Source organism: Streptomyces sp. NPDC001714 (assembly GCF_042892755.1).
Classification (GTDB): Bacteria; Actinomycetota; Actinomycetes; order Streptomycetales; family Streptomycetaceae; genus Streptomyces.
In genome coordinates this window covers 1-56,809 of record NZ_JBIAUL010000015.1, presented here as the reverse complement: position 1 = coordinate 56,809, position 56,809 = coordinate 1, and the positions used below count along the sequence as shown (strand labels likewise).

Annotated in this window: 51 protein-coding genes and 1 tRNA gene (1 of these 52 cut by a window edge); 25 read left to right on the top strand and 27 right to left on the bottom strand. The window is 70.1% G+C overall.

Annotated elements, in window-relative coordinates; all coding sequences use genetic code 11:
• Positions 1-840: the 5' portion of an extracellular solute-binding protein gene (locus ACFY0P_RS33835; protein WP_388921841.1), read on the bottom strand. The gene continues 429 nt to the left of window position 1, outside the view; only the first 840 of its 1,269 coding nucleotides appear in the window; its start codon is at positions 838-840; its stop codon lies beyond the left edge, outside the window.
• A gap of 129 nt (positions 841-969) precedes the next feature.
• Here ACFY0P_RS33835 and ACFY0P_RS33830 point away from each other — a divergent pair, with 129 nt between their 5' ends.
• From ACFY0P_RS33830 to ACFY0P_RS33820, 3 genes are all read left to right on the top strand, one after another.
• A complete protein-coding gene (locus tag ACFY0P_RS33830) occupies positions 970-1,905 on the top strand; it encodes an ROK family protein (RefSeq protein ID WP_388921839.1) in 936 nt (311 codons plus the stop codon).
• Entirely contained in the window at positions 1,905-3,158 is a 1,254-nt protein-coding gene (nagA, locus tag ACFY0P_RS33825) for an N-acetylglucosamine-6-phosphate deacetylase (RefSeq protein ID WP_388921836.1), read from the top strand. The genes ACFY0P_RS33830 and nagA overlap by 1 nt, the downstream gene beginning before the upstream one ends.
• 103 nt (positions 3,159-3,261) lie before the next feature.
• Positions 3,262-4,191, top strand: coding sequence for a 1-phosphofructokinase family hexose kinase (locus ACFY0P_RS33820; RefSeq protein ID WP_388921833.1), 930 nt, complete (start codon positions 3,262-3,264; stop codon positions 4,189-4,191).
• Here the strand turns inward: ACFY0P_RS33820 and ACFY0P_RS33815 are convergent.
• Both ACFY0P_RS33815 and cdgB read right to left on the bottom strand, forming a co-directional pair.
• The gene (locus ACFY0P_RS33815) at positions 4,188-5,138 is read right to left on the bottom strand and encodes a carbohydrate-binding protein (protein WP_388921830.1); all 951 of its coding nucleotides are present in this window, start codon (positions 5,136-5,138) and stop codon (positions 4,188-4,190) included. The two genes, ACFY0P_RS33820 and ACFY0P_RS33815, sit on opposite strands and share 4 nt — an antisense overlap.
• 118 nt (positions 5,139-5,256) lie before the next feature.
• Positions 5,257-6,912 carry a diguanylate cyclase CdgB gene (gene cdgB, locus ACFY0P_RS33810; RefSeq protein ID WP_388921827.1) on the bottom strand — a complete coding sequence of 552 codons (1,656 nt, stop codon included), beginning with the start codon at positions 6,910-6,912 and terminating at the stop codon, positions 5,257-5,259.
• 380 nt (positions 6,913-7,292) lie between these two features.
• Between cdgB and ACFY0P_RS33805 the strand changes: the two genes are divergently transcribed.
• The gene (locus ACFY0P_RS33805; protein WP_388921824.1) at positions 7,293-7,811 is read left to right on the top strand and encodes a flavin reductase family protein; all 519 of its coding nucleotides are present in this window, start codon (positions 7,293-7,295) and stop codon (positions 7,809-7,811) included.
• A gap of 64 nt (positions 7,812-7,875) precedes the next feature.
• A complete protein-coding gene (locus tag ACFY0P_RS33800; RefSeq protein ID WP_388921821.1) occupies positions 7,876-8,340 on the top strand; it encodes a GNAT family N-acetyltransferase in 465 nt (154 codons plus the stop codon).
• A gap of 26 nt (positions 8,341-8,366) precedes the next feature.
• Here ACFY0P_RS33800 and ACFY0P_RS33795 read toward each other — a convergent pair whose 3' ends face one another.
• The 5 genes from ACFY0P_RS33795 to arfB all read right to left on the bottom strand — a co-directional run bounded on the left by ACFY0P_RS33795 (position 8,367) and on the right by arfB (position 13,387).
• The gene (locus ACFY0P_RS33795) at positions 8,367-8,975 is read right to left on the bottom strand and encodes an ATP/GTP-binding protein (protein ID WP_388921818.1); all 609 of its coding nucleotides are present in this window, start codon (positions 8,973-8,975) and stop codon (positions 8,367-8,369) included.
• Positions 8,956-9,354: a DUF742 domain-containing protein gene (locus ACFY0P_RS33790; RefSeq protein ID WP_388921815.1), complete on the bottom strand. Its 399-nt coding sequence runs from the start codon at positions 9,352-9,354 to the stop codon at positions 8,956-8,958. The genes ACFY0P_RS33795 and ACFY0P_RS33790 overlap by 20 nt, the downstream gene beginning before the upstream one ends.
• Entirely contained in the window at positions 9,351-9,782 is a 432-nt protein-coding gene (locus ACFY0P_RS33785; protein WP_388921812.1) for a roadblock/LC7 domain-containing protein, read from the bottom strand. Before ACFY0P_RS33785 ends, ACFY0P_RS33790 begins: the two co-directional genes overlap by 4 nt.
• Complete coding sequence (locus ACFY0P_RS33780; protein ID WP_388921809.1) at positions 9,779-12,298, bottom strand: nitrate- and nitrite sensing domain-containing protein; 2,520 nt, start codon at positions 12,296-12,298, stop codon at positions 9,779-9,781. Before ACFY0P_RS33780 ends, ACFY0P_RS33785 begins: the two co-directional genes overlap by 4 nt.
• A gap of 651 nt (positions 12,299-12,949) precedes the next feature.
• A complete protein-coding gene (gene arfB, locus ACFY0P_RS33775; RefSeq protein WP_388922466.1) occupies positions 12,950-13,387 on the bottom strand; it encodes an alternative ribosome rescue aminoacyl-tRNA hydrolase ArfB in 438 nt (145 codons plus the stop codon).
• A 174-nt stretch (positions 13,388-13,561) separates the two neighbouring features.
• Here arfB and ACFY0P_RS33770 point away from each other — a divergent pair, with 174 nt between their 5' ends.
• Positions 13,562-14,137: a TerD family protein gene (locus tag ACFY0P_RS33770; protein WP_093501429.1), complete on the top strand. Its 576-nt coding sequence runs from the start codon at positions 13,562-13,564 to the stop codon at positions 14,135-14,137.
• A gap of 57 nt (positions 14,138-14,194) precedes the next feature.
• On the opposite strand, the gene ACFY0P_RS33765 is transcribed toward ACFY0P_RS33770, so the two are convergent.
• Positions 14,195-14,491: a DUF397 domain-containing protein gene (locus ACFY0P_RS33765; protein WP_388921806.1), complete on the bottom strand. Its 297-nt coding sequence runs from the start codon at positions 14,489-14,491 to the stop codon at positions 14,195-14,197.
• 49 nt (positions 14,492-14,540) lie between these two features.
• Here ACFY0P_RS33765 and ACFY0P_RS33760 point away from each other — a divergent pair, with 49 nt between their 5' ends.
• Positions 14,541-15,143 carry a Uma2 family endonuclease gene (locus ACFY0P_RS33760; protein ID WP_388921803.1) on the top strand — a complete coding sequence of 201 codons (603 nt, stop codon included), beginning with the start codon at positions 14,541-14,543 and terminating at the stop codon, positions 15,141-15,143.
• Between the two features lie 37 nt (positions 15,144-15,180).
• Positions 15,181-15,705: a GNAT family N-acetyltransferase gene (locus ACFY0P_RS33755; protein WP_388921800.1), complete on the top strand. Its 525-nt coding sequence runs from the start codon at positions 15,181-15,183 to the stop codon at positions 15,703-15,705.
• Here the strand turns inward: ACFY0P_RS33755 and ACFY0P_RS33750 are convergent.
• Positions 15,702-17,105: a M1 family metallopeptidase gene (locus ACFY0P_RS33750; RefSeq protein ID WP_388921797.1), complete on the bottom strand. Its 1,404-nt coding sequence runs from the start codon at positions 17,103-17,105 to the stop codon at positions 15,702-15,704. The two genes, ACFY0P_RS33755 and ACFY0P_RS33750, sit on opposite strands and share 4 nt — an antisense overlap.
• Before the next feature lie 36 nt (positions 17,106-17,141).
• On the opposite strand from ACFY0P_RS33750, the gene ACFY0P_RS33745 reads away from it, so the two are divergent.
• Positions 17,142-17,642: a hypothetical protein gene (locus ACFY0P_RS33745; protein ID WP_388921794.1), complete on the top strand. Its 501-nt coding sequence runs from the start codon at positions 17,142-17,144 to the stop codon at positions 17,640-17,642.
• A gap of 147 nt (positions 17,643-17,789) precedes the next feature.
• The gene (locus tag ACFY0P_RS33740) at positions 17,790-22,988 is read left to right on the top strand and encodes a hypothetical protein (RefSeq protein ID WP_388921791.1); all 5,199 of its coding nucleotides are present in this window, start codon (positions 17,790-17,792) and stop codon (positions 22,986-22,988) included.
• A gap of 117 nt (positions 22,989-23,105) precedes the next feature.
• On the opposite strand, the gene ACFY0P_RS33735 is transcribed toward ACFY0P_RS33740, so the two are convergent.
• Positions 23,106-23,792: a pentapeptide repeat-containing protein gene (locus ACFY0P_RS33735; RefSeq protein WP_388921788.1), complete on the bottom strand. Its 687-nt coding sequence runs from the start codon at positions 23,790-23,792 to the stop codon at positions 23,106-23,108.
• Between the two features lie 151 nt (positions 23,793-23,943).
• Here ACFY0P_RS33735 and ACFY0P_RS33730 point away from each other — a divergent pair, with 151 nt between their 5' ends.
• From ACFY0P_RS33730 to ACFY0P_RS33715, 4 genes are all read left to right on the top strand, one after another.
• On the top strand, positions 23,944-24,924 hold the full coding sequence (locus ACFY0P_RS33730; RefSeq protein WP_388921785.1) for a zinc-binding dehydrogenase: 981 nt from the start codon (positions 23,944-23,946) through the stop codon (positions 24,922-24,924).
• An 84-nt stretch (positions 24,925-25,008) separates the two neighbouring features.
• Entirely contained in the window at positions 25,009-25,665 is a 657-nt protein-coding gene (locus ACFY0P_RS33725; RefSeq protein ID WP_388921782.1) for a rhomboid-like protein, read from the top strand.
• Between the two features lie 9 nt (positions 25,666-25,674).
• Positions 25,675-27,081: an NAD(P)/FAD-dependent oxidoreductase gene (locus ACFY0P_RS33720; RefSeq protein WP_388921779.1), complete on the top strand. Its 1,407-nt coding sequence runs from the start codon at positions 25,675-25,677 to the stop codon at positions 27,079-27,081.
• Positions 27,082-27,178: 97 nt separating this feature from the next.
• Positions 27,179-30,430: a Tat pathway signal protein gene (locus ACFY0P_RS33715; protein ID WP_388921776.1), complete on the top strand. Its 3,252-nt coding sequence runs from the start codon at positions 27,179-27,181 to the stop codon at positions 30,428-30,430.
• An 80-nt stretch (positions 30,431-30,510) separates the two neighbouring features.
• Here ACFY0P_RS33715 and ACFY0P_RS33710 read toward each other — a convergent pair.
• Positions 30,511-30,584 (bottom strand) — tRNA-Thr (locus tag ACFY0P_RS33710).
• Positions 30,585-30,813: 229 nt separating this feature from the next.
• Between ACFY0P_RS33710 and ACFY0P_RS33705 the strand changes: the two genes are divergently transcribed.
• The 3 genes from ACFY0P_RS33705 (at position 30,814) to ACFY0P_RS33695 (ending at position 33,453) form a co-directional block, all read left to right on the top strand.
• Entirely contained in the window at positions 30,814-31,950 is a 1,137-nt protein-coding gene (locus tag ACFY0P_RS33705) for an ABC transporter ATP-binding protein (RefSeq protein WP_388921773.1), read from the top strand.
• A gap of 224 nt (positions 31,951-32,174) precedes the next feature.
• The gene (locus ACFY0P_RS33700; protein WP_388921770.1) at positions 32,175-32,636 is read left to right on the top strand and encodes a hypothetical protein; all 462 of its coding nucleotides are present in this window, start codon (positions 32,175-32,177) and stop codon (positions 32,634-32,636) included.
• 85 nt (positions 32,637-32,721) lie between these two features.
• On the top strand, positions 32,722-33,453 hold the full coding sequence (locus ACFY0P_RS33695) for an NDP-sugar synthase (protein ID WP_388921767.1): 732 nt from the start codon (positions 32,722-32,724) through the stop codon (positions 33,451-33,453).
• Positions 33,454-33,849: 396 nt separating this feature from the next.
• Here ACFY0P_RS33695 and ACFY0P_RS33690 read toward each other — a convergent pair whose 3' ends face one another.
• The 6 genes from ACFY0P_RS33690 to ACFY0P_RS33665 all read right to left on the bottom strand — a co-directional run bounded on the left by ACFY0P_RS33690 (position 33,850) and on the right by ACFY0P_RS33665 (position 40,164).
• The gene (locus tag ACFY0P_RS33690; RefSeq protein WP_388921764.1) at positions 33,850-35,523 is read right to left on the bottom strand and encodes a DoxX family membrane protein; all 1,674 of its coding nucleotides are present in this window, start codon (positions 35,521-35,523) and stop codon (positions 33,850-33,852) included.
• A gap of 117 nt (positions 35,524-35,640) precedes the next feature.
• Positions 35,641-36,582 (bottom strand): 23S rRNA (guanosine(2251)-2'-O)-methyltransferase RlmB, encoded by a 942-nt coding sequence (gene rlmB, locus ACFY0P_RS33685; protein ID WP_388921761.1) that lies wholly within the window; start codon positions 36,580-36,582, stop codon positions 35,641-35,643.
• A 99-nt stretch (positions 36,583-36,681) separates the two neighbouring features.
• The gene (gene cysS, locus ACFY0P_RS33680) at positions 36,682-38,079 is read right to left on the bottom strand and encodes a cysteine--tRNA ligase (protein ID WP_388921758.1); all 1,398 of its coding nucleotides are present in this window, start codon (positions 38,077-38,079) and stop codon (positions 36,682-36,684) included.
• 119 nt (positions 38,080-38,198) lie between these two features.
• Positions 38,199-38,690, bottom strand: coding sequence for a 2-C-methyl-D-erythritol 2,4-cyclodiphosphate synthase (gene ispF / locus ACFY0P_RS33675; RefSeq protein ID WP_388921755.1), 492 nt, complete (start codon positions 38,688-38,690; stop codon positions 38,199-38,201).
• Positions 38,680-39,432: a 2-C-methyl-D-erythritol 4-phosphate cytidylyltransferase gene (gene ispD / locus ACFY0P_RS33670; RefSeq protein WP_388921752.1), complete on the bottom strand. Its 753-nt coding sequence runs from the start codon at positions 39,430-39,432 to the stop codon at positions 38,680-38,682. Before ispD ends, ispF begins: the two co-directional genes overlap by 11 nt.
• Before the next feature lie 249 nt (positions 39,433-39,681).
• Positions 39,682-40,164: a CarD family transcriptional regulator gene (locus ACFY0P_RS33665; RefSeq protein WP_003953493.1), complete on the bottom strand. Its 483-nt coding sequence runs from the start codon at positions 40,162-40,164 to the stop codon at positions 39,682-39,684.
• 638 nt (positions 40,165-40,802) lie between these two features.
• Between ACFY0P_RS33665 and ACFY0P_RS33660 the strand changes: the two genes are divergently transcribed.
• Positions 40,803-41,480 carry a DUF461 domain-containing protein gene (locus tag ACFY0P_RS33660; protein ID WP_388921749.1) on the top strand — a complete coding sequence of 226 codons (678 nt, stop codon included), beginning with the start codon at positions 40,803-40,805 and terminating at the stop codon, positions 41,478-41,480.
• A gap of 438 nt (positions 41,481-41,918) precedes the next feature.
• On the opposite strand, the gene ACFY0P_RS33655 is transcribed toward ACFY0P_RS33660, so the two are convergent.
• Positions 41,919-42,599 (bottom strand): response regulator transcription factor, encoded by a 681-nt coding sequence (locus tag ACFY0P_RS33655; RefSeq protein ID WP_010358452.1) that lies wholly within the window; start codon positions 42,597-42,599, stop codon positions 41,919-41,921.
• Positions 42,596-43,852 (bottom strand): sensor histidine kinase, encoded by a 1,257-nt coding sequence (locus tag ACFY0P_RS33650; RefSeq protein WP_388921746.1) that lies wholly within the window; start codon positions 43,850-43,852, stop codon positions 42,596-42,598. The genes ACFY0P_RS33655 and ACFY0P_RS33650 overlap by 4 nt, the downstream gene beginning before the upstream one ends.
• A gap of 222 nt (positions 43,853-44,074) precedes the next feature.
• On the opposite strand from ACFY0P_RS33650, the gene phoU reads away from it, so the two are divergent.
• From phoU to ACFY0P_RS33635, 3 genes are all read left to right on the top strand, one after another.
• Entirely contained in the window at positions 44,075-44,764 is a 690-nt protein-coding gene (phoU, locus tag ACFY0P_RS33645) for a phosphate signaling complex protein PhoU (protein WP_388921743.1), read from the top strand.
• A 147-nt stretch (positions 44,765-44,911) separates the two neighbouring features.
• The gene (locus tag ACFY0P_RS33640) at positions 44,912-45,067 is read left to right on the top strand and encodes a hypothetical protein (RefSeq protein ID WP_361300005.1); all 156 of its coding nucleotides are present in this window, start codon (positions 44,912-44,914) and stop codon (positions 45,065-45,067) included.
• A gap of 121 nt (positions 45,068-45,188) precedes the next feature.
• Positions 45,189-45,440, top strand: a complete 252-nt coding sequence (locus ACFY0P_RS33635) for an SCO4226 family nickel-binding protein (protein WP_388921738.1) — start codon at positions 45,189-45,191, stop codon at positions 45,438-45,440.
• Positions 45,441-45,502: 62 nt separating this feature from the next.
• Here ACFY0P_RS33635 and ACFY0P_RS33630 read toward each other — a convergent pair whose 3' ends face one another.
• The 3 genes from ACFY0P_RS33630 to ACFY0P_RS33620 form a co-directional block, all read right to left on the bottom strand.
• Entirely contained in the window at positions 45,503-46,474 is a 972-nt protein-coding gene (locus ACFY0P_RS33630) for an alpha/beta fold hydrolase (protein ID WP_388921735.1), read from the bottom strand.
• Positions 46,475-46,677: 203 nt separating this feature from the next.
• Positions 46,678-47,043 (bottom strand): hypothetical protein, encoded by a 366-nt coding sequence (locus ACFY0P_RS33625; protein ID WP_388921732.1) that lies wholly within the window; start codon positions 47,041-47,043, stop codon positions 46,678-46,680.
• Positions 47,044-47,102: 59 nt separating this feature from the next.
• Entirely contained in the window at positions 47,103-48,284 is a 1,182-nt protein-coding gene (locus ACFY0P_RS33620) for a CapA family protein (RefSeq protein ID WP_388921729.1), read from the bottom strand.
• A gap of 616 nt (positions 48,285-48,900) precedes the next feature.
• Here ACFY0P_RS33620 and ACFY0P_RS33615 point away from each other — a divergent pair.
• The 4 genes from ACFY0P_RS33615 (at position 48,901) to ACFY0P_RS33600 (ending at position 51,304) form a co-directional block, all read left to right on the top strand.
• Entirely contained in the window at positions 48,901-49,317 is a 417-nt protein-coding gene (locus ACFY0P_RS33615; RefSeq protein WP_388921726.1) for a prevent-host-death protein, read from the top strand.
• A 110-nt stretch (positions 49,318-49,427) separates the two neighbouring features.
• Positions 49,428-49,739, top strand: coding sequence for a cytotoxic translational repressor of toxin-antitoxin stability system (locus tag ACFY0P_RS33610; RefSeq protein ID WP_388921723.1), 312 nt, complete (start codon positions 49,428-49,430; stop codon positions 49,737-49,739).
• Positions 49,740-50,233: 494 nt separating this feature from the next.
• On the top strand, positions 50,234-50,575 hold the full coding sequence (locus tag ACFY0P_RS33605; protein WP_388921720.1) for a hypothetical protein: 342 nt from the start codon (positions 50,234-50,236) through the stop codon (positions 50,573-50,575).
• Positions 50,576-50,842: 267 nt separating this feature from the next.
• A complete protein-coding gene (locus ACFY0P_RS33600) occupies positions 50,843-51,304 on the top strand; it encodes a hypothetical protein (RefSeq protein WP_388921717.1) in 462 nt (153 codons plus the stop codon).
• Positions 51,305-51,767: 463 nt separating this feature from the next.
• Here ACFY0P_RS33600 and ACFY0P_RS33595 read toward each other — a convergent pair whose 3' ends face one another.
• From ACFY0P_RS33595 to ACFY0P_RS33580, 4 genes are all read right to left on the bottom strand, one after another.
• Positions 51,768-52,349, bottom strand: coding sequence for a hypothetical protein (locus tag ACFY0P_RS33595; protein ID WP_388921714.1), 582 nt, complete (start codon positions 52,347-52,349; stop codon positions 51,768-51,770).
• A gap of 197 nt (positions 52,350-52,546) precedes the next feature.
• On the bottom strand, positions 52,547-52,942 hold the full coding sequence (locus ACFY0P_RS33590) for a DUF3883 domain-containing protein (RefSeq protein WP_388921711.1): 396 nt from the start codon (positions 52,940-52,942) through the stop codon (positions 52,547-52,549).
• Positions 52,943-53,208: 266 nt separating this feature from the next.
• The gene (locus ACFY0P_RS33585; RefSeq protein WP_388921709.1) at positions 53,209-54,006 is read right to left on the bottom strand and encodes a type II toxin-antitoxin system death-on-curing family toxin; all 798 of its coding nucleotides are present in this window, start codon (positions 54,004-54,006) and stop codon (positions 53,209-53,211) included.
• Between the two features lie 406 nt (positions 54,007-54,412).
• Positions 54,413-56,071, bottom strand: a complete 1,659-nt coding sequence (locus ACFY0P_RS33580) for a DUF262 domain-containing protein (RefSeq protein WP_388921706.1) — start codon at positions 56,069-56,071, stop codon at positions 54,413-54,415.
• Positions 56,072-56,809 lie beyond the last annotated feature (738 nt).

The window sequence follows — 56,809 nt, the reverse complement described above, 5'->3', positions numbered from 1 at the left end:
GCCGAACTTCACGCCCTTCTTCTCGGCCTGCTTGATGAGCGTGGGGTGGCCGTTGAGCATGCCGACCTGGCCGTCGGCGAAGGCGGCGAACGCGGTCGCGCGGTTCAGGTTGCCGGGGGCCACCGGACCGGTCAGGCCCTTGCCGACCAGCTCGTCCTTGAGCCAGGTGAGGGTGTCGATGTTCTGCGAGGAGTCGATCGTGTACGTGCCGGTGTCGTCGGTGTAGCCGCTGCCGCCGCTGAGCAGCCACTGCATGGTCTCCGCCTGCGCCTCCTCGGGGCCGAGCGGCAGCGCGTACGGGTACTTCACACCGTCCGCCTTGAGCGCCTTCGCGTCGGCCTCGAGCTCGTCCCAGGTGGTGGGCGGGGTGGTGATGCCGGCCTGGGAGAAGAGGGTCTTGTTGTAGAAGAGGACGCGCGTGGACGCGGCGAAGGGTATGCCGTACTGCGCGTGGTTCCACTGGCCCGCCTCGGCGAGCTGGGACGGGAAGTCGGCCTGGACCGGGATGGAGAGGAGGTCACCGGCCTCGTACAGCTTGCCGGCGGCCGCGTAGTCGGCGTACGAGCCGATCTGCGCCAGGTCGGGGGCCTTGCCGGCGGCGACCATGTCCTTGACCTTGCGGTCGACGTCGTTCCACGAGTAGACGGTGACGTCGACCTTCACGTCGGAGTGCTGGGCCTCGTACGCCTTGGCCAGCTTGTCCCAGTACTTCTGGGAGCTGTTGGCGGCGGAGTCCCCGTAGTCGGCGGCGACGAGTCTGAGGGTGACGTCCGAGGAGCCCGTCGTCCCACACCCACCGAGGACCGCCGTCATGCCCGTTGCGGACACCACCGCGATCATTCCTGCCCTACGCCGCCGCACGTGTACTGCCCCTGTCTAACTGTCTCGCCGTTCAATATGTGGACCCATAAGGTCTACACCACGCAAGTGGACTAGACCTCTTGCGGGTCGGCGGGCCACACTGTTCCCGTGAGACATGTCATCGCCCTGGACGTGGGCGGCACCGGAATGAAGGCCGCGCTGGTCGGCCCGGACGGCGAGCTGCTCCACCGGGACCGCCGGGCGACCGGCCGGGACCGCGGCCCCGACGCCGTCGTCACCGCCATCCTCGACTTCGCCGCCGAACTGCGGGCGTACGGCGAGCAGCACCTCGGCGAGCCCGCGTCCGCGGCCGGCCTCGCGGTCCCCGGAATCGTGGACGAACGCGCCGGCGTCGCGGTCTACGCGGCCAACCTCGGCTGGCGCGACGTCCCGCTGCGCGCCCTCCTCGCCGACCGCCTCGGCATCCCGGTCGCCCTCGGCCACGACGTCCGCACCGGCGGCCTGGCCGAGGGCAGGCTCGGCGCGGGCCGGGGCGCGGACCGCTTCTTCTTCGTGGCCCTCGGCACCGGGATCGCCGGCGGCTTCGGCCTGGACGGCCGGGTGGAGTCGGGCGCGCACGGCTTCGCGGGCGAGATCGGCCATGTCGTCGTACGGCCGCAGGGTGCCCCCTGTCCGTGCGGGCAGCACGGCTGTCTGGAGCGGTACGCGTCGGCGGCCGCGGTGAGCGAGGCGTGGGCGAAGGCGGCCGGCGACCCGGACGCCGACGCGGCGGACTGCGCGAAGGCGGTCGCGTCCGGTGACCCGAACGCCGTCCGGGTGTGGGGCGAGGCGGTGGCCGCCCTGGCCGACGGCCTGGTCACGGCCCTCACCCTGCTGGACCCACGGGTCCTCATCATCGGCGGCGGCCTGGCGGAGGCGGGTGACGTCCTGTTCGACCCGCTGCGGGAGGCGGTGGAGCGCCGGGTGACGTTCCAGAAGCTCCCCGCGATCGTCCCGGCCGCACTGGGAGACACGGCCGGCTGTCTGGGCGCCGGCCTCCTCGCCCAGGACCTACTAACGACTATTCCGGAGGTAACCCCCTGATGGCTGCGAACGAGCCGCACGACAGCGCCCCGTCAGGGGCGCGGGGCAGTGTCCAATCTGCGGCTACCGCCGCGCGGGCGCGACCAGCCACGACGCTCCCGCAGCCCGGAACGCACCGCCTGATCCTCGACGGCGCCCGGACAGTCCTCCCGACCGGAGTGGTCGACAAGGGGCGCCTGGTCGTCGACGGCACGAAGATCGCCGCCCACGCCCCGGAGAACGCCCACCTCGTCGACCTCACCGGCCACTGGCTCCTGCCCGGCTTCGTGGACATCCACAACCACGGCGGCGGCGGAGCCTCCTTCAGCTCCGGCACCGCGGACCAGGTCCTCACCGGCGTCCACACGCACCGCGCGCACGGCACCACCACGCTCGTCGTCTCCACCGTCACCGACGACATGGACGTCCTCGCCCGCCAGGCCGGTCTCCTCTCCGAGCTCGCCGAGCAGGGCGACGTCGCCGGCATCCACTTCGAGGGCCCCTTCATCTCCCCGTGCCGCAAGGGCGCCCACTCCGAGGCGCTGTTGCGGCACCCGGACCCGGCGGAGGTCCGCAAGCTGGTCGACGCGGCACGCGGGCACGCCAAGATGGTCACGCTCGCCACCGAACTCCCCGGCGGCATCGAGTCGGTACGACTGCTCGCGGAGCACGGCGTGATCGCCGCCGTCGGCCACACGGACGCGACGTACGAGCAGACGCTGGCGGCGATCGACGCGGGCGCCACGGTCGCCACCCACCTGTACAACGCGATGCCGCAGATCGGCCACCGCGCGCCCGGCCCGATCACCGCCCTCCTGGAGGACGAGCGGGTGACGGTGGAGCTGATCAACGACGGCACCCACCTGCACCCCGCCGCGCTCCAGCTGGCCTTCCACCACGCGGGGCCCGACCGGGTCGCGTTCATCACGGACGCGATGGACGCGGCCGGCAGCGGTGACGGCCGCTTCCTCCTCGGCCCCCTGGAGGTCGACGTCACCGACGGGGTGGCCCGGCTGGTGGACGGCGGTGCCATCGCCGGCTCCACGCTGACGCTGGACCGCGCGCTGCGGCGGGCGGTGACCGTCGACAGGCTGCCCGTCGAGCACGCCGTCGCCGCGCTGTCCGCCAACCCGGCCCGGCTGCTGGGCCTCTACGACCGCGTCGGCTCCCTGGAGCCCGGCAAGGACGCCGACCTGCTCGTCCTGGACGCGGACTTCACGCTGAAGGGCGTGATGCGGAAGGGTACTTGGGTGGTCGCACCCGAACTGGCCTGACGGCGACCATCTCTTGGGAGACGGCGACCTAGGCCGGTCGCCGTCTCTTTGGCATGATCGTGCCCCCACCGATGGCACGGGCATGCACGAGGGAGGTCGCCCGGTGATCCTCACCGTCACGTTGAACACCGCCCTGGACATCACCTACCGGGTCGGCGCCCTGCGCCCGCACACCTCGCACCGCGTCTCCGACGTGACGGAACGGCCGGGCGGCAAGGGCGTGAACGTGGCCCGGGTGCTGGCCGCGCTCGGGCACGAGACGACGGTGACCGGGTTCGCGGGCGGCGCGACCGGGCGGGCGGTACGGGAGCGGCTCGCGGACACTCCAGGCGTGCGGGACGCGCTGCTGACGGTCACCGGTCCGACCCGCCGCACCATCGCCGTCGTGGACGGACTCACCGGCGACACGACCCAGTTGAACGAGCCGGGTCCGCAGATAGCCCCGGCCGAGTGGGGCGCCTTCCTGGACCACTACGAGGAACTGCTCGGCAGAGCCTCGGCGGTGGCGCTGTGCGGCAGCCTGCCGCCCGGGGTCCCGGTGGGCGCGTACGCCGGCCTGATAAAGGCGGCCCGCTCCGTCGGCGTCCCCGTCCTCCTCGACACCAGCGGTGAGCCGCTGCGGCGCGGGGTCGCGGCCCGGCCGGACCTGGTCAAGCCGAACGCCGACGAACTGGCCGAACTCACCGGCTCCCACGACCCGTCCCGCGCCACCCAGGACGCGCGGCGCCGGGGCGCCCGCACGGTGGTCGCCTCCCTGGGCGCGCAGGGCCTGCTGGCCCTCACCCCGGAGGGCCGCTGGCGCGCCACCCCACCCACCCGCGAACACGGCAACCCGACCGGCGCCGGCGACTCGGTGGTCGCCGGTCTCCTCTCCGGCCTGGTCGAACAACTCCCCTGGCCGGACCGCCTGACCCGCGCGGTGGCCCTGTCGGCGGCGACGGTTCGGGCCGCGGCGGCCGGGGAGTTCGACCGCATGGCGTACGAGAAGCTGCTCGGCCAGGTCGCGGTGACCGGTGGGCCTGCGGCCGGTTAGTCCTTGTTCGTGTGCTTGCCCTGCCTGAGCCACATCTGGTCCAGCAGGACGTCGCAACTGTCGCCGCTCTGGCAGGACAGGGAGATGACGTTGGTGCCCTTGGTGAGGGTGGGGTACGTGTAGCTGGTCGTCCAGGCCTTGGTCGGGTCGCTCTGGCCCGTGTAGTTGTTCAGGGGGAACTTGCTGCCGAACGTCTTGCCGTTGATGGACAGCGTCATGCTCTGGTCCTGTACGGCGCTGTAGTGCGCGTAGACCGTGTAGAGGCCGTCCGACGGGATGCCGTTGACCGTCCAGGTGACGCCGGCGCCTGTCTGGCTGAAGTTGGTGACGTAGATGCCGCCCTGGGACTTCGCGCCCTTGACGTCCGAGGCCGTGCTCGCGCCGCCGTCCAGGTGGAAGGTCTTCGCGTCGACCGGCGCGATGTCGCCGGACGCCGACACCGAGCTCGTGCTCGACGGGCTCGGGGACGCGCTCTGGGACTGGCTCGGGGTGGTGGAGGCGCCGCCGCTTGCCTTGTCGTCGTCCCCGTTGCCGTTCATCATCGCAAGGCTGATGCCGATGACGACCGCGGCCACGACCGCGACGGCGCCGATGAGGAGGCCCTTGGTGTTCGGGCCCCGGCCGCGGCCGGTGTTCTGCGGGGCCTGGCGGCTGGTGGGCGCGCCGCCCGGGAAGGTCTCCGGGGCCTGGTAGGCCGCGTTCGGCTGCTGGCCGTAGCCGGCCGGCTGCTGCGGGATGGTCTGGCCGCCGTACTGCGGCTGCGGTGCCTGCTGCGGGCCGCCGTACGTGCGCTCGCCGACCGAGCGCACCCTGCTGACCTGATGCGGGTAGCCGTAGCCACCGGAGCCGGACGGCGGCTGGGCCCCTCTGGCCTGACCATCGGCGTAGAGGTAGCCGAACGGGTCGTCGTCCTCGGGCGTGCTCGCGCCGTTGTCGCCGGGCGTCATCCCTTGGTACTCCTCAACAGGTGCGGGCGGATGCGGTACAGGTATTGAGAGTCGAGCCTACCCGGTCTGGCTGAGCCAAACGGGTGACTCGGATCGCATCAGCGCGATGACCTGCGGATCATCCGGCACGGCGATGTGCTTTGGGACGAGATCGTTTCTCTACGTACATCCGCTCGTCGGCGGATTTCAGGACTTCGTCCGCCGTCATTCCGCAGTGCGCCCACCCGATGCCGAAGCTGGCGCCCACCCGGACGGCCCGGCCCTCGGCGCGGATCGGCTGGATGATCTCGTTGCGCAGGCGTACGGCCAGGTCCTGGGCGTCGGCCTTGCCGAGGCCGTCGGCGAGGATCACGAACTCGTCGCCGCCGAGGCGGGCCACGGTGTCGCCGTCGCGGACGCCCCGGCTGAGCCTGCGGGCGACCTCGATGAGGACGGCGTCGCCCGCGTTGTGACCGAACCGGTCGTTGATCGACTTGAAGCCGTCGAGGTCGCAGAAGAGCACCGCGAGCCCCTTGGCGCCGTCGTCGCGGCCCTCCTCGGGGGCGACGGTGTGCACGTGGTGGTCGTAGCCGCCGTCGTACGACTGTGCCGTGCCGGCGAAGTCGAAGCCGTGGCCGTTGACGTCGTAGGCGGGGTGGCCGTAGGCCGCGTCCAGGGACTCCAGGGCGCCGCCGGCGTCTGCGCGGCGGCAGAGCCGGGAGGAGAGCCGGGAGCGCAGCTCGGCGGAGTTCGGGAGGCCGGTGAGGGAGTCGTGGGAGGCGCGGTGGGCGAGCTGGAGCTCCCGGCGCTTGCGTTCCTCTATGTCCTCGACGTGGGTGAGGAGGAAGCGGGGGCCGTCGGCGGCGTCCGCGACGACGGAGTTCCGGAGCGAGACCCAGACGTAGGTGCCGTCACGGCGGCCCAGGCGGAGTTCCGCGCGGCCGCCCTCCGCGGAGGTGCGCAGCAGGGTGCCGATGTCCTCGGGGTGGACCAGGTCGGAGAAGGAGTAGCGGCGCATCGCGGAGGCGGGGCGGCCCAGCAGCCGGCAGAGGGCGTCGTTGCTGCGCAGTATTCGGCCGTGCTGGTCGCCGCCCATCTCGGCTATCGCCATGCCGGAGGGGGCGTACTCGAAGGCCTGCCGGAAGCTCTCCTCGCTGGCGCGCAGCGCCTGCTGCTCGCGCTCCAGCCTGACCAGTGCCCGCTGCATATTCGCACGTAGACGCGCGTTGCTGATCGCGATCGCGGCCTGGAAGGCGTACATCTGCAGGGCCTCGCGGCCCCAGGCGCCGGGGTGGCGGCCGTTGCGCGGGCGGTCCACGGAGATCACGCCGAGCAGTTCGCCACAGGAGCTGCCCGATATGCCGGGCGTGTACATCGGCGCGAAGAGCCGGTCGGAGGGGTGCCACTCGTCCTCGAAGCGCGGAGCGGGGCCGTCGGTGTACCACTGCGGGACGTCGTCGTCGTCGAGGACCCAGCCCTCGGTGTGCGGTATGAAGACGAGGTCGCCCCAGTTCTCGCCCATGCTCAGCCGCCGCTCCCAGGACTCACGGGAGCCGACCCGCCCTGTGATCAGGGCCTCGGCGGCGGAGTTGCCGGAGAACGCGGCGACCACTAGGTCGCCGTCGGGGCGTACGAGGTTGACGCACGCCATCTCGTAGTTGAGAGCGGTGATCACGCCGTCGGCGACGGTCTGCAGTGTGTCCGCCAGGCTGCGGGCCGTGTTCATGTCGGCCATGACCTGGTGCAGCTGTCGCAGGGACGCAAGACGGACGTAGGGCTCCGACTCGGTCTCCATGCTCGCCCTCCCCCCGAGACCTCGCAGCGAATCAAGGGTCTGCTTCGGCGCTACTTTTCCCCGCCACTGAATCACAGCGCGCTGCCCACTCGGTACACAGGGTCAACAATTAAGGCCCCTTGTGACTCAAGTCACAGGAGAACGTGAACAATTGCGTGGAGTTTCCGCGTTTTCCCTGTGTGTTTACTGAACACAGCCTTTGCGGGTGTGCGCACATGATGCACGTTACGGCCTTTCACCGCACCGCGCCCGGCCCTTGGTCCTAGGACCCGGCTCGGGCCGATGGCCGATGCGGCCGCGCCGGGTCCGACACTAGCGTTTCCGGCGTGCTGAAGACTCCCTCCGCCGCCGCCGCAGAAGCCACCGGGCATGCTGTGGGGGTGAGCAACGAAGCGTTCAAGGCCGCCCTCTCCCGGCTGGCCGCCGGTGTGGTCCTGGTGACCGCGCAGGAGCCGTCGCTGGACCCGGACGACCCGCTGGCGCCGGCCGGCGAGGACGTCGGCATGACCGCCACCGCGTTCATGTCGGTGTCGCTCGACCCGCCATTGGTGCTGGTCAGCCTGCGCGAGGGCTCCCGGATGGACGACCTTCTCGACGAACAGCCGCGCTGGGCGGTCTCCGTGCTCACCGAGAGCCAGCGCCACATCGCCGGCCGCTTCGCGATGAAGGGCCGCATCAGCGACCGCCTGCTCTTCGAGGACATCCCGTACGTCCGCGGCCGGGCCAGCGGCGCCCCGCTGGTCGGCGGCGCCCTCGCGACCCTGGAGTGCCGCACCGAACAGCGCCTCACGGCCGGCGACCACACCCTCGTCATCGGCCGCGTCCTCACCGCCGAACTGCCGAGCGCGGAAGGCGGACCACTGATGTATTTCCGGGGCCGCTACCGTCAGCTGGGATGAAACCGCGCGGTCCGTTTCGGAAATTGCATGAGCAGTTACTGAACGGCCGTTCTAGAGTGCACGGATGCCTTCTCTGCTCCGCCTCGAAGAAGTGACCGCCGCGAATTTGGCGGCGGCGCTCCGCATTCGCGTCCGGCCCGGGCAGGAACACAACGTCGAGCCGGTCGCCGAGTCCCTCGCCGAGGCGTACGTCCATCCCGCGGGGGTCGCCTGGCCGCGCCTGATCGTCGACGGAGACCGCACGGTCGGCTTTCTGATGGCCTTCCTCGACATCGACTGGCGCACCGACGGCACGCTCTTCCGCTCCGGCCTGTGGCGCCTCACCATCGACGCGGCGGAACAGGGCAGGGGCTACGGCCGGTTCGCGGTCGAGGCGGTGGCCGCGGAGATCCGCCGCCGGGGCGGCAAGGAGATGTACGTCACCTGGCATGCAGGACCGGACGGGCCCGAGGAGTTCTATCTGCGGCTGGGCTTCCGGAGGACCGGGGAGGTCAGCGGCGACCAGCCGGTGGGTGTGCTGGCCCTCTGAGCGGGTCACCCGGCCCCGGGACGTGCCTACACGGCCGTGGCGGACTGGCCGGCCATCAAGTGGTCGACGAGCGCCAGCAGCACGTCGCGGCCGTCCGCCCGGTCGCGGGCGTCGCAGAGCACCAGCGGCACCTGGGGGTCGAGGGCGAGTGCCGCGCGGATCTCCTCCGCGGACCGGTCGCGGACTCCGTGGAAGCAGTTGACGCCGACGACGAAGGGGATGCCGCGGCTCTCGAAGAAGTCGATCGAGGCGAAGCTCACCTCCAGCCGCCGGGTGTCGACCAGGACCACCGCGCCCATCGCCCCGTTGACCAGGTCGTTCCACATGAACCAGAAGCGCTCCTGGCCGGGGGTGCCGAACAGGTAGACCACGAGGTCGCCGCTGATGGTGATCCGCCCGAAGTCCAGCGCGACGGTGGTGGTGAACTTGTTGTTCACCCCCTCCAGGTCGTCCACGCCGACGCTGGCCCGGGTCAGGTACTCCTCGGTGTGCAGCGGGGCGACCTCGCTCACCGCGCCCACCAGGGTCGTCTTCCCGACGCCGAACCCGCCGGCGACCAGGATCTTCACTGCAAGGGGAGCGGTGTCCGTACGGCCCGCCGTGTGGTCCGCGTGCTCAGAGCCTGCGTAGTCCATCTCTCACCGCCTCGAGGATAGTCATGTCGGGAAGGCCGCCGGCGCGGGTGAGCGGCTGCGGCGAACGGGCCCACATATAGCCGGAGTCGACCAGATCGCCGATGAGGATCTTGGTCAGCGACACCGGGAGGCCCAGCTTGGCGGCGACTTCCACCACCGCCTTGGATTCCCGGCAGAGCCCGAGGATCGTACGGTGCTCCGGCTGCATCCTGCGCACCGCGAGCGCCGCCTGCGTGGTGACCTCGGGCAGCGTCGTCACCAGGGTGATCAGCGTCAGATCAGCCCGCTCGGGGGCGGTGCGCCCGCTGGTGATCGTGTAGGGACGGACCAGTTGCTCGTCGGCGTCACCGTCGTCGAACCCCTCGGTCCAGTGCCTCATCCGGCTCTCCCCGCGTCATCGGACGGCGGAGTACGCGCGTCGGTGCCCAACCGCCGGCCCACCTGCTGGACGAGGGTGTGCATCGCGACACTCATCAGCTCGGCGTCGACCTCCTGGGAGGCGGTCACCGCCAGGTGGGTGCCGCGGCCGGCGGAGATCACGAACAGCCACAGGCCGGCCATCTCGACGATGACCTGGTGCACCGGGCCGCCGCCGAAGAGCTGCCCGGCGCCGCGGGCCAGGCTCTGCTGGCCGGTGGCGATCGCGGCGAGCCGCTCGGCGTCCGAGCGGTCGATGGTCCGCGAACGGCTCATCACCAGGCCGTCGTCCGACAGCACGATGGCGTGCCGGGTGCCCGTGACCTGGTCGACCAGGCCGTCCAGAAGCCAGTCCAGATCCGCGTCGGTGGCCGTCGTACGCTGCGTCATTCTCGATCATCCGTCCTAGGAGAGCCGGGCCGGTCGGACGAGGCGGGTCCTTCACCACTGCCTTCACCGAAGCCGGTGCCGTCACTGTTGCCGTCGCTGCCGTCGCTGCCGCCGCTGCCGTCGTTGTCGCCGCTGCCACTGCTGCCGTCGTTGTCGCGGCTGTCGTCGCCGGCGTAGGCGAAGGCACCGTCGACGCTGCGGCGGGTGCCGATGCCGAAACCGTCGCCGACGCCGACGCCGTCCGTGGTGCCGTCGTCCGAGTCGCCCCCGCTGCGGGCCAGCAGGGACTGCCGCTGGAACGCGCCGATCGTGGCCCCGGACCGGCCGGGCCGGCCGGGGACCGTCCAGAGATCCGGCTCATCCAGATCCTCCGCTTCCGCCGGGATCTGGAGTTCGGGCGCCAGGCTTGCCTGGCGGACCCGCTGGGGCAGCGGCTGCGCCGCGGTCGGCGTGGACGGGGATGCCTCGTTCTCGTCCGACGGCCGGAGACCGGAGGCGGTGACGTTCGCCATCGCGTGTCCCTTGGCCCGGGTGGGCAGCCGCCCGCCCTCGTACGGCGCCCGCGGACCGACATCTGCGTCGTGCGGGTACGGCCGTGGACCGGGCAGGCGCGGCAGGACCTCCGCGGTGAGCACGACCGGCTGGGGCGCCGGGCCGGGCTGCTCCACCACCACCTGTCCCGGCAGCAGCACGACCACCCGGGTGCCGCCGAAGGCGGACGGCCGCAGCTCCACCCGCAGGCCCAGGCCCGCCGACAGCCGGGCGACCACGTACAGGCCGAGCCGTACGTCGTCGGCCTGGGTCATCACGTCGAGCTGCGGCGGCGCCTCCATCAGGGCGTTGGCGGCGGCGTAGTGCTCCGGCTCCATGCCCAGGCCACGGTCCTCGATCTCGACCGCGACGCCCCGGCCGACCCGCGCGGCCCGTACCTCGACCGGGGTCGGCGGCTTGGAGAAGGCGGCGGCGTTCTCCATCAGTTCCGCCAGGATGTGCACCAGCGGGCCCACCGCCCGCTCGGACACCCAGGGCTCGTCCTCGACGTCGATCGTGATCCGGCGGTAGTCCTGCACCTCGCCCTGCGCGGCGCGCAGCACGTCGAGCAGCCGGACCGGCTTGCGCCAGCGGCGCTGCGGCTGGCCGCCGCCGAGGATGACCAGGTTCTCCTCGTAGCGGCGCAGCCGGGCGGTGAGGTGGTCCAGGTCGAACAGGCCCTCCAGCACCTCAGGGTCCTCGTGCTTGCGTTCCAGCTCGTCCAGCTTGCGCAGCTGGAGGCCGATGAGGATCTGGGTGCGCCGGGCGATCCGCTGGAGCAGCCGCTCGAAGCCGCGGTGCTGTTCGGCCTGCCGCACCGCGGTGGCCACGGCGCTGCGGCTGGCCGCGTTCAGGGCGCGCCCGAGCTCGCCGAGCTCGTCGGGGGTGGGCTCGACCAGCCGGACCTCGCGGTCCACGTCGACGTTCTCACCACGCTCCAGCCGGGACACCACGTCGGGCAGCCGCTGCTGGAGTTCCACGGCTTCCTCGCGCAGGGCGTAGATGCGCCGGCGCAGGAGGACGGTGAGACGCCAGCTGCTGAGGATGACCAGGATCACGGCGAGCAGGCCGACGGCACTGACGACGATCAGCGTCCACTGGAGCCGGCTGACGCTGTCGGCGGAGACCTTGTCGAGGTGCGCGACCCGGACCCGGACCAGATTCAGCAGCCGCGGGCGGTTGGCGTCCAACGAGGTGCGCCATTGGGTGTGGATCCGGCCGAGCTCCAGCTCACCCGGCGAGTGGTGGGGGCCGGCGACGATGACCTGCTCCTCCAGGCTGTGCTGGGTTTCCCACGACCTGGCGGACGTCATCTTCTTGTACGCGTCGAGTTCGGCACCGGTGAGGCCGAGGGAGACCCGCTGGAGCAGGTACTCCTGAGCGCCGACGGCATCGACGAACACGTCGTATTCACTGACCTTCAGATGCCCGGTCTGCCAGTCGCGCCCGAGCAGGGCGTCCTCGCGTCCGATCCTGTCGATGGCGCCGTTGAGGTCGACCAGGGTGTTCGCCAGCAGGGCGACTTCGGCGTTGCTCCGGCGGCCGAGCGCGGTGAAGACGTCGATCAGCGAGTCCATGGCGCCGCCGTAGTAGTCGAACGCCGCCTTCTGGCCGGCCGACCCGGTGTCCACCGCCTTGCGCTGCACGGCGAGCCGGTCGAGAACGCGCACGGTGCCGGACAGGGCCGTGCCGAGACCCTGCTGCCCGTGCGAGGTGCTCTCGTCCGCCAGCGGGCGGAAGCCGGTCACCGCCTTGTCGGTCGCCGCACGCGCGGCGACCAGCCTGCCGCGGGTGGCGGGGCCGGGGTCGGCCAGCATCTCCGCGGTGAGCCGTCGCTCCTCGTCGAGGGACTGGAAGAGGACGGACGACGGCCGGCCCAGCGAGGCGCTCAGGTCGCTCTGGGCCTTCTCCGACTGCCAGCGGGTGGTCAGCTGGTACGTGCTCAGGCCCCACAGGGGCGCGAGCGCGAGGCTCGGTACGACCACGAGGATGATCAGAACGGTACGCAGGGGCAGTCGGACGGAGCCGCCGCCCGCCCCGACCGGCTGTGAGAGAAGGTCAGCTGACGTCGGCGCAGCGTCCGATGGCTGGTTCTCGACGGCCATGCTTCTGGCCCGCCTACCCCCAAACCTGCCAAATACGGTCACCCTAGGGACACTCCCCCCACCGTTCGGTGCATCCATGAGGAAAAAATCGCCAAAGTCCGGCGACTGGTGGCAGATAGTAGCCACATCGATCGAAGTCCGTAAACGTTTTGCCCTCACCGCACAGATCCGCCGGATGGCGGAGCGAAGTCCTGGCCGGCCGATCCGGAACCGTCGCCCGACCGCGACTGCGAACGACCGACGGCGACCGCCGGGGCCATGACCGAGGGGGCGATGACCCGCCCGATGCCCGCCCGGCCCTCCGGGCAGTGTCGCGAGGGGACCACGGCCCGGCCACCCGGCGGGATTTGAACAGCTCAGCCGCTACAGGCGAGGCGTCGCCGCCCCGGCCCGGCGTCGCGGGTCCGGATTCCGGCAGCGAGCAGTCCGTGGGCGAGCTCGGTGGCCTCGTGGCCGAACGCCGGGAACAGATCCTCGTTCTCGACTGCGTATGCCGGCAGAAGGACCCGCCGGAAGACCGCAGGGACGGTGTTACGACCAGTCGCGGCCGGTGCGCCCGCGCTTGGTCTCCGAGCGCTGCTTCTTCTCCCGCAGCCGGCGTTCGTTGATCCCGCGCGGGATGCGGGTCGGCCTGCGCGGCTTGGGCGGCGGCGCGGTGGCCTCCGCGAGGAGCGCGGCGAGGCGTACGGCGGCGGTCTCACGGTTGCGCCACTGCGAACGGTGCTCGGACGCCCGTACGACGATCACCCCGTCGACGAGCCGCCCCGCCAGCCGCTCCAGCGCACGCTCCTTCCACACCGGCGGCAGCGCCTCGGTGTTCGCGAGGTCGAAGCGGAGCTCCACCTGCGAGTCACTGGTGTTGACGTGCTGCCCACCCGGCCCGGACGACCGCGAGAAACGCCAGTTGAGCTCGGCCTCGGGGAGCGAGACGGAGCCGCGGATGACGTAAGGACCGGACATGCCCCCTATGGTCGCGCGGCTGACCGGCACACGTCACGCGAATATCGCTCATCACCCGTTTGGTAAAGAAAGTAAAGCGAGATGGAACCTTCGGTACCCCTCGTGGCGTTCATACGGGTAGCTGTAGCTTCAAGCCCGTACGCCGCACGGTCGTACGCGAAACGAGGGAAAGGACTCCCGACCATGGCTGTAAGCCTCTCCAAGGGTGGCAACGTCTCGCTCACCAAGGAGGCTCCGGGCCTGACCGCCGTCACCGTGGGCCTCGGCTGGGACGTCCGTACCACCACCGGCACGGACTTCGACCTGGACGCTTCGGCCATCGCGGTCAACGCGCAGGGCAAGGTCTACTCCGACGCCCACTTCGTCTTCTTCAACAACAAGCAGACCCCGGACAACACGATCGTCCACACCGGCGACAACCGCACGGGTGAGGGCGCCGGCGACGACGAGGCGATCAACGTCAACCTCGCCGCGCTGCCCGCCGACATCGACAAGATCGTCTTCCCGGTCTCGATCTACGACGCGGAGACCCGCTCGCAGAACTTCGGCCAGGTCCGCAACGCCTACATCCGCATCGTCAACCAGGCCGGCGGCGCCGAGATCGCCCGCTACGACCTCTCCGAGGACGCGGCGACGGAGACGGCCATGGTCTTCGGCGAGCTGTACCGCAACGGCGCGGAGTGGAAGTTCCGCGCGGTCGGCCAGGGCTACGCGTCCGGCCTCGTCGGCATCGCCCAGGACTTCGGCGTCAACGTCTGACAGACGCTGCGCTGTGCGGGAGCCCCTGGTGTCACGCCGGGGGCTCCTGGTTTTCGCTCAGTGCGCCGACGCGTAGGGCAGGAAGGCCGACCAGGCGGAGGGGGCGAGGGCGAGTTGGGGGCCGCCGGGGGTGGCGGGGGTGTGCGTGTACGTGGAGTCGCGGATGTGGATGGTGGTGGGGGTGGGGGCTATTTCGAGGCAGGTTTCGCCGTCAGGGCCGTCGCTGTAGCTGCTTTTGAACCAGGCCAGGGCTACTTCGACGCAGGACTCGCCAACTGCGACAGCTGCGACCGAGGCTTCCGCTCCCCCGCGCCCGGACTCTGCCGAACCGATCTCCCGGAGGAGACCTAGCATGAAAGCGACGATCCTTGCCCCTGGGCACAGACGACGAGGAGCGAGCGCCATGACCATCGCACCGGACAACGCGCGGCAGGGCGCCTCTCACCTCTACCGGGCCATGCGGGACTTCGTGCACTCCACGGACGACACCCTTCCCGGCAAGTTCGAGATCACCAAGGAAGGGATCGTCCTCGACATGATGTCGCCCTCGAAGCCGCACGAACTCACCGTGCTGCGCGTCCGGCAACGCCTGGAGAAGGTGATGCCGGATGCACTGGTGGCTCATACAGGGGAACCCGATGTCGAGGACGAGCCCGAGGGGGTCATGCGCCGCCCTGATGTCATGGTGATCAGCGATGCGGAGATGGAGGGAGACGGTTCCTTCGATCCCCGCTCGCTCATCGCCGCCGTGGAAATCGTCTCGCGCTCCAATCCGGACAACGACTGGGTCTCCAAGGTCCGCGACTACCCCCTGATCGGCATCCCCGTCTACGCGATCTTCGACCCCCGCACCGGCACCGGCGCCGTCCTCACCGACATCCACCCCACCCCCGACGGCCCCCGCTACGCGACCCGCAAGGACTTCGTCTACGGCGAGGACGTCACCATCGGCGACTGGACCATCGCGACGGACGGCCTGCCCCGTTACCCGCCGCCGGGGCAGTGACAGCCTGACGCCGAGGACGGCCGGATAGGTTGCCGACATGATCCTCGCCCCCGTCCCCCTCACCCCCGACCACGACATCCCGGCGCCGGTTCTCACCGAGCTCACCGGCCTGTACGCCTCCAACCGGGAGTTCCACGCGCTCAGCGGTGACTTCCCGGACCCGGACGACATCCGGCCGGAGCAGGTGGCCGCGGCGCTGGCCGGCGAGCTGGCGAACCCGGACGTGGAGGTGCTGCTCGCGCGGGCCGAGGGGCGGCTGGTCGGGGTGGTCGTCACCTTGGCCCGGCACCCCGATCCGGCCGACCCGGACCCGTGGATCGGGCTGTTGATGGTGGACGCGCAGGCGCAGGGGGCGGGGTACGGACGGCGGATCGCGGAGGAGGTCGAGCGGCGGTTCCGGGCGGCGGGGCGGGACGCCGTGCGCCTCGCCGTGCTGGAGAACAACCCGAAGGGGCTCGCCTTCTGGACCGCCCTCGGGTACGAGGTGATCGGCCGTCGTCCGGACCGGCGGCACGGCCGACCGTGTGCCGTGCTGCGGAAGGAGCTGGGGACAGGTGCCTAGGGGCGGGGCGGCTTCCCGTCGCCGTACAGCCAGTCCTTCCAGATCGCGGTGAAGTCCTTCCCGGGCGCCGTCTTCTCCACGTACGCCGTGAACTCCGCCGTGTCCGCGTTGCCGTGGCGGTGGGCGGCGGCCCAGCCCTGGATGATGTCGTAGAAGGTGTCGTCGCCGACCTGCCGGCGGATCTTCTGGAGGACCATCGCGCCGCGGTCGTAGACGGGCCGGTCGGAGATGTGCGCGGCGCTCGACGGCTCGGCGGGCGGGAACGCCCACAGGTCGCTGTCCGCGGAGCCCGCGTAGAGCCTGTCGAAGGTCTGCTGGGCGGTCCGGCCGCCGTGGTCCTCGGACCACAGCCACTCGGCGTAGGTCGCGAAACCCTCGTTGAGCCACATGTCCCGCCAGGTCCGCGGGGTGACGGAGTCGCCGTACCACTGGTGGGCGAGTTCGTGGACGAGGGTGGCGGTGTCCGGGGCGCCGGGGAAGACCGGGCGGGTCTGGGTCTCCAGGGCGTAGCCCGCGTCGTCCGGGCGGTCGACGACGGCCCCGGTGGAGGAGAACGGGTACGGGCCGAAGTTGTACGCCTCCCACTCCATGATCTCGGGGAGCTTCGCCAGCACCCCACGGCTCGCCTCCACCTGGGTGGGGTCGACGGCCGTGTACACCGGCAGGCCGTCGGGGAGGGTGGAGCGGGTGATCGTGTAGTGGCCCACCGCGACCGTGGCGACGTAGCTCGCCATCGGTTCGGCGCTGTGCCAGGCGAAGGTCGTACGGCCGTTCTTCGTCGTCTCGCTCTTCAACACCCCGTTGGAGACCGCCTGGAGGCCCTTCGGGACGGTGACCGTGATGTCGTACGACGCCTTGTCGGAGGGGTGGTCGTCACCGGGGAACCAGGCCATGGAGCCGACGGGCTCGCCGAGGGCCAGCGCGCCGTCGGCGGTGCGCAGCCAGCCCTCCTCGGAGCCGTCGGGGTCGGTGAGCGTCTCGGGGCGGCCCGAGTAGCGCACGGTGGTGGCGAAGGTCTCCCCCTTGGTCAGGTCGTCGTGCGGGCGGACGGTCAGCTCCTGGCCGGCGCGGTTCCAGCGGGCCTGCCTGCCCTCGACGGTGACGTCGTCGACGTCCAGGCCCTTCAGGTCGAGGTCGAAGGCGGTCAGGTCCTGGGTGGCCCGGGCGGTGATGACGGCGGTGCCGGTGAGGCGGCGGGTGCCGGGGTCGTAGGCGAGGGTGAGGCCGTAGTGGCCGACGTCGTAGCCGCCGTTGCCCGCCTTCGGGAAGTACGGGTCGCGGACGCCCGCGCCGCCCGGGGCGCCGTGGACGCCGCCGTCGCACGCGGCCAGCACGAGGCAGAGCAGCGCGGACGGCAGCACGAGCGAGGACCGGGGCACGCTCGTGATCGATCGGGGCACGCTCGTGATCGTAGGACGCCGTGACACCATCGGCATGTGCTCGACATCGGCTACGCCCTCTCCAACCGCTTCCCGGACCCGCCCCAGACGGACTACCGGCGCGTGGACGTCCACGCGCTGCGCCACGACCTGTTCTGCGGGGACGTCTACCTCGCGGACACCAAGGCGGACCGGGAACTGTCCACAGCCTGGGGATGGGTGCCGGTGCTCGACTTCGCGTGGGCGCTGTGCGACATCGTGGAGCGGATCGACCGCGACCCGGCGGGGTCCCGGGCCGCCCGGCCCCAGCACGCGGAGCTCGACTTCACCGAGTCCACCGACCGCATGCTCTTCGAGCGCCGCTTCGGGTGGGTGGACATCGAGGCGGACTGGATGCCGGCAGAGGAGCCACCCCTCACCTTCTCCCACGCCGAACTGCGCCGGGAGGCACGGGACTTCCTGCACGACCTGATCGCCGACCTCACCGACATGCACGAGGGGCTGGCGGACAATCCGGCGATCTGGACGCTCCAGGCCCGTTTCCCGAGGGTGTCGTAGCCTGCCCGGCACCTCTCCGGCCTTCCCGTGCGGTTGAACGACCTCCGGATGTACGGCAGTTGACCGGCCCCCGAGGCGGAAGTGACAAGTGCGGCGGGAGTCGGCGGAAGGCGTTCCGGCGGTCCCGGCCGCGCCTACGTTGACTCCGTGCGGACGCAGCGACAGGCAGGCGACAGCGGACAGGACGCCTCTCCCGAGGCCACCCGGACACCGGCCGCCGCCACGCCCATCGGCTCCACGAAGCCCGCCGGCTCCACCACGGCCGTCGGGCCCACGGAACACGCGATGCTCGCCCTCCAGGGGAAGGCGGGGAACGCGCGCACCACGCTGGCGCTGCGGGACGCGAAGGGCAAGGGCGTCGCGCGGCCCCCGGCGGTACGCGCCCGGCCGGTGGCGCCCGTGGCCCCCGTCGAGGAGGAACGCACCGACCCCGGCCTCGTGCTGCCCCCGTACCTGATGGACTTCCAGGCCGCCGGGCTCTCCACGGCCTACGGGCTGACCGGGCACGAGTTCGTCCGGAACGCGGTGGCCGCCGTCGTCGGGCACGGCGACGGCACGGTCGCCGAGATCGGCGCCGAGCTCGCCGGACGCCCCGAGTCGTTCTACGGGCAGGGCCGCGCCTTCGCCGTCAAGGGCAGGACCGGCAAGGAGTGGTACGACGTCACCGTCACCGTCTCCCGCGCCCCCGACGACCGGCCGCCCGTCTTCCACCCGGGGGACCTGCTCGCGAACACCGTGCCGGACCCGGACGGGGCGCCGCTCGCCGCGGTGGACGAGGCCGAGGGCAAGGACACCAAGGTCGACGTCCAGCACAACACCGCCGCCACCGTCGCGACCACCGCGAGCGGGAGTTCCAGCAAGGGCGCCGGCGGCATGGCCTTCGGGCTCGCGCCCGTCGTACCGGGGCTGTGGCTGGGCGGCGCCGGCCTGGTGAACGCGCAGCCCTGGCAGTCCTCACGGGAGTCCCGCGGCCAGCGCAACGTGGCCGAACCGCGGGTGCTGCGCAGTGAGAAGGGCTCGGTCGAGGCTCCGCGCAAGGTGCGGTACGGCGTACGGGTCAAGAAGCAGGGCGCCCAGCACACACAGACCTTCCACGGCTCGGGCGCCCTCACCCAGCGCGTGCCCACCGAACACCTGGTCCCGGCCGGCACCCAGGCGCCCGCCGCTCCGCGGGCCGTCGACGCGGACACCGCCCGGCGCGTCTCGCTCGCCGACTCCATGGCCCCGGTCGCCGTCACCGACATCGCCGCCCCGCACCAGGGCGGCGGCGGGCTCTTCGACACGGTCGCCGCCGTCCTGCACCCCTCCCTCACCGCCCCCGGCGCCCCCGGCCGCTCCCGCCTCTACGAGGCCACCTCCACCCCGACCGTCCTGGAGGACATGCCCCGGCTGCTGCGCGACGGCGTCACCGGCGAGGACCTCGCCTCCAAGGACGGCAGCAGCGTGGGCAGTTACCGCCTGCACGCCGAGATCACCGGCATGTCCCCCGCCTGGGGCACCGGCGGGACCCAACTGCGCACCCACCAGCAGACCCAGCACACGGTCACCGAGAGCGCGGGCAAGGGGCGCGCCCTCACCGGCGGCCTGGGCCCGGCCATCGGCGTCGGAGCGGTCGGCAACGCCGCCGTGCTGCGGGGTACGGCCATGCCGGTCGCGGGGGCCCGCAAGGCGCGGTTCACCGTGGCCGAGCAGACCGTCTCCAGCCGCCAGGGCGCGGAGGTGCGCGGCGACAAGGTGCTCTACCTCGCGACCGTCCGGTTCACCGCGGAGGGCACGGGGCCGCGCTCGGCCGGGATGATCCTGCGCCCCGGGACCCGGGTCGCCCGGCACTCGATGCGGGTGTGGATGAGCCTGCGGGCCGACGAGGCGCGGTCGCTCGGGCTGCCGCTGCCGCCCGGCGTCGAGGCCGGGGAGTTCATCGAGAAGCCGAAGCGGACCGACGAGAACGGCCAGGAGGCCGACGTCGAGCGGCACCTCCCGTTCGGCGCCATGGGCTCCAGCGTCACCCTCAGCCAGCTCGACACCGGGCCCATGGTGCGGGCCGTGCAGGAGCTGTTCGCGACCGATCCCCGGCTGGCCGGCTACCTGCCCGCCTTCGGTACGGCCGCGGTGACCTCGACGCCGGGCAAGGAGGAGGCCGCGCTCCAGCGGCGCAACCACCGCGAGCTGATGGCCGCCCTGTCCGAGACCAACCTGCGGGTCAACAAGGACCAGCTGACCACGACCGGCATCCGGGTGCGGCTGCGCCGCAAGACCACCCTGCACTCCCACGACGTGCAGATCCGCGTCCGCGGCCAGCTCCGCGAGACCGGCTACCTCGGCGACACCGACGACTGGCTGGTCCGCAGCCACTCCGGTGTCACCGGCACCACCCAGAGCGGGCGCGGCAGTTCGCGCTCGATCGGCGGTCTGGTGCTCGGGCAGGCCAGGATCGTCCCCGGCGTCCTGACCGGCTCGGCCCGCTACGAGAGGCACAGCACCGGCACCCGCCGCAACCAGGCCGGTCCGACCACCCGCACCGACGTCCTCACCAACGGCTCCGAGAAGGCCGCCACCTTCGGGGCGGCCCTGCGCCTCGACGTCGACGTCACCATGACCTCCCGGCAGCGCAAGCTCGGCCGCGCCCTCACCCCCGGCTCTCCCGGCCAGGACACGCCCGAGGCGAAGCGGCTGGCGGGACTGCACCTGGACGAGCAGGACGTACGGCTGGTCACGCCGACCGAGTTCACCCTCGACGACGAGGGCAAGCGGCGGCAGGACGCGGTGGGCGAGCGGCGCCGGGCGCAGGCCCCGCGGCCCGAGCACGCCGTCACCGCCGAGGGCATCGGCGACCTGGCCGGCCTCGTGCCCCGGCCGTCGGCCGGGCAGCCGCTGCGGGACTGGCAGCTGGTGGAGACGGTCGGCGACGGCCAGGCCGTCCGGGACCTCGCCTTCCAGCTGCTGTCCAAGGCCGCCGCCCGCAACAAGGGCGTCCGCGAGGATCCCGCGCTGCAGACCGAGGGGCTCGCGCCGCGGGCGGCGATCGAGGAGCGGTTCGGACCGCAGGCCATCACGGCGTCGCTGCGGCAGGCCGCGTCCTCCGGGTGGGTGGTGAAGAACCTGCGCTATCCGCGCCGGCTCGCCGCGCTGAACGGGGCCGTCGGCACCCGGCTCACGCTGACCAACCCGAAGTTCCTGCACCAGGGCGCGGGTCCCGGCACGGAGACCTTCGTGCTCGGCGGTCACCAGGCGGCCGGCCAGGAGGGGCAGGGCACCACCAGCACGTGGCAGTTCGGCGCCACCGGCTCGGAGAACGACGCCGAGTGGCGGCTGGGCCAGGGCCTGTCCGGGAACCGCACCACGAGCCGGGGCGACGCCCGGTCCGCGGCCCTGTCCGGCACGGTCGAGCGCAACGCCCACACCCCGAAGAAGGCGCCGCTCTACCTGGTCCAGTGCGACCTGCTCGTCACCATGGTCGCCGAGGTCAAGGTCACCGGCGGCGGCCCCTACGTGGCGACGGCCGCCCGCACCCTGCCGGCCGAGGCGGCGGTGTGGCTGACGGAGGCGCAGCTGCCGGCGTCCATCCGCCGGCAGCTGAAGCTCGACCCCGAACCCGCCCTGATGACCCGGCCGCTGCCCCGGCAGCCGGGGCAGCGGCCGGCGGAGAGCTCCCGGGCGGCCGAGAGCTCCCGGGCGGGCGCCGAACGCGAGGGCCGGGAAGGGCGCCGCGCCGCGGACACGGCGGCCGGGTCGAGCACGTCCGCGTCGCCGCGCCCCACCGGTCCGTCCTTCGGCCGCGCGCTGCCCCTCGGCTTCGGCATGGTCGAGAACCTGCCGAACTTCGTGCCGCTGCTGGCCCGGCTGCGCACCCGTCTCGCGGAGAGCGGACAGCAGAGCCTCGCCGACGACCTGCTGCCCCGGCGGCAACTGGCCGACCGCAACGACAACGTCCAACGCCTGCTGCGCGTCCTGGACCGCGACGGCAGCGCGGGACTGCTGTCCGGCGCGATGGACGGCGGGGTCACCGTCGAGCTGTTCGACGGCCGCAGGGCCCCGTACTGGGCGGTGTTCAAGGTCAACCGGCTCGCCGACGGCGCCTACGACGGTGCGGCGGACGACGGCCGGGACATGGAGTACATCACCGCGGCCGTCGCCCAGCAGGCCGCCACCCACGACGAGGGCGTGTCGACCGGCCTGGAGGGGATCTTCGCCGGCTCCGGCAAACCGGACGGCGGGGCCGGGCAGCTGAAGAGCACGGGCGGTGCGGCGGGGCTCGGCGTCGGCTCGGGCGGCTCGCGGCGCTCCGGCACGGCGAGCCGCGGGCAGCTCGGCATGAAGACGGTCGCGGAGGCGAAGACCGCGAAGTCGTCGAAGATGCGGGTGCCGATCGAGGCGACCCTCGCACTGCACCGCGGCGACCGCCGGCTGGCGCTGGTCTCGCTGGGCCGCCAGGCGCTGACCCACCGCGTCCTGGACAAGGACCTCGCCGCCCTCGGCCGGCTGGCCGTACCCCGCCACCAGCCGGTGGCCCCGGCTCCCGGCCCGGGTGACGGCCGCCCGGCCGCGCTCGGCACCTGGCGCTCCGGCGGTCTGCGGCTGCCGATGGAGGCGCAGGTGAACGGCTTCCAAGGGGCACCGCAGGTACGGGAACTGGTCAGCTCCGCGGTCCGGGAGGCGGGTGGCGGCGACCGCTTCCGGTCCAAGGGCCAGGCCGCCGCGTACACCCTGCAGGAGGCCGTCTCCACCGAGTGGCTGATCGCGGCGCTGCCGCTGCTGACCTCGGCCGGGGCGGAGCTGCCGCCGGTGCACGCCACCGGGGTGGAGGGCCAGGACCTGCGGGCGTCCGTGCACGCGCGGCTGCGGGACGGCCGGGTGCTGGGCGTCGGCGACAAGATGACCTTCGAGACGGTGGGGCAGAGCGACCTGGACGCACCCCGGCCCACCCAGACGGACGGCCTGAGCTCCGCCGACCACGGCAGGGCGGCGCGCGGCCTCGCGGGCGCGGGGCTGCTCAACGCCGACGAGTTCCGCCTCAACCAGCTGATGGGCAACGCCGGCGGCGCGGGCGGCGCGGCCGACGCGGCGGTGAACGCGTCCGGTTCGATGCCGCTGCACAAGCCCAAGGCCGCTTCGGTCCTGGTGCAGTTCACGCTGGACGTGCGGGTGGTGGCGAGGGTGACCAACCGCGTCCGCTCCGGCCGTACCGGCACCGCCGTACGGGAACTGACCCTGCCCAGGCCGGTGGTGGTCCGCATGCCGGAACCCGCGGTCCGCCGCGTGCTTGCTGCGCAGCCGGACCGGCTCCAGGATCCGGACGACCATCTGGGCCTGCGGAAGGCGGCCGCACCCGTGCCTCCGGCGAGCTGAGAGCTTTCGGCGGTTCGCCTGCTGCGGCCGGTGGGGGCTGGTCGCGCAGTTCCTCCCCCAGCCTTCGGCCGGGGGTACCCCCAGCGCCCCTTGGGGGCGCGTTGTCCCGGGGGTTGGTCAATCCTCCACGCGGATCCCCAGCTGCGCCGCCAGCACCGGTGCCAGATCCAGCAGCTGGGACATGCTGATCACCGCTCCGGCCAGCCGCTCCACCCCGGTCGCGATCTCCAGGGACGCGGCGCCCCGCAGATCGACGTCCTTCATCGTCACCCCCCTGAAGTCGGCCCCCTTCACCGTGCAGCCGGTGAACTCCACCCGCTCCAGCACGGCGTTGCCGAAGTCCGGTTCCACCAGGACGCAGCCCTCGAAGACCACGTCCCTGAGCTTCGCCGTGCGCAGGTTGAGGTAGTCGATCTTGCCGCCGCGGATCACCACGCGCTCCAGGACGGAACCGTGCAACTGGGTGCCGCCCAGCCGGGCGTCGACCAGCTCGACATCGCGCAGGGTCGCCTCGGCCAGATCAGTGCCGACGCCCCTTATCCCGGTGAGGACCGTGTCCAGCACGCGCGCGTGCCGCAGCCCCGTCTCGTCGAAGGCGCAGTCCGTCAGCGCGCAGTCCATGAAGCGGGCGCCCGCCCCGTCCTGCCCGGCGAAGTCCGCCTCCCGGAACGCCTGCCCGTCGTAGTCCCCGTCCGGCTCCAGCTCACCACCGCCCCAGGCCTCCAGCTCGGGCAACCGCACCTCCGGCCGCCGCGCCCCCTTCACCCTGCCCCCACCGGTCCCGCCTGCCACTGTCCTCGCCATGCCCCCATGGTGCAGGTCCCCACTGACAATCGCGGCGACCCGCAGGGACAGAAGCACCCCGCCACTTGACCTCAAGCGCGCTCGAGGTCGAAGAGTCGAGTGCGTCGATGAGCCCGACCGCCGGATCAGCCGGCACCTGGGGGGAGTCCCTGTGCACGCCATCGTTCTGCACGCCTTCGGACCTGCCGAGAACCTCGTCCACGAGGAGGTCGAAGACCCGCTGCCGCGCCCGGGCCAGGTGCGGATCGCCGTCGCCGCGGCCGGGGTCCACCTGCTCGACACGTCGCTGCGGCAGGGCCACCAGGGCCCGGCGCCCCGGCCGACCGTACTGCCGACGATCCCCGGCCGCGAGGTCGCCGGGACGGTCGAGGCACTCGGCGACGGCGTCGACGGGCTGTGGCTCGGACGGCGCGTGGTCGCCCACCTCGGCTTCGCGCCCGGAGGCTACGCCGAGCTGGCGGTCACCGAGGTCGAACGGCTGCACGAGATCCCGGAGAACCTCGGCTTCCCCGAGGCCGTCGCCATGATCGGGACAGGCCGTACGGCTCTCGGCATCCTGCAGTTCGCCGAGCCGGGGCCGGAGTCGGTGGTCCTCGTCCCGGCGGCCGCCGGCGGCATCGGCACGCTGCTCGTCCAGGCCGCCAAGCACGCGGGCGCCACCGTGATCGGCCTCGCGGGCGGCCCCGAGAAGGCAGAGCGGGTCCGCGCCGAAGGAGCCGACCTCGCCCTCGACTACACCGACCCCGGCTGGCCCGACCGGGTCCGCGCCCGGTACGGGAGTGTCACCGTCGTCCTCGACGGCGTCGGCGGCGAGGTCGCCCGGGAGGCGGTCGCCCTGCTCGGCGCGGGGGGCCGGCACCTCGTCTTCGGCTGGTCGGCGGAGGGCATCGCGGGCGGCGGCCACGTCGTGGAGGGGCTGTCGGAGTTCCTCCTCGGCCCCGCGATGCTCCGCAGGACCGGCGGCCCCGACCCGCTCCGCACCCTCGAACTCCGCGCCCTCGCCGAGGCCGCCCACGGCCGGCTGCGGCCCGCCGTGACGCGCTTCCCGCTGGCCGAGGCGGCCACCGCACACCGCGCCCTGGAGACCAGGGCGACCATCGGCAAGGTGGTCCTGGAACCGCCGCGCCCCTGAGAGCGACCCCCGGCCCATCGGGTGATCAGCTCATCCGGAATGTCAATCACACACCCGACGTTGCGGTCGTGCATGAATCGCCTCATGGGATTTTTCCGGGGAGTCGGCGACAGGGTGTGGGCGTACGTCCGCAGCGCCCCCGGTACGTACATCTGGCTGGCGATTCTCTTCGTGACGACCGTCGCGCTGCACCACATGTCATCGGAGTTCGAGCAGCAGTTCCTGCGGCAGCGGTCCACCAACATCCGGGAGCTGTCGGACAACCCGGTGCGGGTGCTGGTCGCCAGCGCGATGTGGATCGACGGCGGGCACTGGGTGCCGTACGCCTTCCTCTACACCGTCTTCCACGCGCCGGCGGAGCGCTGGCTGGGTACCGTCCGCTGGCTCGCGGTGTGCGTGGCCGCGCACGTCCTGGCCACCCTGATCAGCGAGGGCGCGCTGCTGAAGGGGATCCACGACGGCATCGCCCCGCACTCCGCGGTCAACACCCTGGACATCGGGGTGAGTTACGCGCTGGCCGGGGTGATCGCGGTGCTGGCGTACCGGATCGTGACGCCCTGGCGGTATCCGTACCTCGCGGCCGTCCTGCTGGTCTACGGGCTGCCGCTGACCGAGTCGCCCACCTTCACCGACCTCGGGCACTTCGTCGCCGCGCTGATCGGTCTCGGCTGCTATCCGCTGGTCAGAGGGCGCGGAAAAGCATGGAATCCGAAGGAGACACTGACCGCCCTCAAGGGTTAGCGTCCGGTCATGAGCAGCTCGGCAAGCAGTGTCGTCAACGGCGGCATCTCCTTCTGGTACGCGCACGACGGCCTCCCGGCGGTACGGGAGCCGCTCGCCGGTGACGCCTCGGCGGACGTGGTGATCGTGGGCGGCGGCTACACCGGCCTGTGGACCGCGTACTACCTGAAGAAGGCCGCCCCCTTTCTCCGGATCACCCTCCTTGAGCAGAAGTTCTGCGGCTACGGCGGCTCCGGCCGCAACGGCGGCTGGCTCTACAACGGCATCGCGGGCCGCGACCGGTACGCCGCCCTGCACGGCCACGAGGCCGCCGTACGCCTGCAGAAGGCCATGAACGAGACCGTCGACGAGGTCGTGGCGGTCGCCGCGGCCGAGGGGATCGACGCCGACCTGCACAAGGGCGGGGTGCTGGAGGTCGCCACCACCCCGGCCCAGCTGGCCCGTCTGAAGGCCTTCCACGAGCACGAGCTGTCGTACGGCGAGAAGGACCGCGAGCTGTACGGCGCCGGGGAGACCCGGGAGCGGATCCGCGTCGCCGACGCGGTGGGCGGCACCTGGACCCCGCACGGCGCCCGGCTGCACCCGGTGAAGCTGGTGAAGGGGCTGGTGGCGGCCGTAGCAGCACTCGGCGTGGACATCCACGAGTCCACCCCGGTGACCGAGATCCGCCCCAAGCACGCCGTCACCCCGTACGGCACGGTCCGCGCTCCCTACATCCTGCGCTGCACCGAGGGCTTCACCGCGAACCTCAAGGGCCAGAAGCGCACCTGGCTGCCGATGAACTCCTCGATGATCGCCACCGCGCCGCTGACGGCGGAGCAGTGGGCGTCGGTGGGCTGGGAGGGCCGGGAGACCCTGGGCGACATGGCGCACGCCTACATGTACGCGCAGCGCACGGCCGACGGGCGGATCGCGCTCGGCGGGCGCGGGGTGCCGTACCGGTTCGGGTCGCGGACGGACAACGACGGCCGCACGCAGGACGCGACGATCGAGGCGCTGCGGGAGATCCTCGTGCGGTTCTTCCCGTCCCTGGCGGGCGTCGCGGTCGAGCACGCCTGGTCCGGGGTGCTCGGGGTGCCGCGGGACTGGTGCGCGACCGTCACCCTGGACCGTTCGACGGGGCTCGGCTGGGCGGGCGGCTACGTCGGCTCCGGGGTCGCCACCACCAACCTGGCGGCCCGGACCCTCCGGGACCTCGTCCGGCTCGACTCCGGGCAGGCCGGGCGCACCGACCTGACCGAGCTGCCGTGGGTGAACCACAAGGTCCGCAAGTGGGAGCCGGAGCCCTTCCGCTGGCTCGGCGTCCAGGGCATGTACGCCACCTACCGCGCCGCCGACCAGCGCGAACGGCTCCACCCGAGCACCGACTCGTCCCGGCTGGCCCGGGTCGCGGACCGGGTGGCGGGGCGGCACTGAGGTCACGCCCCGCGCGGGCGCCCCTGGAAACCCGTTGAGGCTGTGTCACACCTGTGTGCGACCATCGCCCCAACATTCGTGTTCCAGGGGGGAATTGATGGCGCATCCCGTGCTCGGCACCGGTTTCGGCACGACGGCGAGACCCGGGCGGCTCACCGCCGTGACGGTCCTCGTCGTGTCCCTGCTCACCTCGCTGCTCACCCTCGCCGGCGCCGGGTCCGCCCGCGCCGACGACCCGGTGTGCGCGCCGCTGGCCCTCGCGCCCTTCGGCGACCCCGGGGACGCCGTCGGCAGGGCGACCGTCCCGGCCCAGGAGAGCGCCTGCTTCACCGTGACCGCCCCGGCGGCGGGCCGGTACCTGGTGTCGCTGGAGGACAGCCACCACGAGGCGTACACCCGGATGTCCGCCGCCGACGGCACCCAGGTCGACTGCTACGACGAGGAGTTCTCCGAGCAGGGCCGCTGCCAGGTGCCGTCGGCCGGCACGTACACCGTCACGGTCGTCAACAGCGGCTGGGCCGACCCGGAGGACACCCAGGTCACCGTCGTCCCGCTCGACTCGGCGACCCCGGGATGCTTCGGCTCCGTCGGCACCGGCTGGGACCAGCCGCTCGCCACGCGCACCAGCGTGACCCCGATCGAGGTCGACTGCCAGCCCTTCACCGGGCGGCCCGGCGACCGCATCCGCCTCACCGCCGCCACCTCGGTCTACGGCACCGTCACCGCGTGGCTCACCGACACGACCGGCGCCCGCGTCTGCCCGCACTTCCCGGAGGACGGCGAGGACAGCTGCGTGCTGCCCGGCAGCGGCCCCTACCGGGTGCTCTCCCAGGTGACGTACTCGGAGAACGGCTTCCCGGCCGGGTACTCGGTCGCGGCCCGCCGCCTGAACGACCCCCAGGGCTGCACCACCGCCCCGGTCCGCCCGTACGGCGCCCTGGACGCGCAGGACCTCACCGTCGGCGGCTGCTACACCTTCACCACCGACAAGGCCGGCCCCTACACCGTCCACTACGTGAACGAGGACCGCGGCACCGGACCGGTCCAGGTCTACGGCACGGACGGCAGGACCGTGTGCCGCACCGACACCGACCCGTGCCGGGTGCCCGCGGCCGGCACCTACACCGCGATCCCCGAGGGCACCGCCCGGCAGGGGCTGGTCGTCCTCGACCGCGCCTCCGACGCGGGCTGCGTGCCGACCGGGTACGGCACGCACCAGGGCGAGCTGACCACGGCCGGCCAGTACGACTGCCTGACGCTGCCCGCCCCGCAGAACGCCCGGGTCGCCGCCCTCACCCCGCTCGGCTCCGCCGGCGTCGACACCGACGTGGAGGTCGTCGACCGGGACGGCACCGCCCAGTGCACCGGCCAGGAGATCTCGGACGGCGACTGCGCGCTCACCGGCACCGCGCCCTACCGCGCGCTCGTGCACACCGAGGACCAGGCCGAGGGCGCGACCGGCCCCTACACCGTCGCCCTGGTCCGCACCGACGCCCCCGAGGGCTGCCCGGTGCTGCCCGCCGGCAGCTTCACGGCCGACGGCGCGAAGGCCGCCTTCGCCACCGGCGACGGTGTCTTCTCGCAGTGCCTGAGCATCCCGGCGGAGGCCCACACCGGCGCCGAGCTCCTCCAGCTGATCGCCACCTCCGGCGCCGTGCCGGCGAAGTTCTCGGTCCTGGACGCCACCGGCAAGAAGGTCTGCGACCACACCGCCACCACCAACGGCTGGAGCGTCTGCTCCCTCACCCCGGGCAAGGCCCACACCGTGCTGGTCACCGGCCGGGACGCGGCGGCGACCTACACGCTGACCCGCCGGGACGTCACCGCGACCGCGGCCTCGGCGGGCTGCACGCCGACCGCGGCGGCCAAGGTCGGCGGCCCCTCCGTGAAGGGCGTCTCCGACGTGCCCGGCACGGTCGACTGCATCCAGGTCACCACCCCCGCCGCCACCGACGTCGTCCACGTCAACGTGCGGGACGCACTGGGCACGGCGAACATCGCGGTGCTCGGCGGCGACGGCCGGACCGAGTGCTCCTTCCGCAACAGCCCCTGCGCGGTCACGGGCTCCACCACCCACCAGGTCCTGGTGCAGACCCCGGTCTCGCTGAAGGCCTCCCCCGAGTACCACCTGGACGCCCTGCGCATCGCGACCGCCGACGGCCCCGCACCGGAGTGCACCAGGGTCCCGTCGGTGTCGTACGGCTACGGCCCGGTCACCGGCACCCTCGACGAGGCGCACAGCGCCGTCTGCGCGGTGCTGCCGACCGCCGGCTTCGACCGCTTCTCGGCCGACATCGAGGACACCACCGGCGCGACCGCCACGGCCGTGCCGACGCTGTACAACCCGGCGTCCTGGCGCAACGGCTGCACCCGCTACATCGGCTCGGACGGCGAGGGCTACGACTGCGCCGTGCTCGGCTCGTCCTCCGGAGCCACCCCGACGGTGTTCGTGCTCAGCCTGCCCGAGGCCGCGTCCAGCACCGCGTACAGCGCCCGGCTGGCCTGCTCGTCCACCCTCTGCGGCCCCGACAAGGTGAGCGTCACGGGGCTCGGCCCGGCCACCGGCGTGAGCGGCACCAAGGTCAAGGTGACGGTCACCGGCACCGCGCTGGGCCCGAACACCGAGGTACGGCTGAGCCTCTCCGGCAAGACCGTCTCCGCGAAGGCCGACTCGGTCGCCGCCGACAACCGGTCCGTGACCGCCACCCTGGACCTGACCGGCGCGGCGGCCGGCACCTGGAACGTCAGCGTGTACACCACGTGCTGCGAGTACCCGCGCGGCACCTTCACGGTGACCCCGCCCCAGCTGGCGAACACGGCCGCACCCAGGATCACCGGCACCGCCAAGGTCGGCGCCGAGGTCACGGCCACGACCGGGAGCTGGTCGGCGGCCCCGGGCTCCTACACGTACCAGTGGAAGGCCGACGGCAAGGCGATCCCCGGGGCGACCGCCGCGTCGTACACCGTCCCGGCGGCCCTGCTCGCCAAGAAGCTCACCGTGACGGTGACGGCCGTGAGGAGCGGCTGGGACAGCGGGTCGGCGACCTCGGCCGCGGTGACGGTCGCGAAGGGGGACGCGCCGAAGGCGACCAAGGCGCCCACCGTCAGCGGCACGGCGAAGGTCGGGCGGAAGCTGACGGCGGCGCACGGCACTTGGAGCCCGGCGGCGACCTCCTACACGTACCAGTGGTACGCGAACGGCAAGGCGATCAGCGGTGCCACCAAGTCCACGCTGACCCTGAAGTCGGCCCAGAAGGGCAAGAAGGTCACCGTGAAGGTCACGGCCCACCGCACGGGCCACAAGGACGGCACGGCGACCAGCAAGCCGACGAAGACGGTCACCGGCTGACCTGCCCCCGCCCCGACAGCCGACGGCCCCCGCGATCACGGATCGCGGGGGCCGTCACGTCTGTCCGCCGGCAGGAACAGAGCCCCCTGTCGGATTCGAACCGACGACCTTCGCTTTACAAGAGCGGCGCTCTGACCAGCTGAGCTAAGGAGGCGTGCGCGCACCGGGGGTGCGTGCCAGTGCAGTGTACCCAGGTGCCGGGCGGGGCCCGTCGAAAATTTCCGCGAAGTTCACAGGGCTCCAGGTACTGACATACAGGGTGAACGCCAGGTACCGTCCTGATCCAGTTCACTCGTGTGGACTACCCGAGTGGACTACACCAACCACCTTCCTACAACGGATCGTCCGGCACGTTCCTGCCGGTAGAAGGGGGCCTCTGAGCCATGGCCACTGTCACGTTCGACAAGGCGACCCGGATCTACCCGGGCTCCACCAAGCCCGCCGTCGACGGCCTCGACATCGCGATCGAGGACGGCGAGTTCCTCGTCCTGGTCGGCCCGTCGGGTTGCGGCAAGTCCACCTCCCTGCGGATGCTCGCGGGCCTGGAGGACGTCAACGCCGGCGCCATCCGCATCGGTGACCGCGACGTCACGCACCTGCCGCCGAAGGACCGGGACATCGCCATGGTGTTCCAGAACTACGCGCTCTACCCGCACATGAGCGTCGCCGACAACATGGGCTTCGCGCTCAAGATCGCCGGCGTCAACAAGGCGGAGATCCGGCAGAAGGTCGAGGAGGCCGCGAAGATCCTCGACCTCACCGAGTACCTGGACCGCAAGCCGAAGGCGCTCTCCGGTGGTCAGCGCCAGCGTGTCGCGATGGGCCGCGCCATCGTCCGTGAGCCGCAGGTCTTCCTCATGGACGAGCCGCTGTCCAACCTGGACGCCAAGCTCCGCGTCTCGACCCGTACGCAGATCGCGTCGCTCCAGCGCCGCCTCGGCATCACCACCGTCTACGTCACCCACGACCAGGTCGAGGCCATGACGATGGGCGACCGGGTCGCGGTCCTCAAGGACGGTCTGCTCCAGCAGGTCGACTCGCCGCGCAACATGTACGACCGCCCGGCCAACCTCTTCGTCGCCGGCTTCATCGGCTCCCCCGCCATGAACCTGGTCGAGGTCCCGATCACCGACGGCGGCGTGAAGTTCGGCAACAGCGTCGTCCCGGTCAACCGCGAGGCGCTCAAGGCCGCCAGCGACAAGGGCGACCGCACGGTCACCGTCGGCGTCCGTCCCGAGCACTTCGACGTCGTCGAGCACAACGGCGAGGCCGCCTCCGCCCTGTCCAAGGACAGCGAGGACGCCCCGGCCGGTCTCGCGGTCTCCGTGAACGTCGTCGAGGAACTCGGCGCCGACGGCTACGTCTACGGCAGCGCCAAGGTCGGCGACGACCTCAAGGACCTGGTCGTCCGCGTCAGCGGCCGCGCGGTCCCGGAGAAGGGCGCCACGCTGCACGTCGTGCCGCGGCCGGGCGAGACCCACGTGTTCTCGACGTCCACGGGCGAGCGGCTCTCCGACTGAGCGATCAACCAGAGAAACCTCTGACCAGGGTGAATCCACCCAGGTTGACGGAAAGGGCCCCGCGGCCTGCAGCGGGGCCCTTTCCGTTGCCCCGATTTACCCCGGCAAGCGGGTGGTTTTCGAGCGGTGTGCGTCAACCCCCTACCCGAAAACCGGCACTTCTCCGTCCCCCGAACCGGTGACTAAATGTCGCCAAATCATTACCGCACGCTACCCTCACACGCGTGAAGCACTCCACCACCCCACAGACACGACGCGGCCACCGGGGCGGCCCTGCCCGCCGGATCGGCCGCACCCTCGCCCTTGTCCTGCCCGTCGTCCTGGTGCTCTCCGGGACCCTCGCGGTCACCCGCGTCAACTGGACCGGGTCCCCGCGGAGCTCGGTGCTCACCGCGACCGACGTGACCGACGCGCACGTCTCCTCCAAGGCCGCCTCCCAGGCCCCGCAGGACGTGCTGCGCGAGCAGCTGATGACCGAGCTCCAGGACAAGAACCCGGGCCAGGTCCTCACCCACCTCCAGCAGGCGGTCAACGGCCACCCGTCGCTGGCGAAGCACTGCACGTCCATCGCCCGTGCGCTGGGCCGGGCCGCGGTGCGGATGTACGGCGCCTCGCGCGCCCAGTCGTACGCCCGCCCGGTCTGCGACACGTCCTTCGCGTCGGGTGTGCTGGCCGCGCACAGCTGAAGGCAGGTCGGTAAGCAGGTAACGGCTCCTTAAGGGGACCCATCCGGCGGGAAGCCGCACCAGGGGCGCGTCGTACAGTTCGGGCATGACCCATCCGAACGCCGCGTTGCGCCCCACTCAAGCCGTGGTCCTGGCCGGTGGCCAGGGCTCACGGCTTCGTCCGTACACCGACGACCGGCCCAAGCCCATGGTCGAGATCCCGGGTACGGGCACGCCGATCATCGGCCACCAGCTGACCTGGCTCGCCGAGGAGGGCGTCACCGACGTGGTGGTCTCCTGCGGCCATCTCGCCGAGGTCCTGCAGAAGTGGCTGGCGACGGCCGACCTGCCGCTCTCCGTCACCACGGTGGTGGAGACCGAGCCGCTGGGCCGAGGCGGCGGCCTCAAGTACGCGGCCGCGCACCTTCCCCACTCCGACCGGCCCTGGTACGCCACGAACGGCGACATCTGGACGCGGTTCTCGCTGCGCGACATGGCCGACTTCCACACGGAGCGGGACGCGGTGGCGACGCTGGCGCTGGCGCGTCCGCGGATCCCCTGGGGCGCCGTGCAGACCGACGGCTTCGGTCACATCACGGACTTCATCGAGGCACCGCCGTCGACGTTCGAGATCAACGCCGGCGTCTACGTCTTCTCTCCCGAGTTCGCCGCGATGCTGCCGGAGCGGGGGGACCACGAGCGCACCACGTTCCCGCACCTGGCACGGAGCCGGCAGCTGGCCGGGTTCCCGATCCCGCAGGGGGCGTACTGGCGGGCGATCGACACCGCGAAGGACCTGACGGAGGCGGCGAAGGAACTGGCCGCGCTGGGGCGGTAGGCCGAGGGGGGTGGCGGCGGCCGGTTCGTCGGCTGCGGCTGGGTGGGGGCTGGTCGCGCAGTTCCCCGCGCCCCCTGCCCGGCGGGGGGCGAAGCGCCGTCGTCCACTGCGGGTCCATCGTGGCTTGTCGCGCAGTTCCCCGCGCCCCTTACGGGGCGCTGTCGAACCGCGACGGACTTCACCGACCCCGCAGCAGACGACGCCGCACCGCCAACCAACCCCCACCCACCAGCAGACGACGACGTCGCTTCGCCCCCCAAAGGGGCGCGGGGAACTGCGCGACCAGCCACGACGGTGCCGCAGACGGCAGACGGGACATCGCGGCCCTTCGGGACGCCTGGTACGCCGCAGCCCCGCGCCTGTGAAGCGCGGGGCTGCGTCGGTGTGCGGTGGCTGTCAGCCGAGGAGGCCGCCCACCAGGCCCGGCTGGCCGGAGGAGGAGGCGCCGCCGGAGGCTCCGGAGCCGGTGCCGGTGCCGCCGCCGGTGGTGGAGGAGGTGCCGCCGGTCGCGGTGCCGCCCGAGGTCGGGCCCGCCGTGGTCGGCGCCGGTGCGGTGTGCTGGGGCGGGGCCTGGCCCGTGGTGCCCTGGGTCTCGCTGGGGGTCGTGGTGGTGGCGCCGCTCGTGGTGCGGTCGGCGCCCGGGGTGGTCGCCGCCTGCGAAGGGCTCGCGGTGGCGCCCCCGGAGGGAGCCGTGGAGGCCGACGGAGCCTTCTGCCGGGACTTGGCCGACTCGCCGGGGAGCGGGGAGCCGGGGAGGTTGTTGCGGGGCGCATCGCCGGGGCCGGGGACGACCACGCGGCTGGAGTCGCGCACCGCGCCGCCCAGGAGCGAGCCGACCAGGAGGGTGAGGCCGATGGTGACGGCCGTGATCAGGGCGCCACGGCGCAGTACGTAGGCGCGCAGCTCCCAGATGTCGGAGTGGGGGCCGAGCCGTCGCCAGGCGCTGCCCGCGAGGCGGCCGTCCACGGAGTAGACGGGGGCGCCCGCGATGATCAGCGGGGACCAGGCGGCGAGGTAGATGATGTCGGGGGCGTCGTAGGCGGGGACGGTCTTCCAGCTGACGGTGACGATGAGCGCGGCGGAGAGCAGCGCGCCGACGACCGCGGCGACCCGCTGCCAGCAGCCGAGGACGGTCAGGACGCCGACGATCACCTGGAAGAAGGCGATCACCAGGCCGGAGCCGACCGGGTGCTGGAGGGCGAACTGGCGCAGCGGCTCGGCGACCTCCCAGGGGTGCAGCGTGTTGAGCCAGGTGACCATGGAGCCGCGCTTGCCGCCGTCGAAGTAGACGGGGTCGCAGAGCTTGCCCATGCCGGCGTAGATGGAGATGAAGCCGAGGAAGATGCGGAGGGGGAGGAGGACCACGCCCAGGTTCATCCGGCGGCCGGGGTAGTAGGCGTGCCGGGCCGGGTCGCCGTCGCCGGCCCGCCGGGCCGACTGCGGTTCGTCGAAGTCCTCGAACTCGTCGTCGCCGTAGGGCGGTTCGTCGTAGGCCGCGTCGCCGTAGGTCAGGTCGTCGTAGGCGCTGCCCACCGACGGCATGTTCGGGAGCAGTCGGTTCTCGCCGGAGGCAGGGGAGCGCGGGTGACCGACCAACGGCGTCTCGACGGTCTGTTCGAGGGCGCCGTAGCGGTCGTCGACACGCGGGATGACCTGGGTCGCGCCTGCCGGTTCGGCGGGCTCCTCGACGTGCCGGACGCTGCCGCCCCGGACGGCCTGGAGCAGCCGGTGGGCCCCGGTGTCGTCGGGCGCGGACTTGCCGCTCCACACGACCGGGCGGCGCCGGCCCGGGGCCGCCCCCGCTCTGCCCGCCGTGCCGACGACCGGGATCCGCGCGGTGTCCTCGGTGGCGCTCAAGTGCCGTGCGACCCGGGGGGATTGGGTACGCCGTGTCGATACGCCCAGCTGCACGCGGAAACTCGCGTGGTTGACGATGACCTGCGCCGGATCGCTCGGCACCTTCACCATGCTCAGCGCGGGAGCGTCGTCGAGCCCGGAATCGAATCCGGAGCGGAATCCCGACGAGCGGTCCCCCGTGGGCGTGCGGGGTGTTCTGGTGTCCACACTCATCTAACCGAGTGACGTGGAGTTAGGACACTGCTTTGACCGGCCGGATGTGTCCGGACCCCGTCAAGGATGTCCTGGACGCCGGAATTGACCCGCACAGGTGAGGTTACGGACGTTTGTTCACCCGCGTCGGCGCGCCGCCTCGTACAGCACGATCCCCGCCGCCACACCCGCGTTGAGCGACTCGGCACCACCCGGCATCGGGATCCGGACCCGGAAGTCACAGGTCTCGCCGACCAGCCGGGACAGGCCCTTGCCCTCGCTGCCGACGACGATGACGACGGGGCCGCCCAGAGCCTCCAGGTCGCCGATCTCGTGCTCGCCGTCCGCGGCGAGGCCGACGACCACGATGCCGGCCTTCTTGTACGACTCCAGGGCCCGGGTCAGGTTCGTGGCCCGGGCCACGGGCGTGCGGGCCGCCGTACCGGCCGACGTCTTCCAGGCGCCGGCGGTCATACCGGCCGCGCGGCGCTCGGGCACGACCACCCCGTGGCCGCCGAAGGCGGAGACCGAGCGGACGACCGCGCCGAGGTTGCGCGGGTCGGTGACCCCGTCGAGGGCGACGATCAGCGGGTCCTCGCCGTCGTCGTAGGCCGCCTCGGCCAGGTCCTCGGGGTGCGCGTACTCGTACGGCGGGACCTGGAGCACCAGGCCCTGGTGGTTGAGGCCGTTCGTCATGCGGTCCAGCTCGGGGCGCGGGGCCTCCATGAGGTTGATGCCGCCGCGCTCGGCCGCGAGCTGGAGGGCCTCGCGGACCCGCTCGTCGTTGTCGATGAACTGCTGGACGTAGAGGGTGGAGGCCGGCACGCCCTCGCGCAGCGCCTCGACGACCGGGTTGCGGCCGACGACCATCTCGGACGTGCCCTTGCCGCCCCGGCCACGCGCCGCCGGACGGCGCTGCGTCTGCTTGGCCTTGGCCGTGGCGATGCGGTTCTTCTTGTGCCCCTTGCGCATCTCGGCGGGCGGGGTCGGCCCCTTGCCCTCCAGGCCCCGGCGCCGCTGGCCGCCACTGCCGACCTGCGCGCCCTTCTTGCCGGACATGCGGCGGTTGTTGGCTGCCATGAGTTACCCGTCTCCGTGAGCTTCGTTTCGTACGTACGTCTTATGCAGTGTGCCGCCCGGGGGGCCGGGCGGCACAGTCGATCTTCAACGGACCGGCGGTCAGGACCGGAGGGTCCAGCGCGGGCCCGAGGGGCTGTCCTCGATCGCGAGGCCGGACTGGTTCAGCTGGTCGCGGATGGCGTCGGCGGTCGCCCAGTCCTTGCGGGAGCGGGCGGACTCGCGCTGGTCGAGGACGAGCCGGACCAGGGCGTCGACGACCCCGTGCAGGTCCTCGCCCTTCTCGGCCCCGCCGGACCAGTGCGCGGCCAGCGGGTCGAGGCCTAGGACGCCGAGCATGGCGCGGACCTCGGCGAGGCGGGCGACGGCCGCTTCCTTGTCGTCGGCGGCGAGGGCGGAGTTGCCCTGCCGGACGGTGGTGTGCACGACGGCGAGGGCCTGCGGGACGCCCAGGTCGTCGTCCATCGCCTCGGCGAACGCCGGCGGGACCTCGGCCGAGGGCTCGACGGCTCCCCCGGCCAGCTCCACCACGCGCTGCACGAACCCCTCGATCCGCGCGAACGCCGACTCGGCCTCGCGCAGCGACTCCTCGCTGTACTCGATCATCGAGCGGTAGTGCGGGGTGCCGAGGTAGTAGCGCAGCACGATCGGGCGCCAGTGCTTGACCATCTCCGAGACGAGCACCGAGTTCCCGAGGGACTTCGACATCTTCTCGCCGCTCATGGTGACCCAGGCGTTGTGCACCCAGTACTGCGCGAAGTCGTCGCCGAAGGCCTTGGCCTGGGCGATCTCGTTCTCGTGGTGCGGGAAGATCAGGTCGAGGCCGCCGCCGTGGATGTCGAAGGCCTCACCGAGGTACTTGTGCGCCATCGCCGAGCACTCCAGGTGCCAGCCGGGCCGTCCGCGCCCCCACGGCGTCTCCCAGCTCGGCTCGCCCGGCTTCACGGCCTTCCACAGCGCGAAGTCCCGCTGGTCCCGCTTGCCGGTCTCGCCCTCGCTCTCGGGCTGGCGGAGGTTGTCCAGCTCCTGGTTGGAGAGCTGGAGGTAGTCCGGGTAGGAACGCACGTCGAAGTAGACGTTGCCGTCGGCCTCGTAGGCGTGCCCGCGCTCGATCAGCCCGCGCATCATCTCGATCATCTCCGGTACGTGCCCGGTGGCGCGGGGCTCGTACGTCGGCGGGAGGCAGCCGAGCGCGGTGTAGCCGTCGTTGAACGCGCGCTCGTTCTCGTAGCCGATCGCCCACCAGGGGCGGCCCTGGTCGGCGGACTTGGCGATGATCTTGTCGTCGATGTCCGTGACGTTCCGGACGAACGTCACGTCGTAGCCGCGGTATTCGAACCAGCGGCGCATGATGTCGAAGTTCAGGCCGGAGCGGATGTGCCCGATGTGGGGCGCCGCCTGCACGGTGGCACCACAGAGGTAGATCGAGACACAGCCCGGAGTGAGCGGGGCGAAGTCACGGATCTGCCGGGCGTTGGTGTCGTACAGGCGAATAGTCACGGGACCTAGGGTAGTGGCCGGAGGGTAGTGGATGGCACCGGTATGTGGAGCGCCGTGGTCGTGTGCGGGGGCAGTGGGTGCTGAGCGCGCAGTTCCCCACGCCCCCTGGGTGGGACCGGTCAGCCCCGTTCGACGACCAACGCCGTGGCAACAGCCATAAGGCCCTCTCCCCTCCCGGGAAATCCAAGGCCGTCCGTCGTGGCCCCCGAAACCGAAACCGGCGCCCCCGCCGCGTCCGAAAGGATCTTCTCGGCCTCGTCCCGCCGTTTTCCGATCTTCGGGCGCGGTCCTACGACCTGTACGGCGACATTCCCGATCACGAATCCCGCGGCGCGGACGATCCGGGCCGCCTCCGTCAGCAGGGTCACCCCGGACGCGCCCGACCACTCCGGCCGCCCGGTGCCGAAGTGCTGCCCCAGGTCACCGAGCCCGGCGGCGGAGAACAACGCGTTGCACGCCGCGTGCGCGACCACGTCCGCGTCCGAATGGCCGGCCAGGCCCGGGCCCTCGCCCTCCCACTTCAGGCCGGCGCACCACAGGTCGCGGCCCTCCTCGAAGGCGTGGATGTCGGTGCCGATGCCCACGCGGGGCAGTACGACCTCAGAAGCCATCGTTCAGCCTCCTGCGGGCCAGGACCGCCTCCGCGAGGACCAGGTCGAGGGGGCGGGTGACCTTGAAGGCCTCCTCGTGGCCGGGGACGACCACGACCCGGTCGCCGAGCTGCTCGACCATGCCGGCGTCGTCGGTGACGTTCTCGGTGACCGTCTCGTGCGCGCGGACCAGGGTCGTACGGTCGAAGCCCTGGGGGGTCTGGACGGCGCGCAGGCGGGCCCGCTCCGGGGTGGCGAGCACCGGCTCGGGGTCGCCGGGAGTGGCGGCCGGCTCGACCTCCTTGACCGTGTCGGCGAGCGGGAGGGCGGGGACGACGGCGGGGGCGCCGTCGCGGACCGCCTGGATCACCGCGTCGACCGTGTCGACGGGGACGAGGGGGCGGGCGGCGTCGTGGACGAGGACGATGTCGTAGTCGGGGGGCAGCGCGTCCAGGCCGAGCCTGACCGACTCCTGGCGGGACTCGCCGCCGGGGACGACGACGAAATCGGTGCGGTCGGGAAGCGCGTGGGCGTCGAGGAGGGACTTGACCTCGGGCGCGCCGTCCGGCGGGGCCACGACGACGACCAGGGAGACCGCGCGGGAGGCGGCGAGGGCGCGCACGGCGTGGATGAGCATGGGCGTGCCGTTCAGCGCGCGGAGCGCCTTGGGGGCGCCCGGACCGAGCCGTACGCCTCGGCCGGCGGCGGGAATCACGGCTGCCGTGCGCAGTTCCGTACGCGAAGGACGCGAATCGTCAGACATCGGTTCCTGTCAGGTTTGTGTGCGGGCCTGGCGTGGGTATGGCCTGGGAAGTGCCGGGCGCGACGCCTTGACCGGACCCTTCCGTGACACTGGTCGAGCCAGCAGCCCGGGCCCGGCACGCCTAGTATCGGGGGTTCCCCGAGGACGTACGCAAACATGCCGCAGCGCCCGGCGACAGAGAGTGTCATCGGGCACCGCGGCATATCGGGTGTGCGGAGCTTCAGCGTGCCGAGCCGGACAGCGTCTGCGTCAGGACGCGAGGACCTCGTCGAGCAGGGCCTCGGCCTTGTCCTCGTTCGTGTTCTCCGCGAGGGCGAGTTCGCTCACCAGGATCTGGCGGGCCTTGGCGAGCATGCGCTTCTCACCGGCGGAGAGTCCACGCTCGCGCTCACGACGCCACAGGTCACGGACGACTTCCGCGACCTTGATGACATCGCCGGAGGCGAGCTTCTCCAGGTTTGCCTTGTATCGACGGGACCAGTTCGTGGGCTCCTCGGCGTACGGCGCGCGCAGCACCTCGAAGACCCGGTCCAGCCCGTCCTGACCGACCACATCACGCACGCCGACGAACTCCGCATTGTCCGCTGGCACACGTACCGTCAGGTCACCCTGGGCGACCTTCAGCACCAAGTAGGTCTTGTCCACGCCTTTGATCTGGCGAGTTTCGATAGCCTCGATCAGCGCGGCCCCGTGATGGGGATAGACCACGGTGTCGCCAACCTTGAACGTCATGTGACAGGTACCCCTTCCGTGGCTATCCAGGGTAACACGGAAACCGGCGGTTCTGAATGGCGTTTTCGCAGGTCAGGGCATATCTCGGGGCTTGACAACAGCAACAGGAACGTGCTTCGGAAGCCGTCCGGAAGCAGGTATTCGCAGGTGGGAGCGGCTCTCCGGGCGAGGTGAAACGCGCACGTTACACACGTCCGGACGCCCGCCCGAGCGGCCGAACGTCCCTATATGTCCACTTCCAAGCGTACGACTTCCGCTACTCCGTTCGGTTGCCGGAGCCGGATCCCGGACGTTTCCGGAATTGATCACGGGTCCGGCCGAACGCCCGACTGAACGGTACGTGAAGCCCTACCTGAAGCAGTGCGTGATCAATTTTCCCGACGGCCGCGCATTCCTTCACGGAAATTTTGCGCGTGGTGTTGCGGACGGGTTATGTGAATGCCGGACGAGCACCCCTCCAAAGTGTCCGGAGGGGCACTTGCGGATGCCCGTGCGTACCCCCTGCGTGAGGCAAGCGAGGGGCTTGGGGAGGGTCGGGTGCGGCCGCGCGGGAACGGCTCGGTAACCTAAGGCCGCTGACAGACACTTAGGGCGGCTTTATAGGGGGCCGCCCGTGCGTTCAAGGAGTTGCCGCCGCCGTGAGCAGCAGCCTTCGACGCGGCGCCCTCGCCGCCTCCGCCATCGCCTTCTCCGTCGCCGCGCTCTCCGCCTGCGGCGCGGGCAACAACTCCCAGACGCTGGAGATCAAGCCGGACAACGCGGCGACGAGTGTCGGCGACATCAAGGTCCAGAACGCGACCGTGATCACCCAGCCCGACCTCACGTCGACCGGACCCGCCGTGGTCTCCGCGACCATCTTCAACACCGGCACCGAGCCGGAGACGCTGCAGTCGATCGTCGTCGCCGGCACCGGCAAGACCGCCGAGCTGCACGCCACCAAGTCCCAGCCGCTGACCATCCAGGCCGGTGGCCGGCTGATCCTGGGCGGCAAGGACAACGCCTCCGCGGTGCTGGCCAGCAGCCGTGAGGCGATCCAGGACGGCAACGCCCAGAAGATCACCTTCACCTTCAGCAAGACGGGTGACGTGAGCCTGCGCGCCTTCGTCGTGCCGGCCGAGAGCTTCTTCACCGGCTGGGGCCCGAGCGCCGTGCCGTCCGCTTCGGCCTCCGCGTCCGCCTCCTCCTCGGCCTCGTCCTCCGGCTCCCCGGCCGCCGGCTCGACGGCGAGCGAGAGCGCCAAGACGGGCAAGAAGAACAAGGAGTCCGCGAGCGCCACCCCGAGCGACTCGGCTTCGGAGTCGACGAACGCGGGCTGAGCGGCCACAGCGGCAACGCGAGAAGGGCGGTACCCCCGAGAGGGGCCGCCCTTCGTCGTATACGGCCTTCGCCATACGACCTTCGTCACCGGCGCGGTCGACCCGCGTGGTCCGCACCGCGGCCCACCGGCGACCATGACCGCACGCCGACGGGACGGCCGTGGCCGCGAGGTTCGGCCACACGGCCGGCACCGCCCGTCAGCCGCACGGTCGTTGAGGCCAGGCCACCGCCCGTCCGACGCGAACCACCGGCCTCGACAGCCCCGCCGCACGGCCGGTCCACGGCTCGAACCTGTAGCCGAGGCCACGGACCGTCACCAGGCAGCGCGGGGCACCCGGGTCCGACTCGAACACCATCCCCGACACACCCCTCACACCGCTGCGCGGGCTTCGGAGTGCTGCGCCGGACTCCGTCCGCCGGCTCAACGCACGGCTCGTTTACGGCTCGAACTTGTAGCCGAGGCCACGGACCGTCACCAGGTAGCGCGGGGCACCCGGGTCCGGCTCGATCTTGGCGCGCAGGCGCTTGACGTGGACGTCGAGGGTCTTGGTGTCGCCGACGTAGTCGGCGCCCCAGACCCGGTCGATGAGCTGCATGCGGGTGAGGACGCGGCCGGCGTTGCGCAGGAGCATCTCCAGCAGGTCGAACTCCTTGAGGGGGAGGTCGACCTTGGAGCCGGAGACCGTCACGACGTGGCGGTCGACGTCCATGCGGACCGGGCCCGCTTCGAGGGCGGCCGGGGTGACCTCCTCCGGCTCGCCGCGGCGGCGGAGCACCGCGCGGATGCGGGCGACCAGTTCGCGCGAGGAGAAGGGCTTGGTGACGTAGTCATCGGCTCCTATTTCGAGCCCGACAACCTTGTCGATCTCGCTGTCCTTGGCCGTCACCATGATGACGGGGACGTTGGATCGGCCGCGCAGCTGGCGGCAGACCTCGGTGCCGGGCAGCCCCGGCAGCATCAGGTCGAGGAGGACGAGGTCGGCGCCGTTGCGCTCGAACTCGTCGAGTCCGTCGGGGCCCGTGGCCGCCACGGCGACCTCGAAGCCCTCCTTGCGGAGCATGTACGACAGGGCGTCGGAGAAGGACTCCTCGTCCTCGACGACGAGCACTCGGGTCACGGAAGGACCTCCGGGGCGGGAAGCGGTTCGTACGGGGATGACTCGGTGGTACCGGCCTCATCGTCGAGGTCGGGGTCGGGGTGCTGCGATGCGCGATCGCGGGCCACGCCCGCCTCCGGCAACCTGAGGGTGAAAGTGGAGCCCTGGCCTTCGGCGCTCCACACCGTGACCTCCCCGCCGTGCGAGGCGACCACGTGCTTGACGATGGCAAGGCCGAGACCGGTGCCACCGGTGGCCCGTGAGCGGGCCGGGTCGACGCGGTAGAAGCGCTCGAAGATCCGCTCCTTGTCCTTGTCGGTGATGCCGATGCCCTGGTCGGTCACGGCAAGCTCGATCATGTCGCCCCCGGGCGCGTTGACCCGGCGGGCGGCTATCCCGACCCGGGTGCGGGCCGGGGAGTAGTTCACGGCGTTCTCGACCAGGTTGCCGAGGGCTGCGGCCAGCTGGCCGCGGTTGCCCCAGACGTGCAGGTCGGCGGTGCCGCCGGCGGCCATGGTGATCTGCTTGGTGCCGGCCTGGTGCCGGCACCGGTCGATCGCCTCGGCGACCAGCTCGTCGACCCGCACGGGCTCGGCGTCCTCCAGCGGGTCGTCGTTCTGCACTCTCGACAGATCGATGAGCTCCTGGACCAGGTTGGTCAGGCGCGTGGCCTCGATCTGCATGCGACCGGCGAAGCGCTGCACGGCCTCCGGGTCGTCCGAGGCGTCCATGACGGCCTCGGACAGCAGGGAGAGTGCGCCGACCGGGGTCTTCAGCTCATGGCTGACGTTCGCCACGAAGTCCCGTCGTACCGCCTCGATGCGGCGGGCCTCGGTGAGGTCCTCGACGAGGAGCAGCACGAGCCGGGAGCCGAGGGGCGCCACCCGCGCGGAAACGGCCAGGGCCTCGCCCCGTCCGGTCCCCCGCCTCGGGAGGTCCAGCTCGACCTGTCGTATCTCGCCGTCCCGCCGGGTGTCCCGGGCCATCCCGAGCATCGGCTCGATGGCGAGTTTGCCGCCGCGCACGAGTCCGAGGGCGTACGCCGCCGAGCTTGCCTTGACGACCGTGTCCGCCTCGTCGAGGACGACCGCGGAGGAGCGCAGCACGCTCAGTACGGTGTCCACGCCCGGGGGCAGTACGGGGTCGGTGTGCAGAGAGGTCCTGGTCGGTCGCTTCTGGTCGCGTTCGCTCCAGCGGAACGCCAGCATGGCGATGACACCGGTGAGCACCCCGGCGATCGCTGCCGCTGCGGCGACCGCCGCGTTCACGTCCATGCAAACAGGTTAAGCAGGGGGTACGACATCCCCACAGTCCGCGAGGTGTCAGCTCGAACACTCGTCGCCCAGAGTTCACCTTGGAGCCAGTATTGGTTCATTTGGGGTGGCAGAAACGGACGCGTAGGGACCGGAACGTGGGAGCGTGGGGTTCGCAGCTGGTTTCGGCCACGGGCCCCGGCCCCCGGAACCCCTGGACCACGCATACGAGAGGTAACCCTGATGCGGGACGCGTACCACGAGGAACTCGATTCGATCGGCGACAGCCTGGTCGACATGGCCCGACTGGTCGGATCGGCGATCGGACGCGCCACGACGGCGATCCTCGACGGCGACCTCAATCTCGCCGAGAGCGTCATCGAGGCCGACCAGAAGGTGGACGAGCTCCACCACGACCTGGAGGCGCGCGCGATAGCCCTGCTCGCCCGCCAGCAGCCGGTGGCGACCGACCTGCGGATCGTCGTCACCTCGCTGCGCATGTCCGCCGACCTGGAGCGCTCCGGCGACCTCGCCCAGCACGTGGCGAAGCTGGCCCGGCTGCGCTACCCGGCGAACGCCATCCCCCACGACCTGCACGCCACCATCCTGGAGATGGGCCAGCTCGCGCAGCGCCTGATGGCCAAGGCCGCCGAGGTGATCATCACGAAGGACGTCGACCTGGCCCTCCAGCTGGAGCAGGACGACGACGAGATGGACCTGCTGCACCGCACGATCTTCCAGCACCTGCTGGACGACCGCTGGAAGCACGGCATCGAGACCGCCGTCGACGTGACCCTGCTCGGCCGCTACTACGAGCGGTACGCCGACCACGCGGTCGCTGTCGCCAAGCGCGTCGTCTTCCTGGTCACCGGCGAGCACGCGGACGACCTGCAGCCCGACATCCAGCCGGTGACGGGCGCCGAGGGGGCGTAACACCCAGGTGGGTGGGGGCTCGCGGGATGTGGGTCAGGCGTGCGAGCGCCACTGTGCGCCGTTGATGCGCCCAGTGAAACGGGCATGGAATGGGCAAAGGCACCACGCCCTGCCTCCAGGGCACCTAGGGACCTCTAGGAGGGATCCATGGCCGAATCCCCCAGCACCACGCCCGACCCCACGCAGCAGCACGAGACCGACCAGCCAGTCGAGATCAAGAACCTTCTGGTGATCGGCGCCTGCGGCTGCGGCTCGGGCTGCGGCTGCGGCTGCCAGTCCGGCAGCCCCTGCCAGTGCGGCTGAGCGGACACGTCAGCTACGGCGGAAGGGCCCCGGACTCCGGTCCGGGGCCCTTTCGCATGCCGTGCCGCGGCGGCGGGCGCAGCATGGAGGTGAGTCGGACAAGGCGAAGGAGGCGGCAGCCATGCCGCAGTACATGGACGTCCACCACGGGATGAAGGGCATCACCGCCGACCAGCTGAAGGAGGCCCACGAGGCCGACCTCGCCGTCGAGAAGGAGGAGGGCGTCCACTTCGAACGGGCCTGGGCCGACCCCGCCTCCGGCAAGGTCTACTGCCTCTCCGAGGCACCCTCGGCCGAGGCGGTCAAGCGCGTCCACGAACGCGCGGGCCATCCGGCGGACGAGATCCACCAGGTGCCGTTGTCCATCTGGTGAAGCCCGCGGGGCTGACATTCACGCGTTTCAGGTGCTTCAGTGCTTCAGGTGCTTCAGGTGCTTCAGGCGGAGGGCAGCGCGGCGAGCCAGTCGACGAGCAGCCGGTTGACCTCGTCGGGCCGTTCCTGCTGGATCCAGTGCCCGCAGTCGTCGAGGAGGTGGGAGGAGACCAGCCCCGGGAGGGTGACCGGGTACGCCTCGACGGCGTCGGCCAGCCAGGTCGTGGAGGCGTCGAGGCCGCCGCCGACGAACAGGGACGGCTGGGTGATCGGGGCACCGTCGTAGGCCGCGAGGTCCTCCCAGTCGCGGTCCATGTTCCGGTACCGGTTGAGCGCCCCGGTCAGTCCGGTGCGCTCGAACTCCCCCGCGTACACGTCGAGGTCGCGCTCGCCGAGCCACTCCGGGAGCCGACCGGCGGGGAACCGCTCCCGGAGCGTCCCCCCTCGACCGACGAAGTGCGGGTCGGGGGCGCCGGGTCCGGGCATGGTGTCGCCGGACAGAGCGCCGTAGAACCCCGCGAGCCAGCCCCGCACATCGGGTTCGATCTCGGCCTCGGCGCGCCCGGGCTGCTGGAAGTACGAGACGTAGAACTCCTCGTCCCCGCCGCTCATCGCCGCGAAGACGTCACTGGGCCGCGGCCCGCCGCGCGGGGTGTACGGGACACTCAGCAGCCCCACGGCCCGGAACACCTCGGGCCTCAGCAGCGCGGAGTTCGCGGCGACGGCCGCACCCCAGTCGTGCCCGACGACCACGGCCGACTCCGCGCCTAGGGCCCGCACGACCTCGGCGTTGTCCGCCACGAGTTCGACCATCCGGTACGCGTCCGGCGCCGCCGGCCGGGACGAACGCCCGTACCCCCGCATGTCGACGGCGACCGCCCGGTACCCCGCCGCGGCGAGCACCGGCAGCTGGTGCCGCCAGGAGTACCAGCACTCGGGAAACCCGTGCACGAGCAGCACGAGGGGCCCGCTCCCCTGCTCGACGAGATGGATCCGCCGTCCGGCCGCGGAGACCAGCCGATGCTGCGCTGCCATACGCCCTCCTTGCTCTTCGGGATCGCCGATCTGCCTGCCTGCTCCACAGATCATGCGAAGCCGCGCGTCAAGTGGCCGAGCCCGTTTGCCGATTCGGCAAACCACGGCCGAGAGGCCCGCGGCCCACCGGCCCTGGGCACGCCGCGGAGATCCTGCGAGAGTGGGCCCATGACGCCGGCACCGGAAGCGGTGCGACACGGCCCTCAAAGGGAGGGCGATTCCGTGGCCTTGACGACAGGTGCGGCGAACATCGCGCCGATGTTGTCCCACGTGAAGCCGTCCTGCCAGGCCGGCTTGCCGGCCCCCCAGTCACGCAGAGCCTGACAGGCCTTCTCCTGGGAGGCCGTCACGGTCTGGTAGTGCTCTGCGGGAACGCCGTCCCGGTACTCCAGCTGGTAGGTGTCGTCGTCGCGGAACAGCACCTGGACGTACCAGTCACCGTCACGCTCCTCGCCCTGCCGCTCAAGAATCATGTGCTCGCCCTGTCGCAGGTCGGCGAACATCGCGTCCATCGCCGCCCCCGAGGGCCGCTCCACCACGTGGCCCCTGCTGTCCGTCGCAATCAACATGGGCACAGCATGCCGGACGGGACTGACAGCGGCCGTTCTCGCGTACTCCCCGTGCCCGGCTACGGGCGCCGGATCGTCCCGTCCGTCGAGATGCGGGCGGCGTGTGGGCCGAAGTCCTCCTCCGAGAGGCTGGAGACGAGGTCGATCGCATCGCCGCCCGGCTCCGGTGTGCCGGGCTCCACGATCCGGGTCGGGTGCAGGTGCCCGGACACGTAGGTGCCGTCGGCGCCGAGGGTGACTTGCAGGACGCCGCTGGTCGAGAGGGTGCCGCCGAGGCCGAGGACCTTGTAGCCGGAGAAGTTCCCGAGGCTGTAGGCGATCAGACGGCCCTTGTAGAACTCCATTCCCCGCATCACGTGCGGGCCGCTGCCCACGACGAGGTCGGCGCCGGCGTCGATCACCGCACGGCTGAAGCGGTAGCTGTCGCCGCGGTCCTCACCGACGAAGTACTCGGTGCCGGGTTCCACGTGGGTGCGGTCCGAGCCCTCCGCGCCGGCGTGCATCGTGACGATCACGATGTCGGCCATCGCTGCGGCTCGGGCGGTGAGTCGCTGTGCCGCGGGGATGTCCGTGAGGTCGTTCGCGCCTCGGTCGGGGGCGAACCCGATCAGTGCGACCTTGATGCCGTGCACCCGCTGGACGGTGATCTGTCCCAGCCGCCCGGTGAACGGCAGGTTCACGGAACGCAGCGCGGCGAACGTGTCCCGCCGCCCCTCCGCCCCGAAGTCGTCGATGTGGTTGTTCGCCGTGTTCAGGACCGTGAACCCGGCCTCCTTGAGCCGGCGGCCGTAGGACGGCGGGGCGTGGAACGCGAAGCAGTTCGGGCCCTCGAGGTACTCGCACTTGCTGGAACCGCCGGTGGTGAGCGTGCCCTCCAGGTTCCCGAGCACCACATCGCCGGTGAGCAGGTCGCGGACAGGGTCGAAGAACGAGGCGCCGTCGTCCGGCGGCAGGTCGTCCGGCAGCGAGCCCATCACGATGTCGCCCACGGCGGCGATCCGCACGGTCCCGGCAGGGTGGTGCGGCGGCGCCGGTGCACCGGACGCCGTGGTCCTGGTCGTCCGCAGGGCGGTGTGGGCGGAGCCGACGGAGGCCGCGTCCTCGGAACCGGCGCCGAACACGAACGCCGCAGCGACCACCGCGCCGGTCCCGACCAGACCGAGGGCGAACAGGCGGCGACGGCGCCCCGGCTGCTGCCGCTCGCGCCGCTGCTGGGGGCGCCATCCGCCGGACCTGATCATTCGCTCATACTACGAAGCGAACACCCTTCCTACACGGAGGGTGACCGGCTGGCGTGTTCCCGACGGCATTCCCCTTCACCCTCACCACCGTCCGCGCACCGAACAGCACGGCCCGAGCCCACCGAAAAGCCCCCGACCCTGCCGGAAAATCGCAGGTCGGGGCTTGCTGGCGGCGCGTTACTTCTTCTTGCCCTGGGTTCTTGTCCGGGATCTTGGTGAGCTGGGTTTTTGCTGGTCAGGACTGGTGGGGCCCGTGCGCCGGGTGGACGTCTTTGGTCGTCAATGGCCACTGTCGAGCGGCCTCGGACGGCCCAGAGACGGCCCAGCGTCCCCTGCACTGCACCCGCGTGTTCGGCTGATGAGTCCCCCTCGATGCGGTTGGTCTCAGCCTCAGCCGACAACAGGTCCGCCGCATCGGTGGGGCAGCCGGCCGGCTGGGCGCGTTCTTCCCTGGCCGCACCCTCGCCAGCCTCAGCCACTCCTTCGCCGCCGACCATGCGGTCATGGGGCGCTCCGCCCTGCGCTGAGCATCCCGACACCGGACAAGTACTTCACGTACTTGACGTACTTAATGACGGAAGGCACCCTGGTTCCACGAGTCCTACGGGAGGTCGCCATGTCCGCCGTACATTTCGAGAACTACACCGAAGCGCGTACACACCTGAAGGAGCTTCTCGACGCCGCAGACGAGGGACGGGTCGCGACCGTGCGTCGGGCCAGTGGCTGCGCTGCGGTTGTGGATGTCGAGCGGCTACGTCGCTACCTGTCTTCAGTGTGTTCGTCCAGGGCCGAGGTCGTTGCCGAGGCGGACGGATGGTCGATCTTCATTCCGGGGCTCCCCATTGCGGCCGACGGGTCAACCTTTGACGACGCCGTAAACGAGATGGTCGACGCCTTGCGGGAGTACGCGGACGACTGGCAGGAGAGGCTGAGACTAGCGCCCAACCATCAGGACAACTGGGGATTGGTTCAGCTGATTGCCCTGAGTGACGACCGTCAGTTGGTGGACTGGCTGGTGGGAGTTCAGCGGTGACTCGACCACAACCAGACCGTGAGCGTCATGACCGGTTCTGTGTCGTCGAGGGGTGGGAGCGAGTGCGGGATGCTCGTGGGCGTACCGGTACCCATCACGTCACCTACGAGTTGACGCTGCATGACGGGCGCATCCTGCGGACCCGTATTTCGCACCCTGTCGATCGCACTGTCTATGGGGCCGCGTTGTGGAGCCACATTCTTCGCGACCAGTTGGTCGTCACCGAAAGCGAGTTCTGGGACTGCGTGATCGATGGAAAACTCCCTGACCGGGGAGCCCCCTCCACGCCCAAGGAATCGCTGCCAGCCGATTTGGTCTATCTGTTGATCCACCGCGTCGGTCTCTCGGAGGAGACGGTGTCCGAACTGACGAAGGAAGATGCGGTAGCCCGCCTGCAACGGTATTGGACGGATGGGACGTGATGCCGTCTGCCTGCACCGACCCAAGACCGCTGAAACCCACTGGGGCTGACGCTGAAGGTGTACGCGCGCCTCATGCTCAGCAGCGGGGACCACACCTGGAAGGCCCTCGGCCTGGCGCTCCGACCACAGGAACCGGGGCGTTGAGGGCCCACAGTGGGCCCAGGCAGTGATCACGCCCCCGATCCGCACCATAAGCACAGATCGGGGGCGTGATCACGAAAGCTACTTCTTCTTGCCCTGGGTCTTGCCGGGGATCTTGGTGAGCTGGGTTTTTGCTGGTCAGGGGCGGTGGGCTCGTGCGCCTGGTGGTCATCGTTGGTCGTCATTGGCCACTGTCGAGCGGCCTCGGACGGCCCAGGGACGGCCCAGAGACGGCCCAACGTGGACGGCCCTCCCAGGACGTGACCCGCCTTTGATCGGGTGATACCGGCCAGACCGCGAGGCTTGCCGCGCACGGCTCGCGTACCGCAGGCTTCGGGAGCGGGAGGACAGCCATGGAGCGTGAACAGCTGGAACGGTTGCTGGCCGGCGATGACGAGGCGTCCTCAACGGCCCTGGCTGCGCTACGCGTTGGCGCCTCTCATGTCGTCTGGGAGGGCACCGCCTCGGCCGACTCGCTCGCCCGTATATATCGACGCCGTCTCGGCCTCACACTCCGCCAGGGCACCAAGACCATCGGCCTGGAGCGCGCCGTGCAGCTCCTCGGCCGACATGGCAGGCCAATACGCCTGGGGCAGATCAAGTCTCCGGATGGGACTTGGGTCTTCATGCTCTTCATCGCTGAAGACGGCAACGAACTGGTCGCATGTACTGGCGTGCGACAGAGGCTGGCCTGACGGGCGTCGGTACAGAACCATGCGGGGGGACCATCAGCTTGGGAAGCTAAGGGCATTTCGGGCTCTTCTAGGGGATGACCTGCGGCGGAGCGGCGTCGGGGCCCGGTGGGCGGTCGACGGGTTCCCCGGTGTTCCCCGTGGTTTCCCCTGCAACCTGGCACGCTTCTGGCACGAGGGCTCAGTCCGAAGTACCGGCGGGCGGTCGCGGGTTCGACGTCGTGGCTCGGACCGTTCCGCTGTGAGGCACGGGCGAGGATCATTCGAACTGTGGACGATATGCGAGACGGCGTCATCGGTGTGTGGCGGGTCGGCTGGTCCGGCCGGCTCATGGGCTACGTCCTGGCTGTCGGCCCAGCGTGCGGGGCGCTGTTCGCCTGGCTGGGCGTGCTCTCGCACCCGGGCACGCAGTCCGTGGGCTCCGCCGGGATCGCTACTGCCGTCGCCGTGGGATTCGGCCTCTTCGCCTGGTGGGGTCTCCTTCGCGTACGCCTGGAACTCGCGAGGGACGTGATCGTCATGGTGAATCCCTGGGGCACTCAACGTCTGCCGTGGTCGCGTGTCAGCGCGGTGAGCCTGGGCAATTGGGGTGTGCAGTTCCACACGACGGACGGGTTCACGTACTCGGCGTACGCCCTGAGTGGTCTGGCAAGTGGGACTCGGCAGGATGAGCGGTTCGTTGATGTGCGCCGGATCGTTGATGTCCAACTCCACAGTGGACACCCGCTTTAGGAGTTCGATCCGAGTCTGCTCCGGCTGCCGCCGTCGACTGGTGCGATGGCCGGACAGGGACGCTGGTGTACACCGCCGTCCGGTGTCGTTGGTGTCAGCTATGGATGTCAGAAGTCGGATCGACCGGTGAGGGGCATACCGGTCGCGCTACAGCGCCACGAAAGCGCCGCCGGGCCGGAGCGGTCGCTGTACTCGACTGCTGTACAGCAGCAGCCTGCGAGGTCGACAGCGCACCCTGTCATACCTTGAAAGAATGAATTCTGAAGATCCCTGGTCTGCGCCCTTCTAGATGCTCGGGGCTCTCGAAGCGATCGTTGAGCCTCGGGACGGTTCAACGGAACCTTCAGGGCGAATGTTATGCGCAGGTCACTTGGTGATCCGCCGCGTGGGTGCCCGGGTCCTAACGGTGCACAGAAGCTCGCGCGAAGGCGAGTTGCAAAGACCGTGAGCCGCAGGACGTCCACTAGGTGCAGCGATCTCCTTCGAGGGTCGCCAGCTCGCTCTCCAGGTTCGAAGAGATCTTCTTCAGGATGGAAGGCGCGTAGGCGACGATATCGTTGAAAGAAGAGCTGGCAGAGACGCTCCCACCTGGGTGACCATGATAGTGATTGATGTACTTGGCAATAATCTCTCGTTCTTCGATAGGAAGGGCCAGAAAGGGGTCACGTGCGAGATAGTCGTGGGCGCTCGAGAGGTGGATGAACCGGCAGCCGAACTCATACACGTTTCGGGTCCAACCGTTCATGGATTGAGCTAGTTCAACCATGTCGCGGTCTGTGACCGCCTTCATCTTCCCTTTGTCGGTCGGTATTCTCCAACGGTTGCCGGAGATAGACGAAGCTACAAGGTCAGCACGAAGCGCGCTCGGCTGCTTGAGTAGATAGATGACCCGGACTATCGAGTCGAGTTCTTGCCGCAAGATGCCGATTTCCATTGAAACCCAGCCCCGCTCCGCAGCTACGGGCATAGCTTCTTGGTGTTCGCGCGAACGCTCCCGAATCTGGCGGCAGAAAACCCTAAGATCGTCGTCAGTTGCTGTCTCCACGGGGCGATAGTACTCATGGTCACCCCGTGTTCCGCGCGGTTTCCCTAAATCATCTGGACCGGACATGACCTCTTCGTGCCGAACTATCGGCAGTGAGGTCATTGCGGTCCAGCGAGCTGGTCAGTCGGCCGCTGATGACTCTTGGCGGTTGGCTGTGATCACGGTGGTTGCTGTACTCCGCTGCCGTATCGCAGTGGTCATAACAGCCGCTCCGCCTGGTCGTACTCGGCCGCCCTGAACGTGGGCCAGTACGTGATTTGGGGCTGGGTTCGCTCGATCATTGCTAACAGCGCCTCTCCATGCAGGGCGCGCACACCCACCTCGGCTCCATCTGCGCCTGCAAGGTTGTCGACCACATAGAGGTAGTAGTACTCGGGGTTCGCCCTGGCGGCCTGAACCTGCCGGTGTTCCAGCGGCAGCGCTTCGCTGCGCGCCGTGCGGCTGAAGGCCTTCACCTCGATCATGCGAGGCGGACTTTCGACGTCGTACGGAAGACCCGAGGTGCGGACGTCCTTCGGATCCCGGCCGGCGGCTCGTTCCAGGGCCATCACATGCGTGATTGCGGCCTGCTCTGTCTCCTTGTTCCCCACCATGCCCCCTATGGTCAGCCGCCCCATGGTGCCGTGAAGACTCTCAGCTTGGGAAGCTGCGGGCATTTGGGGTCGGTTCGGGGGCTGACCTGGGCGAACGGTCGAAACATGGCGCCGTCGGGCTGGGCTGCCTTCCCCGTGGTTCCCCGCTGTTCCCCGCTGGATCTGGTGCGCTTGCGGTGCGCCCCGTTGCCGCATCTCGCCGCTCGATGCCTCAAGCTGACTGAACGGACCTGCTGCCTGCCCTTTCATACGTCGCCACCATTGGATCAGGTGTCCGCGAGTCGGCGAAGCACCAGGCGATACTTGTTGATGAATTCATCAATGGGATGGAAGCCTCCGTAGAAGGCATCAGTGTCGACGCCGTCCTCTTCCCTGAGTCGACACCTCTCTCGCACACGCTTTATGACTTGAATGTCGACATCTCTCGCCATTCCAGGGAAGACGATGCTGTCGACATTTGTTGTCGATCCGTCGGAATTCAACTTCACCACTCGAATAAAGCTCTTCGCCGGGGACTGAAGATCGTAGCCGTATTCCTGAATCAATTTCCTAAGGTCGCGATATTTAAGACTCCTCTCACCCCTGCGGACTGGCGCTACATATTGCGACAGCCATGATGAGAGGAATCGCACGTGAACGTCCGTCGAGTCCTCACCTGGGAGAAATTCGATGTCGTTGCCCAGTCGCTCCGCCACCCACTCGGCAATTTGATTCTTCGCAACCGCCAAGATCATCTCGTAGAGTTCATCCTGGCTGGTACCCCAGAGGGATAGCTTATTCTTGTCGAGGTGGACGAGAATACTCACTAGAGCACATCGCTTGTTGCCGTTGTAGAACGGGTGATTATTGCATAGCCCATAAGCAAGCGTGGCAGCGTTACTTACAGGGGTCGGGTACTTCATGTCCCTGCCCTGGCCTACGAACTGCCTACTAATTGCAGACTCTAGAAGGTGATCATCCCTCACGCCGGCGGGAGAAATAGGGTCGCCGTCCTGCGCGAAGTCTGCCACGAGGTGTTCATAAATTTGAATAATTTCGGCTCGTTCGAGATACTGAAGTTCCATTAAACCCTCATTCCAAAAGCTACCGAACCGGGATATCGATCAAGTTATGTCACGCAATGATTTCCTGATGGCGAGAACTAGGCGCGTCTTTCCGTCCTCTGAGGAGCGACTGTGCCGCGCTTTCTTTCGCGCTCTGGGGTCCAATGGAACAGGTGCGGCTACTATTGCTTTCTTACCCGAGGTACGAGCCGAATTAATGGCGTTGCGCTGATAGCGGCAGGCATTCGGTGGCCGATCCGTCTGCACCTCAGCCGACGACAGCCAGCCACGATGGCGAGGACGTTGAAAGACCAGGCGCGCGTATGCCTCGCTGCACCCCCACCGACCTTCGCCACGTTTGTCGGTTCCGTCGACCACGGCAAGTCGTGGCGGCAGGTCCGTTGCATGGGTGCCAAGCCCGCCGACGCTAACTACCTTGCGCGTCAGTGCGAGCGGCGTGTTGCCCTTCTTTGTAGCCGGAGTTGCAATAGGGGTGTGTCAATTGCCCATTGCCGGGCGAACCGTCACCTCCATCCTCTTTCCTCACTTTGTGATCTACGGTTATGAATCTCAAGTACAGGCGTGCGCCGCAAATTCCGCACGTAGGCGCAGACTGGATCGTTTCTTTAAGAATTATAGAGTTCTTGGTCTCAGCCGAGAAATTACGACCGTGAGCACGGTCTTCGTCGCTGATCTCTTTGATGGATGAGCGAAGAGCAGGCTGGCTTTTGAGATGTTCAATAATCTCGGGATCGGTGCACCCTTTGATTAGGGCCTCAAACACGGTCTGGTACATCAAGAGCGTCGGAGGGACAGAGCGTTGCAGACTCCCATAGGAGCGAACAATCTGATTCAGGAAATATTTATAGCGAACCAGAAACTCTTCGAATTGGGCACGCTTTTCGGTGAACAGTGCGATTTTACGCTTGTCTGCCAGCTCTTTCACAAAAGCTACAGCAGCGAGAAATGCGGCGGGCTGGAAGCGTCCGGTTGCGCTGTAGAAATAGACCGCTGGATGAAGCCCCAGGGAAGCTGGCTCATTTCCAGCAATTCTTCCTGCCGCCCTTTTGACCGCCTTCATGAATTGGAGAGTTGTACTTCCGTCTTCATCGTCCATAAGGGTCGGGAGTGTTTGATTTTCGGACCGCTTCCTCCTTCGGGGGCCGCCGTCTTCTCTCCACATGTCCGGCTGCAGTTCGTTGACAAAGTTGACCAGCTCGAAGACCATCCTGACGCTGTCGGCGGAGTAGCCACGGCCTGCGACAGGAAGATCGGCCGTCCGGACGGCCGAATCCAAACTCGGCTTAAAAATCAGGTCGTAGACGTCCTTGGCGATGGATTCAATCTCTTCTTGGGTCGATTCACTGAACGTCGACCAATATTTATGACCAGTGCCCGCTCTGATGAAAGCTCGGGTCGCGAGTGCGTTGGGCTTACGCCGAGCCTTGATCATTTCGAGCTCGGTTGGATCAATGGGGGTAGCCTGCTGATTAATTCTGAAGAAGGAACTTTCAGCCTTCTCGGCCCCGCCGCTAACCCATTGGAGATTGATGGCGAATGCGCTGAGATTTCGAGCGAGCCGTACCCTATCTTTGGGTGCTGTATCGGAGTTTCGCAGAGCTATATTTAGATCCCGATATGACCCTACTGATTCTTGAATCAGCTTGCGTGTGGCCTGCGCCGCCTTGTTCTGCTCAACGGGAATATTGTTGTCAAAGAATCTGATCGAAGTGTGCTGGTCTCCGTAATCGTCATGCACCCAAGCAATTAGTGCACTCAGGCGATGTGCGCCGTCGATGACGAAAATGCTTCCGCTGATGGGCGAGCGCCATAGAATCACTGAAGGGATTAGATCGCCTTCGAGGAAACTGCGTACCAACTCGGCAACCTTCTCGGGATTCCAGTTAGCTGTTTCTCGCTGGAAATCTGGTTTCCGTAGAACGTTGTAGATCAGACTATCGGGCCCCAGATCAGTGATTTTCATGGTGGTGCTGAGGATGGATGGTTGGGTCGCAGGCTCGGAGGATAGGGCTTCGAAGTCGTCACGCGGAATAAGCGCATCCATATTCACCATGTGTGTAGGCACTCGCTGCTCCTATCCATAGTTTGCTTTACGTGATGAAGGAACCCGGAGCCGCAGATGCGGTCTGAGGGCCTGTCAGTTTAGTCCGCATGCAAGTCAGTGCGTAGGCGATCTGCACAATCTCGACGATGGCAGGCCCATGAGACGGGGGGCGCAGCAGACCTCATCGCTCAAGCCACAGCCTGTCCAGTCGCTGACCTCGGGTAGCTGTTTACTCGGCATGCGGCACGGGCGCCGGCCGGGCTGGAGCGGGACGGAGGCAGGAGCGCAGGCCCGGCCGGGGGCCGGGCCGCGCGCGGGGAGCGGAGCGAGCCGCCTTGAACCAGTAGGGAAAGTTGTAACTCAGTCGGTGCTTGGGGCGGTTGTGATGCTGCGGGACTGTGCTGCGGCTCGCGTAGAGCGTCGGCTACTTGGTCGGCGGCTTCGGCGGACAGGAGGATCTCTTGGGTCCACAGGATCGAGAGCCTGATGTCGCCGTTGAGCAGATTGGTGGGAACGTCGACTTCCGTGCCGTTGCCGGTGACGTCGTACACGTTGAGGTCTAGATCGCTGCTGAAGGCGCTCATGCAGGCGAGCATGCCTGAGGCCCGGCTCCAGAGTGAGGCGCTGGGCCGTCAAGCATCAAGTGAACCTAGGATCCCTTCGCCTTAGACGCCGTCTCATTTGGCGTGCTGGGTAGTCTGCACTGTGTGGTGATGGTTGAGCGCATGGTGCCGGACGAGTTGTGGGAACTGTTCCAGC

Coding starts and splice junctions, on each gene's coding strand:
- ACFY0P_RS33590 (WP_388921711.1), bottom strand. CDS start 52,942: ATGGTGGGGAACAAGGAGACAGAGCAGGCCGCAATCACGCATGTGATG.
- ACFY0P_RS33630 (WP_388921735.1), bottom strand. CDS start 46,474: ATGGCAGCGCAGCATCGGCTGGTCTCCGCGGCCGGACGGCGGATCCAT.
- ACFY0P_RS33715 (WP_388921776.1), top strand. CDS start 27,179: ATGGCGCATCCCGTGCTCGGCACCGGTTTCGGCACGACGGCGAGACCC.
- ACFY0P_RS33690 (WP_388921764.1), bottom strand. CDS start 35,523: ATGAGTGTGGACACCAGAACACCCCGCACGCCCACGGGGGACCGCTCG.
- ACFY0P_RS33695 (WP_388921767.1), top strand. CDS start 32,722: ATGACCCATCCGAACGCCGCGTTGCGCCCCACTCAAGCCGTGGTCCTG.
- ACFY0P_RS33815 (WP_388921830.1), bottom strand. CDS start 5,138: ATGACGCCCGGCGACAACGGCGCGAGCACGCCCGAGGACGACGACCCG.
- ACFY0P_RS33585 (WP_388921709.1), bottom strand. CDS start 54,006: ATGGAACTTCAGTATCTCGAACGAGCCGAAATTATTCAAATTTATGAA.
- ACFY0P_RS33665 (WP_003953493.1), bottom strand. CDS start 40,164: ATGACGTTCAAGGTTGGCGACACCGTGGTCTATCCCCATCACGGGGCC.
- ACFY0P_RS33640 (WP_361300005.1), top strand. CDS start 44,912: ATGGCCGAATCCCCCAGCACCACGCCCGACCCCACGCAGCAGCACGAG.
- ACFY0P_RS33790 (WP_388921815.1), bottom strand. CDS start 9,354: ATGAGGCACTGGACCGAGGGGTTCGACGACGGTGACGCCGACGAGCAA.
- ACFY0P_RS33605 (WP_388921720.1), top strand. CDS start 50,234: ATGGAGCGTGAACAGCTGGAACGGTTGCTGGCCGGCGATGACGAGGCG.
- ACFY0P_RS33800 (WP_388921821.1), top strand. CDS start 7,876: ATGCCTTCTCTGCTCCGCCTCGAAGAAGTGACCGCCGCGAATTTGGCG.
- ACFY0P_RS33785 (WP_388921812.1), bottom strand. CDS start 9,782: ATGACGCAGCGTACGACGGCCACCGACGCGGATCTGGACTGGCTTCTG.
- phoU (WP_388921743.1), top strand. CDS start 44,075: ATGCGGGACGCGTACCACGAGGAACTCGATTCGATCGGCGACAGCCTG.
- ispD (WP_388921752.1), bottom strand. CDS start 39,432: ATGTCTGACGATTCGCGTCCTTCGCGTACGGAACTGCGCACGGCAGCC.
- nagA (WP_388921836.1), top strand. CDS start 1,905: ATGGCTGCGAACGAGCCGCACGACAGCGCCCCGTCAGGGGCGCGGGGC.
- ACFY0P_RS33765 (WP_388921806.1), bottom strand. CDS start 14,491: ATGCTAGGTCTCCTCCGGGAGATCGGTTCGGCAGAGTCCGGGCGCGGG.
- ACFY0P_RS33635 (WP_388921738.1), top strand. CDS start 45,189: ATGCCGCAGTACATGGACGTCCACCACGGGATGAAGGGCATCACCGCC.
- ACFY0P_RS33615 (WP_388921726.1), top strand. CDS start 48,901: ATGTCCGCCGTACATTTCGAGAACTACACCGAAGCGCGTACACACCTG.
- ACFY0P_RS33760 (WP_388921803.1), top strand. CDS start 14,541: ATGACCATCGCACCGGACAACGCGCGGCAGGGCGCCTCTCACCTCTAC.
- rlmB (WP_388921761.1), bottom strand. CDS start 36,582: ATGGCAGCCAACAACCGCCGCATGTCCGGCAAGAAGGGCGCGCAGGTC.
- ACFY0P_RS33735 (WP_388921788.1), bottom strand. CDS start 23,792: ATGGCGAGGACAGTGGCAGGCGGGACCGGTGGGGGCAGGGTGAAGGGG.
- ACFY0P_RS33725 (WP_388921782.1), top strand. CDS start 25,009: ATGGGATTTTTCCGGGGAGTCGGCGACAGGGTGTGGGCGTACGTCCGC.
- ACFY0P_RS33755 (WP_388921800.1), top strand. CDS start 15,181: ATGATCCTCGCCCCCGTCCCCCTCACCCCCGACCACGACATCCCGGCG.
- ACFY0P_RS33620 (WP_388921729.1), bottom strand. CDS start 48,284: ATGATCAGGTCCGGCGGATGGCGCCCCCAGCAGCGGCGCGAGCGGCAG.
- ACFY0P_RS33795 (WP_388921818.1), bottom strand. CDS start 8,975: ATGGACTACGCAGGCTCTGAGCACGCGGACCACACGGCGGGCCGTACG.
- ACFY0P_RS33770 (WP_093501429.1), top strand. CDS start 13,562: ATGGCTGTAAGCCTCTCCAAGGGTGGCAACGTCTCGCTCACCAAGGAG.
- ACFY0P_RS33705 (WP_388921773.1), top strand. CDS start 30,814: ATGGCCACTGTCACGTTCGACAAGGCGACCCGGATCTACCCGGGCTCC.
- cdgB (WP_388921827.1), bottom strand. CDS start 6,912: ATGGAGACCGAGTCGGAGCCCTACGTCCGTCTTGCGTCCCTGCGACAG.
- ACFY0P_RS33650 (WP_388921746.1), bottom strand. CDS start 43,852: ATGGACGTGAACGCGGCGGTCGCCGCAGCGGCAGCGATCGCCGGGGTG.
- ispF (WP_388921755.1), bottom strand. CDS start 38,690: ATGGCTTCTGAGGTCGTACTGCCCCGCGTGGGCATCGGCACCGACATC.
- ACFY0P_RS33720 (WP_388921779.1), top strand. CDS start 25,675: ATGAGCAGCTCGGCAAGCAGTGTCGTCAACGGCGGCATCTCCTTCTGG.
- ACFY0P_RS33625 (WP_388921732.1), bottom strand. CDS start 47,043: ATGTTGATTGCGACGGACAGCAGGGGCCACGTGGTGGAGCGGCCCTCG.